General features: G+C 35.1%; 58 protein-coding genes, 5 pseudogenes, 3 riboswitches and 1 other annotated feature (1 of these 67 running past the window's edge). Of the genes and pseudogenes, 44 read left to right on the top strand and 19 right to left on the bottom strand.

Annotated elements, in window-relative coordinates; translation table 11 throughout:
* The 3 genes and pseudogenes from CQZ94_RS32445 to CQZ94_RS23540 form a co-directional block, all read left to right on the top strand.
* Nucleotides 1-183, top strand: a pseudogene (locus CQZ94_RS32445) (SGNH/GDSL hydrolase family protein); it begins 537 nt to the left of the window's first position.
* Between the two features lie 294 nt (nt 184-477).
* Complete coding sequence (locus CQZ94_RS23545; RefSeq protein ID WP_105587324.1) at nt 478-954, top strand: heme-degrading domain-containing protein; 477 nt, start codon at nt 478-480, stop codon at nt 952-954.
* A pseudogene (locus CQZ94_RS23540) lies at nt 954-1,040 on the top strand (fructose-6-phosphate aldolase); the annotation flags it as partial. The gene CQZ94_RS23545 and the pseudogene CQZ94_RS23540, both read left to right, overlap by 1 nt.
* A gap of 60 nt (nt 1,041-1,100) precedes the next feature.
* Here the strand turns inward: CQZ94_RS23540 and CQZ94_RS23535 are convergent.
* Nucleotides 1,101-1,274 carry a DUF1272 domain-containing protein gene (locus CQZ94_RS23535; RefSeq protein WP_105587323.1) on the bottom strand — a complete coding sequence of 58 codons (174 nt, stop codon included), beginning with the start codon at nt 1,272-1,274 and terminating at the stop codon, nt 1,101-1,103.
* 192 nt (nt 1,275-1,466) lie between these two features.
* On the opposite strand from CQZ94_RS23535, the gene CQZ94_RS23530 reads away from it, so the two are divergent.
* The gene (locus CQZ94_RS23530) at nt 1,467-2,291 is read left to right on the top strand and encodes a pentapeptide repeat-containing protein (RefSeq protein WP_308728009.1); all 825 of its coding nucleotides are present in this window, start codon (nt 1,467-1,469) and stop codon (nt 2,289-2,291) included.
* Between the two features lie 20 nt (nt 2,292-2,311).
* Entirely contained in the window at nt 2,312-2,848 is a 537-nt protein-coding gene (locus CQZ94_RS23525) for a hypothetical protein (RefSeq protein WP_105587321.1), read from the top strand.
* Between the two features lie 21 nt (nt 2,849-2,869).
* Here the strand turns inward: CQZ94_RS23525 and CQZ94_RS23520 are convergent, their stop codons facing one another.
* Nucleotides 2,870-3,757: a DMT family transporter gene (locus CQZ94_RS23520; RefSeq protein ID WP_105587320.1), complete on the bottom strand. Its 888-nt coding sequence runs from the start codon at nt 3,755-3,757 to the stop codon at nt 2,870-2,872.
* A 301-nt stretch (nt 3,758-4,058) separates the two neighbouring features.
* Here CQZ94_RS23520 and CQZ94_RS23515 point away from each other — a divergent pair, with 301 nt between their 5' ends.
* The 5 genes and pseudogenes from CQZ94_RS23515 to CQZ94_RS23495 all read left to right on the top strand — a co-directional run bounded on the left by CQZ94_RS23515 (nt 4,059) and on the right by CQZ94_RS23495 (nt 8,035).
* Nucleotides 4,059-4,466 carry a MerR family transcriptional regulator gene (locus tag CQZ94_RS23515; RefSeq protein WP_105587319.1) on the top strand — a complete coding sequence of 136 codons (408 nt, stop codon included), beginning with the start codon at nt 4,059-4,061 and terminating at the stop codon, nt 4,464-4,466.
* A 119-nt stretch (nt 4,467-4,585) separates the two neighbouring features.
* Nucleotides 4,586-5,914: a hemolysin family protein gene (locus tag CQZ94_RS23510; protein WP_105587318.1), complete on the top strand. Its 1,329-nt coding sequence runs from the start codon at nt 4,586-4,588 to the stop codon at nt 5,912-5,914.
* 53 nt (nt 5,915-5,967) lie between these two features.
* Entirely contained in the window at nt 5,968-6,381 is a 414-nt protein-coding gene (locus CQZ94_RS23505; RefSeq protein ID WP_105587317.1) for an ATP synthase subunit I, read from the top strand.
* A 234-nt stretch (nt 6,382-6,615) separates the two neighbouring features.
* A complete protein-coding gene (locus tag CQZ94_RS23500) occupies nt 6,616-7,164 on the top strand; it encodes a DUF2179 domain-containing protein (RefSeq protein ID WP_105587316.1) in 549 nt (182 codons plus the stop codon).
* Nucleotides 7,165-7,280: 116 nt separating this feature from the next.
* Nucleotides 7,281-8,035, top strand: a pseudogene (locus tag CQZ94_RS23495) (class I SAM-dependent methyltransferase).
* 54 nt (nt 8,036-8,089) lie between these two features.
* Here CQZ94_RS23495 and CQZ94_RS31310 read toward each other — a convergent pair.
* Together CQZ94_RS31310 and CQZ94_RS23485 are read right to left on the bottom strand one after the other, a co-directional pair.
* Nucleotides 8,090-8,233 (bottom strand): hypothetical protein, encoded by a 144-nt coding sequence (locus CQZ94_RS31310; RefSeq protein ID WP_000945246.1) that lies wholly within the window; start codon nt 8,231-8,233, stop codon nt 8,090-8,092.
* Nucleotides 8,234-8,330: 97 nt separating this feature from the next.
* A riboswitch (cyclic di-AMP (ydaO/yuaA leader) is annotated at nt 8,331-8,475 on the bottom strand.
* 38 nt (nt 8,476-8,513) lie between these two features.
* Nucleotides 8,514-8,975, bottom strand: a complete 462-nt coding sequence (locus CQZ94_RS23485) for a GNAT family N-acetyltransferase (RefSeq protein WP_105587315.1) — start codon at nt 8,973-8,975, stop codon at nt 8,514-8,516.
* Nucleotides 8,976-9,206: 231 nt separating this feature from the next.
* On the opposite strand from CQZ94_RS23485, the gene CQZ94_RS23480 reads away from it, so the two are divergent.
* Nucleotides 9,207-9,455 carry a GlsB/YeaQ/YmgE family stress response membrane protein gene (locus CQZ94_RS23480; RefSeq protein WP_002033357.1) on the top strand — a complete coding sequence of 83 codons (249 nt, stop codon included), beginning with the start codon at nt 9,207-9,209 and terminating at the stop codon, nt 9,453-9,455.
* 65 nt (nt 9,456-9,520) lie between these two features.
* Nucleotides 9,521-10,642, top strand: a complete 1,122-nt coding sequence (locus CQZ94_RS23475) for an AI-2E family transporter (RefSeq protein WP_142395920.1) — start codon at nt 9,521-9,523, stop codon at nt 10,640-10,642.
* A 28-nt stretch (nt 10,643-10,670) separates the two neighbouring features.
* Here the strand turns inward: CQZ94_RS23475 and CQZ94_RS23470 are convergent, their stop codons facing one another.
* Nucleotides 10,671-11,828, bottom strand: coding sequence for a 1-deoxy-D-xylulose-5-phosphate reductoisomerase (locus tag CQZ94_RS23470; RefSeq protein ID WP_105587313.1), 1,158 nt, complete (start codon nt 11,826-11,828; stop codon nt 10,671-10,673).
* Nucleotides 11,829-11,966: 138 nt separating this feature from the next.
* Nucleotides 11,967-12,160, top strand: a binding site (T-box leader).
* Between the two features lie 30 nt (nt 12,161-12,190).
* Here CQZ94_RS23470 and CQZ94_RS23465 point away from each other — a divergent pair.
* Nucleotides 12,191-13,189, top strand: coding sequence for a tryptophan--tRNA ligase (locus CQZ94_RS23465; RefSeq protein WP_105587312.1), 999 nt, complete (start codon nt 12,191-12,193; stop codon nt 13,187-13,189).
* Here the strand turns inward: CQZ94_RS23465 and CQZ94_RS23460 are convergent.
* A complete protein-coding gene (locus tag CQZ94_RS23460) occupies nt 13,186-13,644 on the bottom strand; it encodes an NUDIX hydrolase (RefSeq protein WP_105587311.1) in 459 nt (152 codons plus the stop codon). The genes CQZ94_RS23465 and CQZ94_RS23460 overlap by 4 nt on opposite strands.
* A 17-nt stretch (nt 13,645-13,661) precedes the next feature.
* The gene (locus CQZ94_RS23455; RefSeq protein ID WP_105587310.1) at nt 13,662-14,501 is read right to left on the bottom strand and encodes a DUF2785 domain-containing protein; all 840 of its coding nucleotides are present in this window, start codon (nt 14,499-14,501) and stop codon (nt 13,662-13,664) included.
* A gap of 123 nt (nt 14,502-14,624) precedes the next feature.
* On the opposite strand from CQZ94_RS23455, the gene CQZ94_RS23450 reads away from it, so the two are divergent.
* The 4 genes from CQZ94_RS23450 (at nt 14,625) to CQZ94_RS23435 (ending at nt 18,483) form a co-directional block, all read left to right on the top strand.
* Nucleotides 14,625-15,347, top strand: coding sequence for a GNAT family N-acetyltransferase (locus tag CQZ94_RS23450; RefSeq protein WP_105587309.1), 723 nt, complete (start codon nt 14,625-14,627; stop codon nt 15,345-15,347).
* A gap of 181 nt (nt 15,348-15,528) precedes the next feature.
* Nucleotides 15,529-16,551, top strand: coding sequence for a tyrosine-protein phosphatase (locus CQZ94_RS23445; RefSeq protein ID WP_105587308.1), 1,023 nt, complete (start codon nt 15,529-15,531; stop codon nt 16,549-16,551).
* 86 nt (nt 16,552-16,637) lie between these two features.
* Nucleotides 16,638-17,348, top strand: a complete 711-nt coding sequence (locus CQZ94_RS23440; RefSeq protein ID WP_105587307.1) for a YjjG family noncanonical pyrimidine nucleotidase — start codon at nt 16,638-16,640, stop codon at nt 17,346-17,348.
* A 172-nt stretch (nt 17,349-17,520) separates the two neighbouring features.
* Complete coding sequence (locus CQZ94_RS23435; protein ID WP_105587306.1) at nt 17,521-18,483, top strand: tubby C-terminal domain-like protein; 963 nt, start codon at nt 17,521-17,523, stop codon at nt 18,481-18,483.
* Between the two features lie 232 nt (nt 18,484-18,715).
* On the opposite strand, the gene CQZ94_RS23430 is transcribed toward CQZ94_RS23435, so the two are convergent.
* Nucleotides 18,716-18,916, bottom strand: coding sequence for a helix-turn-helix transcriptional regulator (locus tag CQZ94_RS23430; protein WP_105587305.1), 201 nt, complete (start codon nt 18,914-18,916; stop codon nt 18,716-18,718).
* Nucleotides 18,904-19,263: a DUF3796 domain-containing protein gene (locus CQZ94_RS23425; RefSeq protein ID WP_105587304.1), complete on the bottom strand. Its 360-nt coding sequence runs from the start codon at nt 19,261-19,263 to the stop codon at nt 18,904-18,906. The genes CQZ94_RS23430 and CQZ94_RS23425 overlap by 13 nt, the downstream gene beginning before the upstream one ends.
* A 327-nt stretch (nt 19,264-19,590) precedes the next feature.
* Between CQZ94_RS23425 and CQZ94_RS23420 the strand changes: the two genes are divergently transcribed.
* The 7 genes from CQZ94_RS23420 to CQZ94_RS31880 all read left to right on the top strand — a co-directional run bounded on the left by CQZ94_RS23420 (nt 19,591) and on the right by CQZ94_RS31880 (nt 24,835).
* Nucleotides 19,591-19,785 carry a hypothetical protein gene (locus tag CQZ94_RS23420; RefSeq protein ID WP_105587303.1) on the top strand — a complete coding sequence of 65 codons (195 nt, stop codon included), beginning with the start codon at nt 19,591-19,593 and terminating at the stop codon, nt 19,783-19,785.
* A gap of 101 nt (nt 19,786-19,886) precedes the next feature.
* Complete coding sequence (locus CQZ94_RS23415; RefSeq protein ID WP_105587302.1) at nt 19,887-20,612, top strand: ABC transporter ATP-binding protein; 726 nt, start codon at nt 19,887-19,889, stop codon at nt 20,610-20,612.
* Complete coding sequence (locus tag CQZ94_RS23410; protein WP_105587301.1) at nt 20,605-22,269, top strand: putative ABC transporter permease subunit; 1,665 nt, start codon at nt 20,605-20,607, stop codon at nt 22,267-22,269. Before CQZ94_RS23415 ends, CQZ94_RS23410 begins: the two co-directional genes overlap by 8 nt.
* Before the next feature lie 56 nt (nt 22,270-22,325).
* Nucleotides 22,326-23,084, top strand: a complete 759-nt coding sequence (locus CQZ94_RS23405; protein ID WP_105587300.1) for an SDR family oxidoreductase — start codon at nt 22,326-22,328, stop codon at nt 23,082-23,084.
* A gap of 338 nt (nt 23,085-23,422) precedes the next feature.
* Nucleotides 23,423-24,133, top strand: a complete 711-nt coding sequence (locus tag CQZ94_RS23395; protein ID WP_105587298.1) for a hypothetical protein — start codon at nt 23,423-23,425, stop codon at nt 24,131-24,133.
* 183 nt (nt 24,134-24,316) lie between these two features.
* Nucleotides 24,317-24,532, top strand: a complete 216-nt coding sequence (locus CQZ94_RS31885) for a hypothetical protein (RefSeq protein WP_242238086.1) — start codon at nt 24,317-24,319, stop codon at nt 24,530-24,532.
* A 45-nt stretch (nt 24,533-24,577) separates the two neighbouring features.
* The gene (locus CQZ94_RS31880; RefSeq protein ID WP_258166038.1) at nt 24,578-24,835 is read left to right on the top strand and encodes a hypothetical protein; all 258 of its coding nucleotides are present in this window, start codon (nt 24,578-24,580) and stop codon (nt 24,833-24,835) included.
* 17 nt (nt 24,836-24,852) lie between these two features.
* On the opposite strand, the pseudogene CQZ94_RS31875 reads toward CQZ94_RS31880, so the two are convergent.
* Nucleotides 24,853-24,909 (bottom strand): annotated as a pseudogene (locus CQZ94_RS31875) (exosporium leader peptide-containing protein); the annotation flags it as partial.
* A gap of 244 nt (nt 24,910-25,153) precedes the next feature.
* On the opposite strand from CQZ94_RS31875, the gene CQZ94_RS23385 reads away from it, so the two are divergent.
* The gene (locus CQZ94_RS23385; protein WP_105587296.1) at nt 25,154-25,381 is read left to right on the top strand and encodes a DUF3947 family protein; all 228 of its coding nucleotides are present in this window, start codon (nt 25,154-25,156) and stop codon (nt 25,379-25,381) included.
* A 195-nt stretch (nt 25,382-25,576) separates the two neighbouring features.
* Here the strand turns inward: CQZ94_RS23385 and CQZ94_RS23380 are convergent, their stop codons facing one another.
* Nucleotides 25,577-27,250 (bottom strand): alkaline phosphatase, encoded by a 1,674-nt coding sequence (locus tag CQZ94_RS23380; protein ID WP_105587295.1) that lies wholly within the window; start codon nt 27,248-27,250, stop codon nt 25,577-25,579.
* Between the two features lie 283 nt (nt 27,251-27,533).
* Here CQZ94_RS23380 and CQZ94_RS23375 point away from each other — a divergent pair, with 283 nt between their 5' ends.
* Nucleotides 27,534-28,586, top strand: a complete 1,053-nt coding sequence (locus CQZ94_RS23375) for a pyruvate kinase (RefSeq protein WP_105587294.1) — start codon at nt 27,534-27,536, stop codon at nt 28,584-28,586.
* 363 nt (nt 28,587-28,949) lie between these two features.
* On the top strand, nt 28,950-29,231 hold the full coding sequence (locus CQZ94_RS23370) for a DUF1292 domain-containing protein (RefSeq protein WP_002013967.1): 282 nt from the start codon (nt 28,950-28,952) through the stop codon (nt 29,229-29,231).
* 96 nt (nt 29,232-29,327) lie between these two features.
* Here CQZ94_RS23370 and CQZ94_RS23365 read toward each other — a convergent pair whose 3' ends face one another.
* From CQZ94_RS23365 to CQZ94_RS23355, 3 genes are all read right to left on the bottom strand, one after another.
* A complete protein-coding gene (locus CQZ94_RS23365; protein WP_105587293.1) occupies nt 29,328-29,636 on the bottom strand; it encodes a hypothetical protein in 309 nt (102 codons plus the stop codon).
* Between the two features lie 167 nt (nt 29,637-29,803).
* The gene (locus CQZ94_RS23360) at nt 29,804-31,096 is read right to left on the bottom strand and encodes a histidine--tRNA ligase (RefSeq protein ID WP_105587292.1); all 1,293 of its coding nucleotides are present in this window, start codon (nt 31,094-31,096) and stop codon (nt 29,804-29,806) included.
* A 278-nt stretch (nt 31,097-31,374) separates the two neighbouring features.
* Complete coding sequence (locus CQZ94_RS23355; RefSeq protein ID WP_105587291.1) at nt 31,375-33,168, bottom strand: helix-turn-helix transcriptional regulator; 1,794 nt, start codon at nt 33,166-33,168, stop codon at nt 31,375-31,377.
* 269 nt (nt 33,169-33,437) lie between these two features.
* Here CQZ94_RS23355 and CQZ94_RS23350 point away from each other — a divergent pair, with 269 nt between their 5' ends.
* From CQZ94_RS23350 to CQZ94_RS23295, 12 genes and pseudogenes are all read left to right on the top strand, one after another.
* Nucleotides 33,438-35,600, top strand: coding sequence for a serine hydrolase domain-containing protein (locus CQZ94_RS23350; RefSeq protein WP_105587290.1), 2,163 nt, complete (start codon nt 33,438-33,440; stop codon nt 35,598-35,600).
* A 225-nt stretch (nt 35,601-35,825) separates the two neighbouring features.
* Nucleotides 35,826-36,302, top strand: a complete 477-nt coding sequence (ybaK, locus tag CQZ94_RS23345; protein ID WP_105587289.1) for a Cys-tRNA(Pro) deacylase — start codon at nt 35,826-35,828, stop codon at nt 36,300-36,302.
* A gap of 488 nt (nt 36,303-36,790) precedes the next feature.
* A riboswitch (purine riboswitch) is annotated at nt 36,791-36,894 on the top strand.
* A 176-nt stretch (nt 36,895-37,070) separates the two neighbouring features.
* Nucleotides 37,071-37,952, top strand: a pseudogene (locus CQZ94_RS23340) (5'-methylthioadenosine/S-adenosylhomocysteine nucleosidase).
* A 216-nt stretch (nt 37,953-38,168) separates the two neighbouring features.
* Nucleotides 38,169-38,525, top strand: a complete 357-nt coding sequence (locus CQZ94_RS23335; protein ID WP_105587288.1) for an ATPase — start codon at nt 38,169-38,171, stop codon at nt 38,523-38,525.
* Between the two features lie 453 nt (nt 38,526-38,978).
* Nucleotides 38,979-39,827, top strand: coding sequence for an endonuclease I family protein (locus CQZ94_RS23330; protein WP_105587287.1), 849 nt, complete (start codon nt 38,979-38,981; stop codon nt 39,825-39,827).
* 270 nt (nt 39,828-40,097) lie between these two features.
* Complete coding sequence (rraA, locus tag CQZ94_RS23325) at nt 40,098-40,583, top strand: ribonuclease E activity regulator RraA (protein WP_105587286.1); 486 nt, start codon at nt 40,098-40,100, stop codon at nt 40,581-40,583.
* 353 nt (nt 40,584-40,936) lie between these two features.
* Nucleotides 40,937-42,679 (top strand): DUF4430 domain-containing protein, encoded by a 1,743-nt coding sequence (locus CQZ94_RS23320; protein WP_258166037.1) that lies wholly within the window; start codon nt 40,937-40,939, stop codon nt 42,677-42,679.
* Between the two features lie 124 nt (nt 42,680-42,803).
* Entirely contained in the window at nt 42,804-43,616 is an 813-nt protein-coding gene (locus CQZ94_RS23315) for a DUF4430 domain-containing protein (RefSeq protein WP_105587284.1), read from the top strand.
* A 23-nt stretch (nt 43,617-43,639) separates the two neighbouring features.
* A complete protein-coding gene (locus CQZ94_RS23310; RefSeq protein WP_105587283.1) occupies nt 43,640-44,518 on the top strand; it encodes an energy-coupling factor transporter transmembrane component T in 879 nt (292 codons plus the stop codon).
* On the top strand, nt 44,491-46,152 hold the full coding sequence (locus CQZ94_RS23305) for an ABC transporter ATP-binding protein (RefSeq protein ID WP_142395919.1): 1,662 nt from the start codon (nt 44,491-44,493) through the stop codon (nt 46,150-46,152). The genes CQZ94_RS23310 and CQZ94_RS23305 overlap by 28 nt, the downstream gene beginning before the upstream one ends.
* Nucleotides 46,125-46,826 carry an ECF transporter S component gene (locus CQZ94_RS23300; protein WP_105587281.1) on the top strand — a complete coding sequence of 234 codons (702 nt, stop codon included), beginning with the start codon at nt 46,125-46,127 and terminating at the stop codon, nt 46,824-46,826. Before CQZ94_RS23305 ends, CQZ94_RS23300 begins: the two co-directional genes overlap by 28 nt.
* Before the next feature lie 184 nt (nt 46,827-47,010).
* The gene (locus tag CQZ94_RS23295) at nt 47,011-47,733 is read left to right on the top strand and encodes a YwiC-like family protein (RefSeq protein WP_105587280.1); all 723 of its coding nucleotides are present in this window, start codon (nt 47,011-47,013) and stop codon (nt 47,731-47,733) included.
* Between the two features lie 30 nt (nt 47,734-47,763).
* On the opposite strand, the gene CQZ94_RS23290 is transcribed toward CQZ94_RS23295, so the two are convergent.
* Nucleotides 47,764-47,955 carry a hypothetical protein gene (locus CQZ94_RS23290; RefSeq protein ID WP_105587279.1) on the bottom strand — a complete coding sequence of 64 codons (192 nt, stop codon included), beginning with the start codon at nt 47,953-47,955 and terminating at the stop codon, nt 47,764-47,766.
* 122 nt (nt 47,956-48,077) lie between these two features.
* A riboswitch (SAM riboswitch) is annotated at nt 48,078-48,176 on the top strand.
* 40 nt (nt 48,177-48,216) lie between these two features.
* On the opposite strand from CQZ94_RS23290, the gene CQZ94_RS23285 reads away from it, so the two are divergent.
* The 3 genes from CQZ94_RS23285 (at nt 48,217) to CQZ94_RS23275 (ending at nt 49,536) form a co-directional block, all read left to right on the top strand.
* Complete coding sequence (locus tag CQZ94_RS23285; protein WP_242238068.1) at nt 48,217-48,537, top strand: hypothetical protein; 321 nt, start codon at nt 48,217-48,219, stop codon at nt 48,535-48,537.
* A 252-nt stretch (nt 48,538-48,789) separates the two neighbouring features.
* Nucleotides 48,790-49,179 carry an SWIM zinc finger family protein gene (locus tag CQZ94_RS23280; RefSeq protein ID WP_105587278.1) on the top strand — a complete coding sequence of 130 codons (390 nt, stop codon included), beginning with the start codon at nt 48,790-48,792 and terminating at the stop codon, nt 49,177-49,179.
* A 3-nt stretch (nt 49,180-49,182) separates the two neighbouring features.
* Nucleotides 49,183-49,536, top strand: a complete 354-nt coding sequence (locus tag CQZ94_RS23275; RefSeq protein ID WP_105587277.1) for a group-specific protein — start codon at nt 49,183-49,185, stop codon at nt 49,534-49,536.
* Nucleotides 49,537-49,576: 40 nt separating this feature from the next.
* On the opposite strand, the gene CQZ94_RS23270 is transcribed toward CQZ94_RS23275, so the two are convergent.
* From CQZ94_RS23270 to CQZ94_RS23255, 4 genes are all read right to left on the bottom strand, one after another.
* On the bottom strand, nt 49,577-50,923 hold the full coding sequence (locus tag CQZ94_RS23270; protein WP_071744162.1) for a short-chain fatty acid transporter: 1,347 nt from the start codon (nt 50,921-50,923) through the stop codon (nt 49,577-49,579).
* Between the two features lie 462 nt (nt 50,924-51,385).
* Nucleotides 51,386-51,733 carry a VOC family protein gene (locus CQZ94_RS23265; RefSeq protein WP_105587276.1) on the bottom strand — a complete coding sequence of 116 codons (348 nt, stop codon included), beginning with the start codon at nt 51,731-51,733 and terminating at the stop codon, nt 51,386-51,388.
* A 44-nt stretch (nt 51,734-51,777) separates the two neighbouring features.
* Nucleotides 51,778-52,707, bottom strand: coding sequence for a phosphotransferase (locus tag CQZ94_RS23260; RefSeq protein WP_105587341.1), 930 nt, complete (start codon nt 52,705-52,707; stop codon nt 51,778-51,780).
* A gap of 719 nt (nt 52,708-53,426) precedes the next feature.
* Nucleotides 53,427-54,851 (bottom strand): amino acid permease, encoded by a 1,425-nt coding sequence (locus tag CQZ94_RS23255; protein ID WP_105587275.1) that lies wholly within the window; start codon nt 54,849-54,851, stop codon nt 53,427-53,429.
* A 264-nt stretch (nt 54,852-55,115) separates the two neighbouring features.
* Between CQZ94_RS23255 and CQZ94_RS23245 the strand changes: the two genes are divergently transcribed.
* Nucleotides 55,116-55,865, top strand: coding sequence for an IclR family transcriptional regulator (locus CQZ94_RS23245; RefSeq protein WP_105587273.1), 750 nt, complete (start codon nt 55,116-55,118; stop codon nt 55,863-55,865).
* Between the two features lie 75 nt (nt 55,866-55,940).
* Nucleotides 55,941-57,578, top strand: a complete 1,638-nt coding sequence (locus tag CQZ94_RS23240) for a M20/M25/M40 family metallo-hydrolase (protein WP_105587272.1) — start codon at nt 55,941-55,943, stop codon at nt 57,576-57,578.
* Nucleotides 57,579-57,671 lie beyond the last annotated feature (93 nt).

Here is a 57,671-nt window from a genome sequence, read left to right as displayed (position 1 = left end):
GTGGTTGAGGAAGTGGCGAAAGAAACAGGAAGTCATTTTTTAAATTTGTATGCTGAAATGATTCAAGAACAGCATTATAAAAAATTTGTAGAAGATGATGAAAAAGATGGATTGCACTTTGGACCACAAGGTTATGAGTATTTGGCGAAGTTAATTTGTGAAAAGTTAAAAGGGGTTCTGTAAGAAGCAAAGCGTGGACGCTTTGCTTTTTTTGTATTTCTTATAATGAATTAGCTGAATTACAGAAGTAGACAATTCCTGTACCAAATGTTTAGTACCTATAGCACTTTAAAGTACATACAATTTTAATGTGTTAAATATAATTCATAATAGTACCAGTAAGAAAAAAACAAGCTTTATGGTACTAGTTACTAACGAAGCTACAGCAGTTTATTTAGATTCAGAAGGCGGTACTATAGAGGTTGGTAATTTCAAAAAATGCCAATGTGGTATAAAACAATTAGGGAGGCTAAAGATATGAGTACTTCAAATATGAGTGAAATAAGTAAACAAATTTTAATGGAGGAGGAAACACTTCAATTTTCCTCTTTTACAAATGAAGATGCCTTGCAATTAGGTTTATTTATCGTTGAAACAGCAAAGAGAGAGGGGAAATTGATTGCTGTTGATATAACCAAAAATGGTGTGCAATTATTTCATTTCAAGATGACAGGGACAACTGAGGAAAATACGAAATGGATTGAGCGTAAAAAACGGGTCGTTTCTCTGCATAATCATAGCTCGTATTATATGCAGATAGAAAGTGAAATAAATGGAATCCCATATCATGAAAAATACCGTTTAGATGGCTCGGAATATGCTGCGTTTGGTGGATCCTTTCCCATCCGAATAAAAAACGTAGGGGTTATTGGAATGATAACAGTCTCAGGATTACCACCAGAAGTAGATCATGAATTAGTTATAAGAGCAGTTAAAAATCATTTGAATCAATAAAAGTAATTGAACAACTTGCTATGAATCCATTAACGGATCAAGGTATTGAAAAGTTTGCTGTGGATTGGGCAAAAGCATCGATGTAAATTCATATACCAAAAAAAGAGGGAATAGAAAAAAGCAAAGCGCTATAGCTTTGCTTTTTTCTATTTCTTTCTCGGTCTACGTACTAACTCTCCGCCGCAATTTGGGCAAACATTTTGTCTTTCCTCTGTACATGGTGCACAAAATGTACATTCGTACACGCATATGTATGCTTCAGAATCGGGCTGAAGGGAATGGTCGCAAATTTGACAGTTTGTTTTCATTTCTAGTGCCATAGTAATTCCTCTTTTAGTTTGAATATTTATAATTTAATTATAATTCATTAGATAGAAATAGTCTTTTTCAATTGAAAGGAAATCGAATCATAAAGTTATGATTTGAAATGAAAGGTGCCGGTTTATTTTAAAATTGATTATTTAGTGCAGTTGGAATATTATGAAATAGTCAAAAGACAACAGGGGGTATAGATTTTGACTAATCATAACGATCATTTAAAAGCAAACTGCGAAAAATGCTTTGGTCTATGTTGTGTAGCATTACCGTTCGCGGCTTCAGTAGATTTTGCGGTAAATAAAGATGGTGGTAAACCGTGTTCTAACTTACAATCAGATTATAAATGTAGTATACATAAAAACCTTAGAGGAAAAGGTTATAAAGGTTGTACAGTATTTGAATGTTTCGGTGCTGGACAAAAGATTTCTCAAGTTACGTTTAAAGGGATCGATTGGCGGAAAGATGCTGAGCATGCAAGAAAAATGTATGATGCTTTTCCGGTTATGCATCAGCTTCATGAAATGCTGTGGTATTTGAATGAGGCTATTCTATTAAAGGCGACGCAGACAATTCATAAAGATCTGAAGGAAGCAATTGAAGAGACAGAGCGTCTTTCGAATTTAAGTCCAGATGAGTTAATGAAAATAAATATTCCAATGCACAGAGCAGAAGTGAACATTCTCCTTTTAGAAACGAGCGAATTAGTATGGAAGGAAATGAATGCTGCACGTAAGAAGCGAATCAGTCACCGCGGAGCAGACCTTATGGGAGCGAATTTGAAAAAGAAAGATTTGCAAGGGGCAAATTTAAGAGGAGCATATTTAATTGCAGCTAACTTAAGTGGTACAGACTTACGAGGGGCAGATCTCATTGGAGCAGATTTGCGTGATGCAGATATTAGAGGGACAGATTTTACAAATAGTATTTTTCTTACGCAAGTTCAAATTAACGCGGCGAAAGGGGACAAACATACGAAATTGCCGAAATTGTTGTCCCGTCCTGCGCATTGGACTGCGTAAAAAGTATGGAGTGAGTTAGTTTGGAAATATTTCAGTATTTAGAAGAAATGCAAGAGGATATATTTTCATTACAAGTATCTGAAATAGAATCGAAGTATTATGGAATTTGTAGTATGCTAGCTTCAATTGAGGATGCAGAACGAATTAAAGCAATTTATTTAGATTCATACAAAGAAAGTATGAGAATAAGTTTAAGAGAAGCATTAGAACTTGCTGCAAGTGAAGAGGCGAAAGCGATCTATTTTGAGTATGATCTGGATAATGAATGGAATAGTCAGTTCTATGTTTGTGAGGATTACATTCCACTTGAAGAAGAGGATGATGATTGGGCTTGTGAATGGACATATGATATTGAGGGACCGAGGTCAGTAGAATTAGCAGATTTATATGCTGAAAATAACTTTGATACAAATGAAAAGGCAATTGGCATAACTGTATATTTAATTGCTAGAACGGTCTGTAGTTTTATCAATGCATGTAGTGGTTTGCAAAGTAATATACCAATTTGTATTGGATTCCATGATCAAGATCCAATTATGCGAACAGGCAGAGACTAAGTCTCTGCCTGTTTTTTAATACTATTTTTTCTTTTCAAAGGTAGTAATAATTACGCTGCATATAATAAGAATACCACCAATGAAAAAGTTACTGCTTAACGTCTCATTTAATAAGAACCAACCAAGCAATGATCCAACGATAGGTTGGAAGAAGAAAAATAATGAGCCGATGCTAGCATCCATTAATTCTAACCCTTTATTCCAAAGGAAAAATGCACCTGCCGTTGAGACGATTCCTAAATAAAGTACGCCTAATACTACATACATGTTCAAATGTTCAATAGGGTTTGATTGAAATTCCCATATCATAAAAGGTGTAATAAAAAAGAGTGAAAAGAATATAGCGTACGTTGTAATAACTAAAGATGAAAATCGAGTTGAAGCAATTTTTACATAAATGGACAGTAAAGCCCACGTAATAGCAGCCCCAACTAAAATGATTGTACCGATAAAATAGGAGCCAATTTCAATATCCCATCCGATAACAATAATGACACCGATTGTTGCGATGATAGTTGATAACAATCTACGAGCAGTTAGTTTTTCTTTTAAAATGAGCGCTGCAAATATGACCATAAATGCAGGTGTAGCTGATGTTACTAAGGAGCCTGTATGCGCATCGGATAATTTTGTTCCGATAAATTGACATGTGATCGAAATGAAATACCCGATGAATCCAATCCAAGCGAATAATAGCCAATCTTTTTTGTGTATGGTTACTTTTTTCTTTTGCTTTTTTTCAGTTGTTTTCAAAATCACATATAAAACAACAAAAGCGATAATAAAGCGTAGCCAAACGAGTGTAAGTGGTGGGATAAAGTCGAGTACATATTTGCTAACAACATACATACCTCCCCAAATACTTGCTGCTAGTGATAAACATATAGCTCCTAAAATTGTTTGTTTCATTTGAATTACCTCCGTCTATTTTTAGGGTTATGATATATTCCCTAAGACGAGGCATGGCGCACTTGTTATATGAATGCCCGTCTTAGATTATAGACGGCCTACAGGTTGATCGTTTTCGAATGAAGTGTTGTAGTACATGAGCGTAGTCTCCTTTCTTCTTTTATAATGATATTATAACTTAATTTTCTGATTATTGAAGAGTGTTATGAAATTGTGTGTAACAAACTGTCACGTTTGACTGTACAGTTTATGTATTGTATGATAATAGTAATATAAACAAGGGGGGAAGATCGTTGGGAAGGTGTATCGAATCGGACAGTTGGCTCTCATGGCTCACGTGTCGAAACGAACGATTGATTATTATACGAATCTAGGAATCTTAAAAGCGGAGCGATCTCAATCTAATTATCGCTATTACGACGAAACAGCATTTGAGACATTACGATTTATTGAGAAGTGCAAAGAAATGCATATGCCGCTTTGTGAGATTAAAGAGAGAATCGAGGAGAAGAAAAAGCTGCTCGGTATCAATGAACACGTTTCGAAACAAGTGAATGAAGTGACAGACCATATTCATAGATTAGAAGCAGAGCTAACGGAGTTAAAGCCTCTTTTAGATGAATTGACTGATTCACAACGTGAAAAAATATCGAAATCTTTATCAGGTCAAACGACAGCTTTAATACAGACACTTGCTCTATTATTATAGAATAAGTGAAATCCGACCTCTTTAATTTTTGTATCGGGCTATGTTTTCTAACGAACAAATAAGAAAACATTATAGTATACAGGAGGTGGACACCTTAGTTTTTTAACTAAGGGGATTCATTGGAAATATTTAATTTAGTCATGGTTGCGATTTTAATCGCATTTACTGGATTTTTCGTAGCAGCAGAGTTTGCGATTGTTAAGATACGTTCAAGTCGCATTGATCAGCTTGTTGCGGAAGGGAAACGCGGTGCATTAGCAGCGAAAAAGGTAACAACAAATTTAGATGAATATTTATCTGCTTGTCAATTAGGTATTACAGTTACAGCGATGGGACTTGGTTGGTTAGGTGAACCGACGATAGAAAAATTATTACACCCATTATTTGAGAAATGGAATTTAAATCCGTCTATTTCACAAGTAGTAACGTTTGGTCTTGCATTTATGACGATGACGTACTTGCACGTTGTAGTCGGGGAATTAGCTCCGAAAACGATGGCAATTCAAAAAGCTGAAAAAGTGACATTGTTATTAGCAGGTCCGTTAATGATATTCTATAAAGTTATGTATCCGTTTATTTGGGTATTGAATGGTTCTGCTCGTGTTGTAACTGGTTTATTCGGTTTGAAGCCAGCTTCTGAACATGAAGTAGCTCATACAGAAGAAGAGTTACGTCTTATTCTTTCAGAGAGCTACGAAAGTGGAGAAATTAATCAAGCTGAATACAAGTATGTAAATAATATCTTTGAATTTGATAATCGTATTGCGAAAGAGATAATGGTACCGCGTACAGAAATCGTTGGTTTCTATCTTGAAGATTCAGTAGAAGAACACATGAAAGTAATCCAAAATGAACGATACACACGTTATCCGATTTTTGGAGAAGATAAAGATGATATTATCGGTATGGTCAATGTAAAAGATTTCTTTATTCGATATATGAACAACGATCAAGAAGATTTATCATCGATTCGCACGTATATGCGTCCGATTATTGAAGTTATGGAAACAACTCCAATTCATGATTTATTACTGCAAATGCAGAAGAAGCGAATTCCGATGGCTGTTTTATATGATGAGTACGGAGGAACAGCTGGAATTGTAACGCTTGAAGATATATTGGAGGAAATCGTCGGCGAAATTCGTGATGAATATGATGAAGATGAAGCACCGCCAATTCAACATGTGAACGAGTATCATAAAATTGTTGATGGGAAAGTGCTTATCACAGAAGTAAAAGATTTGTTTGGATTACACATTGAAGAAGACGATGTGGATACAATCGGTGGATGGATTATGATGCAAAATCATGAAATCGAAGAAGGACAATACGTTGAAGCAGAAGGCTATGAATTTAAAGTGTTAGAAAAAGATGCTTATCAAATTAAACGTGTTGAAATTCAAAAAATGGAACAAGAACAAGAACAAGAGAAAGCAGCAACTGTGTAAGTTGCTGCTTTTCTTCTGACACATAATAAAATGTGAAATTAGGAGCGGATATTTTGATTCAAGTAGCCTTACGTGTATATCGATTACAATTGTATACGATCTTTAGTGGTTTACTACTAATGTGGGCGGTTACTCCGTTTGGAAAGCAAGTGACGGGCTTTGGTATCGGTTTAGCAGTAAGCACATATTGTCTTTGGTTATTAGCTCGCAGAGTTGAGAAACTAGGAAGAAGTATTGTGCTGAAAGAAAAGGCTCCTGGATTAGGAGTTCTAAACCGATTTGCAGCCGCAATATTAGGGGCTATCATTATGTTTGAAATTGAGCATGAAATGGAAATGTGGGCATTTGGTACTGGGATATTAGGTGGACACTTTTTAATGATTGCGAATTTAGCCTATGCAAATATGCAGTTAGTGAAAGAAGAAGAGAAGCAAAGAGACAAGGCTTCTAAAAACATAGAGCTATGATAAAAGGGGCCTAATGAGGTTCCTTTTTTGGTGTTTGAGAATAAATTGCGTAATAGTTCATATAATATGAGCGATTCAATGATGACAATCGAATTAACGACCAAATATAATACGCTTCTTTTTTCGATTTTTCAATAGTACGAAAAATTATTAAAAAAAATTTAAAAACCCATCGATTTCTAAAGCTTTTGTATGTTATTATGACAAAAGACTTTTTGAAAGAGGTGGATATAAATGTTACAAGCGCTCCTTATTTTTGTGCTTCAAATTATTTATGTTCCAGTTTTAACAATCCGTACGATTTTGCTTGTAAAGAATCAAACAAGATCAGCTGCTGGTGTAGGATTGTTAGAAGGAGCAATCTACATTGTAAGTTTAGGTATTGTATTTCAAGATTTGTCAAATTGGATGAATATTGTTGCCTATGTCATTGGCTTTAGTGCGGGACTATTATTAGGCGGTTATATAGAGAATAAATTAGCAATTGGATATATTACCTATCAAGTCAGTTTACTAGACCGTTGCAATGAATTAGTAGATGAATTACGCCACTCTGGATTTGGCGTTACAGTATTTGAAGGTGAAGGGATTAACTCTATACGTTATCGCTTAGATATCGTTGCAAAGCGTTCGAGAGAAAAAGAACTTTTAGAAATTGTTAATGAAATTGCACCGAAAGCGTTTATGTCTTCTTATGAAATCCGCTCATTTAAAGGTGGATATTTAACGAAAGCGATGAAGAAGAGAGCGTTAATGAAGAAGAAAGATCATCATGTATCGTAAGAAAAGGGAGTAGCTGAAAAAGCTGCTCTTTTTTTGTTGGCATTAATCTAAAAGGGAAATGAGGCCCTCACGTATAAAAAGTACTGGTGGAAGAGAAAGAAGGGGGAATGCAAAGTATGGAACAAACAAAAATGCTGAAAGTGAATAAAAGGTGTTGGGACATAGTAGCACCTCATTTTTTTCAAGTAGATTGTTTACCTAAATATGGACCTTATACGGCATCAGAAGATGAAATTCATTTATTTGATTTAATTGAGAATAAAACGGTTCTAGATATCGGATGTGGTAGTGGACATTCGTTGCAATATATGGTGGAAAATGGGGCAGAGGAATTATGGGCCTTGATCTTTCGAGTACGCAAATTGAAACAGCAAATGAAACGCTAAAAGATTGGAATCCAAAGTTAATATGTGGTGCGATGGAAGAGGAGTTAAATATTCCAGAAGAACATTTTGATATTGTATATTCCATCTATGCATTAGGATGGACTTCTAATTTAAGAAAAACATTGGAACTTATATATTCGTATGTGAAACCAGGAGGAAGTTTTATTTTTAGCTGGGAGCATCCGGTATATTCAAATTTGCAGTATGGAACAGAAGAAATTGTTTTACGCTCTTCATATCATGAGGAGATTCCTATTACGTTTGAAACATTTAAAGGAGAAGCAGTACAAGCGACATTATATAAGAGAAAAATGAGTACGTACATAAATGAGTTAAATAGAGCTGGATTTACAATTGAGAGAATAGAAGAGCCTGAACCATCTTGTGTATTTGATGGAGAAGTAGCAGAGTCGTCTACGAAGTACTATTCTTTATATAAAGCTAGAATGGTGCCGACGACGTTTATTATTAAAGCGAGAAAATGAAAAATACAGCGTACACCGAAAAAGTGTACGCTGTATTTTGTTAAAGGTCAGTACTTATCTTTTTGGCTGAAAAATATGCTGAAAGAAGTATTTGTGATGTAAGTTATCTACAACTTTATTTGCTTGATATGTGCGGTGTTGTTCTAGTCGAAGTCTTTGCTCCATCATTTTTATTGCGTGATCTGATAAACGTAACATTGTACCAGTCTCCTTTTCTATAAATATAGGTTTTTAATTGGTATCGTTCCCATATTTATAACTAAGGAGGCATACTGTGTAACATAGGCAAAAAGCACCTTCCTCTCCCATTACGCTTACGAGGTTAGCTGTCGGACTCGGGAAGTGAGAGTGTCCCTACTTAAAAAAGATTCGCCCCAAGTAGCAAAAAGCTACATAAGTGGTTCCCCCGCTCCAAAATTTGGACTCAGCAAAAGGTTTTATAAAGTAAAAAATAACATAAATAAACAATTAAGTCAAACTATTTAGTGTTTTCTGTTTTTTTGAGCTGCGTAAGAATCAGGCCATCAGGTAGTGTTGTAGCTGTTACTTCAATGAAGCTGTGTTTTTTATACAATGCGAGAGCAGGAGTATTTGCTTTACCTGTTTGTACAATGTATGTCATTGAAGAAGGGAACATGTTAAATATATAAAGTAGCAGTTTCGTTGCGATTCCTTTTTGAAAAAAATCGGGCGATACAACTAATCTGTGGATATCGATTAGTTCTTCTTCTTGTATAAAAGAAATAAAGCCGACGAGTTTATTTTCAGAGAAATATCCATAGAATGTTTCATCACAATTTTGAATATCGTTTACAGTATCATATAAACGAGGTATTGCAGTACTGTTTAAAAAGTCTGCTTCAATTTTATAAGCTGGAATTTGAACCTTTAAAATGGATGTTGCTACTTCATAAGAAGTGGGAAGTAATTTAAGAATCATAGATAATAACGCCTCCTTTAAATGTGCTATATTACTATAATTGATTTATGGGTAAGTTTGACAATGTTTTTCTTTTTTGCATATAATATATGTATCTCCATACATAAAATATTCGTAGGTGTATTTCTATAGTAGAATATGGTTAGCGTTGATAAATACGTAATCTTATATAAGAGTTTAGTTACTCTTGTATTTGATAATACAAACTATAATAGAAATGGAGGACTAAAGATGGGATGGATTATCACATTAATAGTGGGTGCTATTATAGGTATAATTGCTAGTTCTATAACGGGTAAAAACTTTCCGGCTGGTATGTTTGGAAATATAATTGCTGGTTTACTAGGAGCTTGGTTAGGTAGTAGATTATTTGGATCTTTTGGGCCATCATTTGGTGGGATTCATGTCGTACCAGCATTATTAGGGGCAATTGTGTTAATTCTTATTGTATCATTTGTAGTAAAAGCTGCAAGAAAATAAAAGCTATTACTAATTATTTTATAAAGCCCTTTTTAGGGCTTTTCCTAATTAGAGAGGTGGTACACTTGGAGAAAGTAAATATAAGAAAAAGAGATAAGTTGAAAAAGTTTTTTAAAGAACAAAATTATTTAGCTGTACTACTTGGATTCGCGTTGCTGTTTGTAAATATACTATTACTTACAAAAATATCATTCGTCTTTACACCGTTCGTCGTATTTTTAAAAACAATCTTTTTCCCAGTATTATTAGCGGGAGTACTATTTTATATATTGCATCCATTCGTTTCTCTTTTAGAAAGAAAAGGTGTTTCGAGAATTGTGTCAATTGCCTCGATATATATACTGGTTCTTGGATTATTTGTTTTTCTTGCGGTGACGGTTATTCCAATTATTAAAGATCAAGTTAATACCTTGATAGATAACTTGCCATATTTCGGTCATGAAATCGAAAGGGCAGCACGTAAATTTGGAGAAAGTAATGTAATTGGTAGAATGCAGGAAAGTTTAAATATTGATGTTGCTAATATCGTAAAAGATTCTACAATGAACTTTACAAAATCATTATCATCAGTAACAGGAAATGTAACTGGATTTTTAAGTACACTTACTGAAGTTGTTTTAACATTTGTAATGGTTCCATTTATTTTGTTCTATCTTTTAAAAGATGGTGAGCAATTACCGAATCATTTTTTAAAGTTTATATCTGAGCAAAGACGACCAGCTGCGAAGAGAATACTAGATGATATGCATTATGCGATTAGTTCGTATATTAGAGGTCAAATTATTGTTAGTCTATTTATCGGTATTATGCTATTCATTGGTTATCTAATAATCGGCATTAAATACGCTGTATTACTTGCTATTTTGGCGATGATTGTAAACGTTGTTCCGTATGTAGGGCCAATTATCGCTATAACGCCAGCGTTAATTATCGCTTTTATTGATTCGCCAGCAATGATTTTAAAAGTAATTATTGTCATGATGGTTGTACAATTAGCAGAGGGAAAATTTATTTCACCACAAGTAATGGGCAAAAAGTTAGATATTCATCCAATTACTATCATTTTTATTATTTTAACTGCCGGAAATTTATTTGGAATTATGGGGGTTATTTTAGCAATTCCAGGATATGCGATATTAAAAGTGTTAGTTACGCACAGTTATAGATTTATAAAATTAAATACGTAAAAAAGAGCTAAGACAGATGGATTCTGTTTTAGCTCTTTTTCATTAACAATTGATTTGCATATTGGTGTGCCCACTGATCAGCTTCTAATATAGCGTCTAAAGAAGGGTTTTTTACGTTATGATGAGCCTCAACGGTTTTGTAAATCGTCTTTTCGATATCGAAAAATGCAATTTCATTTTTAAGAAATAGTGCATTTGCAATTTCGTTCGCTGCATTTAATACAGCTGGAGTTGTACCGCCAATTTTGCCACATTCATATGCGTATTGTAGACATGGGAACTTCTCTAAATCTGGTTTTTCAAAATGTAAACTACCGATTTCTAATAAGTTTAATTTTTCATAGGCAGAAGGTAATCGAGTAGGGTAGTGGAACGCATATTGAATCGGCATTCTCATATCAGGAGCACCGAGTTGTGCCATGACTGATCCGTCAATAAACTCTACTAAGGAATGAATAATGCTTTCTTTATGAATCATGACATCAATTTTGTCGTAAGGAATATCAAATAGCCATCTAGCTTCCATCACTTCAAAGCCTTTATTCATTAATGTAGCAGAGTCAATCGTTAGTCTTGCGCCCATTAACCAGTTTGGGTGTTTTAAAGCATCTTTTGCTTGTAATGTGTTCATTTCTTCACGTGTTTTATCACGAAAAGCGCCGCCAGAAGCTGTAACAATTAATTTTTCAATTTCTTTATTATTTTCTCCGTTTAAACATTGGAAGATAGCTGAATGTTCGCTATCAACTGGAATTAATCGGCACTCGTTTTGTGTCGCTAATTCGGTTACGATGTGTCCAGCCGCAACTAATGTTTCTTTATTAGCAATGGCAATATCTTTCTTCGCTTTTAATGCTTCAATTGTTGGGAGTAATCCTGAAACACCGACAACTGAACTTAATACAAGATTTGTATCAGTATGAGTAGCTACTTCAATTAACCCATCAGTTCCATATGTAATTTTCGTATTTGTAGAAATGCGCGTACGAAGTGTGTCCGCTAATTCTTTTGTCGCAACGCTTACAATACGAGGCTGAAACGTTTCGATTTGTTTTTCGAGCAGGTCAATATTATAATTTGCGGTTAAACCGACAATTTGAAAATGTTCTGGATGAGCTGAAACTACATCTAATGCAGATGTACCAATTGAACCTGTAGAGCCTAAAATTGATATGTATTTTACCATAAAAAAACCTCCAAAGCTGTTTCGATTATTTCTGCAAACCTATATAGTATTAGACAATTAAAGTGGAAATTCCTGCTATGTAAAATGGAAAATATATGTTTATTTGAAATGCGAATGTGATAAAATGTAAAAAATAACTAAAAAGCAATGAAAGAGAAGAGTACATATTCAAAACTTTTCAGAGAGCTGATATGTGGTGGGAATCAGTAAGGGATGAATATGGAATGGGCTCTGGAGCTTCTAGCTGAAATGAGTAGGCGAAGACGGTTACTTCACGTTAAGAAGTTGAAGTGAGCTATAATATAGCTAATTAAGGATGAGGGGCTCTTTTTGTTTTTTATTTTGAGAAAGGAGGAGTTAGGATGAGTGAAAAAATTATGTTAACAGGAATTAAGCCGACAGGATATCCGCATTTAGGAAATTATATTGGAGCGATTAAACCTGCATTACAAATGTCAAAGAATAATGAAGGAAAAGCATTGTATTTTATAGCTGACTATCATGCATTAAATGCTGTGCATGATCCAAAGAAGTTTAGTAGTTATACGAAAGAGGTAGCTGCTACTTGGTTATCACTCGGACTTGGAGAAGATGTTATTTTCTATCGACAAACAGAAGTGCCGGAGATTTTAGAATTAGCGTGGATATTAGCTTGCCTAACTCCGAAAGGACTTATGAATCGTGCTCATGCGTATAAGGCGAAGGTAGAACAAAATAAAGAAGCGGGATTAGAGATAGATGCTGGAGTGAATATGGGATTATATACGTATCCGATTTTAATGGCGGCGGATATTTTATTATTTCAAGCAACTCATGTACCTGTCGGAAAGGATCAAATCCAGCATATTGAAATTGCTCGTGATATTGCGACGTATTTTAATCATACATTTGGCATGACATTTACGCTTCCAAAGTATGTGATACAAGAAGAAGGAGCGATTTTACCTGGTCTTGATGGAAGAAAGATGAGTAAAAGTTACGGGAATGTTATCCCGCTTTTTGCAGAGCGAGAAAAACTCCGAAAGTTAATATTTAAAATAAAAACAGATTCGTCACTTCCGAATGAACCGAAAGAACTTGAAACGTTATTTATGATTTATAAAGAATTTGCGACAGAAGATGAAATTCAGTCGATGCGTGAAAAGTATGAGACCGGAATTGGTTGGGGTGATGTGAAAAAAGAGTTATTCCGCGTTGTAGACCGTGAGTTAGCGGACTCTCGCGGAAAATACGTTAAGTATATGAATGAGCCTCATTTATTATATGAGGCGTTAGAAAAAGGTGCTGAGAAGGCACGAGCTATTGCGAGGGTGAATTTAGCGGAAATAAAAAAACGGATTGGATTTGAGAGGGAACGTTAAGCGTTCCCTTGTTTTTGTTGGAAATCTGCAATAATCCTCTCAATAACAGGAGGAAGATTGCTAGGCAACTCATCAAGCGGAAAGAAGCGTAATTCTCTTGATTCAGTTTGATCACATATAAGCTCACCTTGAAATTCACGGCAAATATAAATAACAAGTACACCATGTACTTGATCGCCGTTTGGATAGATTTGAAAGAAATCGGGTCCTGAGTATGTACGGAATAGTTCTGGATTTCTAATGATAAGTCCAGTTTCTTCAAATACTTCGCGCTTTAAAGCGTTTTCTAACGTCTCGCTATATTCTAAGGCGCCGCCAATAATACCCCAGCGGTTAAAATCTGTACGGAGCTGCAGTAATATTTCATTTTTCTCATTTAATATAATGGCGTGTGATCCAATTAAAATGAGTGGGTGATTTCCTACTAGATTTCTTACGTCTTCAATATAGCCCATATTTGTTCTCCTTATTTTTAATAATAGTTAGGAAGTTCTTTTAATATTCTTTCTGTTTTATGTGCTGTAAAGGCTAGGTTATGATCATCTTTTGTTCTAAAGAATAATGTGCGTAAAAAGGTTTTAATGTTGGCACATAAAATACAATACTCATTAAGCGAAAGGCGTTTTCTAATTTGAGGAAGCCTTTTTATTTTTTTTTGAATAATTGAAATTAACTCATCTTGCGAGAAATCATGATACAGCATTGATAGTAACGGAGTAACAATGCGTTCATCTTCATTATTATGAAAAAGATCAGATGGAATAAAAATTTTATTTAATAAACAGTGAATTAATTCTTCATACCACTCAAAGGTCGTATAGGAATTGTGAACAATTTCAGTAACGGCATCAGATACGTGGGCGATACAATGAGCCCAACCTTTATTTTCAATATAGCCTCGAAAATCCATTTCTAAGTTTGTATATGTAATGATTTTATTTTTTATTTCCTCGATATCCTCCTCTGTAAAAAAGTAGTGCGAGTTGGCGAATTGGAGTATTAACGCAATTAAAGAAACAGTGTAAGAACGTGTGAAAACTCCATCTGTATGTGGGGAGTAAATGTTACAATATAAATACTCATCACTTAAACAAGTTTGTAGAAGTAATTTCAGTTGATCGTCCATAAGGAATTCATGATGAATAAAATGCGTAAAACATTTATATATAAGTTGGTAACGAACGTAACTATCAGTCGTTCCGATATTTCGAAGCATATTCGTTGTTAACTCATTTATATCTATATGTTGCAGTTGCGTATAGTCATTTTGTTGTATAAGCTCTAACTGTTGTTGCAGCGCTGTAATATCCAATGGAGAACCTCCCCCGCACTTTAAAGATGCGATCTTTTCTAGTATTCTATATATTCAAGGACAATCCTGCTCATGCAAGGAGAACCATTAGAAATTCGAGTATGACATAGATGAGGGAAGAATATGACGACTATAGAACAGTTAGAAAAACATTTTAAAATAAGAAGAAGTGCTTCTTCTATAATGATAAAAGAAAATAATGCAGAGGTTTTTACAGAAGAGCAATTAGAAGAGATGATGCAATATTGCGTTGCTGAGGCTGAAAAAGATGGATTAGAAAAACTACATTTTGAAATCTCTTCAAAAAGCCCAAATTATGATGTGTATAAGAAATACTTCGTAACGTATTCATTTGAATTTATTGCTGAGAACATTATTGTGTTTAAAGATATACATGAAGTCGATGATATAGAAAGTGAAATTGATTTTAAACTTATTGAAGAGATAGGCGAAGACGCTTTTTATTCACTGTGGAATGAAGTGATGGGAGAACAAATCGATTATGATCAATTTGTAAATTTGATGGAACAAGAAATTGGTGGACAATGGAAAGAACATTGTTTAACAGCTGTTGCAAATGAAGAGCCGATAGGAATTGTCATCCCATATATTGAAAGAGGTACGTTAGAAGAAGGGAAACTTATGTATTTCGCAGTCGCTCCAAATATGCGAAATAAGGGGTATGAAGAAGCATTATTTATAGGGGCGATGTTTGTCTTAAAGGAAATAGGCGCATCTTATTATATTGGCGAGACGAATGTACAAAATGAGTGGATGAAGGATATTTTTGAAAAGAACGGATGTCAGCTGCTGAGTTCTGCCGAGCGATATGTGAGGAAGTTTTAGGAGGATGAATGATGTATACTCTGGAACTCATTTAGCGGGAAATCCGTGTACAAATTTTGAACAAGTAAAGGGAATTTTTGCATGTTTGTAAGATAAAAAGAAAAAACGAAACGACAAAGTATACTTTCCTATAATACAATAGAGAAGGATTAGACTATACGAAGAAAGCGTTGGTGAAAGAATGGAGCAGCAAAGAAATTGGCTACAAGCAACTGTAGAACGAAATGAAGATAATAAGTTACATATAAAGTGGGAAAATAATATAGAAGAAGTTCGCATTTATTGGAGTACTTCACCAGATCATATTGAGGAAAATGGAGAATTACTTGCAACGGTAAATGGAGAATCATCATATACAATTGAAAATCTAAGTGAAAATGAGCGTCCATATTTTAGACTAGTAGCAAGTAATGGACAAGTAGTGACAGTAGCTGAGCGTAGATTACCATTACAAGGAGCGTTTAACTTCCGTGATATGGGAGGTTATGAAACGACTGAAGGCCGTAAAGTAAAATGGGGCAAGTTGTACCGTTCTGAAGAATTAGCAGGACTAACGGAGTGGGATATCGAGTATTTAAAAAAGTCTGGCTTAAAGTTAATTTGTGATTACCGTACAGACTTTGAAGTGAAACATAAGCCGAACCCAGAGATTACAGGTGCTCGTCAAGTGTGCTTACCAGTTATGCAAGACTTGGCGAAGGACTTAAATATAAATGAATTTTTCCAAGTTGGTGACCTTTCTATGTTAGGGAAACCAGGTGAGTACCTTGTGAAAATGAATCAAGATTTCGTAAGTGGTAATGAAGCATTCGTGAGCTTCTTAAAACTCGCGCAAAACCCGGAAAACTTACCATTAGTAAACCACTGTACAGCTGGAAAAGATCGTACTGGATTTGGTTCAGCACTATTATTACTTCTATTAGGTGTGCCGGAAAAAACAGTAATGGAAGACTATTTATTAAGTAACGGTTTCCGTGAGAAGTTAAACGAAAAAATGATGGCATTTTTAGGTGCGAAATTACAAAACGATGAAAGTAGAGCGATATTAGGTGCAATGTTTGAAGCGCGTGCTGGGTATTTACAAGCTGCGATTGATGAAGTTAAAAAGCAATATGGTTCAGTTGAAGCGTATGCTGAAAAGGCTCTTGGCTTTACGAAAGAATCGTTAGAGGAAATGAAAGTATTATTGTTAGAAGATAAATAATGAGGAGGGAGGCTGATTGGATTAGCCTCCTTTTATTATTGTTGCTATAATTAAGCTATGAGAATATAGGAATTGAGGAGAACATCATGAAATACAAAGTAATATTATTCGACGTAGATGATACATTATTAGATTTCCCTGAAACGGAAAGAAACGCATTACATAACGCGTTTGTACAGTTTGGCATGCCTACAGGGTATAATGATTATCTTGCAAGTTATAAAGAGATTAGTAATGGATTATGGAGAGATTTAGAGAATAAAATGATTACGCTAAGTGAATTAGCGGTAGATCGATTTAGACAATTATTTGCTCTTCATAATATAGAAGTAGACGCGCAGCAATTTAGTGATGTATACCTTGAAAACTTAGGAAAAGAAGTACATCTTATAGAAGGTGCAGTGCAATTATGTGAGAATCTTCAAGATTGCAAGTTAGGTATTATTACGAACGGATATACAAAAGTACAACAATCTAGAATTGGAAATTCGCCTTTATGTAACTTCTTTGATCATATTATTATTTCAGAAGAAGTTGGCCATCAAAAACCGGCACGTGAGATTTTTGATTATGCATTTGAAAAGCTTGGGATTACGGATAAATCAAGTGTATTAATGGTTGGAGATTCGCTAACTTCTGATATGAAAGGCGGAGAAGATTACGGTATTGATACGTGTTGGTATAATCCGAATGTAAAAGAGAATACGACAAGTGTTAAGCCGACTTATGAAGTGGAGAGTCTGCTGCAAATTTTAGAAATTGTGGAAGTGGCGGAAGAAAAGGTAGCCTCATTTTAATTATGTTGATATTTGTCGATAAGTTGATATTCTTTGTCGAATCGTCGATATATCGAAAAAATCGTTGATATATTTTGAGTTACGGTAGATATATTGGAAAAATCGTTGATATAATTTGAGTTGCGGTCAATTTATAGGTATGAACTGTGTAACAACTAGAGGTGAGTGAAAGATGTTAACGTTTTTATTTGAGTTAGACAAGGCTATTCCGCAGAAGGATGAGCCACGGTATGTTGCTTATACTAAGGGCTTTATTGAAGGGGATTTAACAATTTGTGTGGGTGACAGAGTACTTTTTCAGAAGTCATGCATGAAGGTCGCAGAGCTCGGCATTTATTTAGGACAGTGGATGGAACAAGTGCAACACGGGCAGAACGTACATATGAATTATGAAACGATTGAACGTGATGAGATAATTCTTGGCTTCTTTTATGAAGAGGACGATCAGTGGAGGATTTCTTCCAGTTGGCAACAATTTGAACTTCAGGAGCGTATCTCTACTACAACATTAGTAGAGAGCGTTCAACGCTATTTATATGAGCTAAACAAGGAACTGTGCGCGATAGAATATCCTGTGACGTTTGATCAGTACTTAAGAGGAGAGCGAATGATGCAGCTTTCTTACAAACGACTGTGTGATAGTAAAGCGGACATGAAGCCAATAGAGGTTTACAATGGAAGTAAACAAGTAGGCGTAGTACGGGGCTATTATAAAAATACGTTGATGAAAGTACTAGACTTCATTCCAAAAGTTGGTAGCAATATCATTTATGAAATAAAGGATAGTAAGGACAATATTCGCGTCATTGCAAAGGATATAAGTAGGCAGCGTCAAAGAAGGATTTTAGTAACGTACATCGATAATAATGATGCAGAGCATGAAATAATTGTATGTGACGGAAAGTTATTAGATGCAAATTTCTTATTTACCTTTACATATAAGAGAGAAGAATATGTTGTTCACAAAACTTCACTTGGGCTTGGAAAGTTATTACGAAAGGGCTATGTAATCGCAGATTGGAATATTCGTCTTGAGGAAGATATGTATTGCATCGAGATGAATGTGTATGATGAGGATTATATAGAGGATCAATACTTACTGTTAGGCGTATTTCATGCTGTTTTGTATGGGTGATAAAGTGAAACTTTAATCAGTGGGGGTTTTGTTCATCCCCCACTGATTATTAGCCCACACCAATCGGGCGTTTACGGGCAAGCAGGGCTTCAACCTAACTTCTTCGCTCCAGCTGAATTTTGAGGTGGGAGTCTTACTGCCAGCAAATAGCGGGATAAATGAGAAATACCGGTATTCTTCATGGGAAGGGTGCCGGTATTTTTATGTAATTCTGGCGATTTTGTGTCCTTAATTAATCCTCAAAAATAAATATCTCATCAATCGTACTATGCAGTGCCTTCGCTATATCGTGAGCAAGCTGCAATGAAGGATTATATTTTCCTTTTTCGAGATGGCTAATCGTTTCACGACGTACACCAACGCTCTTCGCTAAATCTTCTTGTGTCAAATTCAATTTGGCGCGATATTCTTTTATTTTTGTTAGGAACGCCATGGTGCATCTTCCATTTCATCAACTGGTTTATCGTAAAAGAAAATAGAGAATCCGAATGTAAGAATGAGTGTGCTGAAAATAATAGCGATATCAATTTCTTGTAAAACAGGATTTGGAAATAGCATTTCAATAAACATAATGATAGTGGTAGTTAATAGTGCAACAATGAATGCATTTCGGCACGATTTATTGACAATTTGTTCAAATAGCTCATCATGACGAACTTTTCTATATGTCGTGAAAAAGGAGAAAAAACAGAACATAGTAAACAATCCTTTTTCATAAAAAAATCCGAGAAAACCAAAGAAACCGAGAAATCCTAAATATTTTATCCAAATCGTCTTCATGATTGATGCTCCTTTCGGTGTTAGAAATAAAGTGAAGCTTTAATCAGTGGGGGGCATCCCCCACTGATTATTAGCCCACACCAATCGGGCATTTACGGGCAGTGGATCTCCCACCTAACCTCGTTGCTTTACAGCCAAATTTTGAGGTGGGAGTCTTACTGCGCGTTAATGCGGGATAAATCACTATATGTTATAAATATATCACATGTAGAAATTAATGGTAATAATAGTTTTGTAGTTTGTTTCATAATAATAGTAAAAAAGGTTAAATATTCTGTAAAATAAAAAGGAAAATATCGTAAAATGGATGTAAGGAGGGGAAAAAGAATGATAACTTGGATATTGATTGTATTATTACTTGTAGTAATCACTGTAATTGGAACGATATTAATTGGGCGAAATGGCGATGAAAATTATAGTAAATCAACGAAAGGAAATATTGGAAGGCTTACGATGATTTATATTATATTAGCTGTTGTTTTAATAGTTGGACTAGGGGCTTATATATATTTTAAAGGATAAAATGTATAAGGAAAAAATTGAAAAATTATAAAAATCTAAAAATATAAGTATGCTATAATGTTAATATAGTTAATTGGTAATTAAGGAAAGGATTGGATGTAATGATCGAAATTTTGAATGTGTCAAAAAGTTATAATGGATCTAACTACGCAGTAAAAGATTTAAGTTTATCTGTACCGAGCGGAGAAATCTTTGGGTTTTTAGGACCGAATGGTGCGGGTAAATCAACGACAATTAAGATGATTACTGGTATTCATGGAGTGGACAAAGGAACCATTACAATCAATGGTAAAGATATTATGAAAGATCCGATGGAAGCGAAGAAAACGTTTGGCTATGTTCCAGATAGCCCGGATATGTTTTTGCGATTAAAAGGAATTGAATATTTAAACTTTATGGCTGATATGTATGAAGTACCGAAGGAAGTAAGACAAGAACGAATAGAGTCATTAGCGAAGAAGTTTGATCTTTATAATGCTTTATCTGATCAAATTCAAAGTTATTCACACGGTATGAGACAAAAGATTGTTATTATCGGTGTGCTTGTACATGAGCCGGATGTGTGGATTTTAGATGAACCATTAACAGGGCTTGATCCGAAATCTGCATATATTTTAAAAGAAATGATGAGAGAACATGCAGATAAAGGGAAGATTGTATTTTTCTCTACACACGTATTAGAAGTGGCGGAAAAAATATGTGACCGCGTCGCTATTATTAATAAGGGCAATTTGCAGTTTAAAGGGAATTTAAATGAAATGAGAGATCATTTTAAATCCAATGAATCACTTGAAAAAATGTTCTTGGAGATGACGGGCAATGAGTAAAATTTGGACGTTAACGAAGGTATTATTGAAATTAAATTATGCAGATTTCATAACAGATAAAAAGAAACGATGGGCTTATTTATTTTCATTTGCAGCAATATTATTTGTAGGTTTTTTAATATTCGGTTCGATGACCCACGGAATGTATGAAGGAATGATACATCTAGGACAGGATCCAGGGATTATTATTGCAATGGGATTAGCTATTGCTAGTATATGGGTATTTTTGATGAGTATTATGAATATTTTAACAGTGTTTTACTATAGTAATGATGTTGAAATGTTACTACCGTTACCGTTAAAACCAGCGCAAATTATTTCGGCAAAGTTCTTTACAGTGTTAATTACACAATACGTAATGAGCTCGTTTATTTTATGGCCTATCTTTATTACTTACGGTTTAAAGAGTGGTGCTTTCATTACATATTACATTTATATGGTTGTCATTTACATATTCTTCCCTATCGTTCCGTTAGTGCTAGCTTCGTTAATTATGACAATTATTATGAGGTATACGAATATAGCGAAAAATAAAGATCGAGGAAGTATATTTATTGGAATCGTAAGTATACTATTTATCGTCGGAATCAATGTATTTATGCAATGGAGAAATAAAAGTGCAGTATCTGGAGCTGGAGATTCAGTTGCGAATTATCTTGTAAATAATCAATCCTCCCTTTTCATACAAATGACAAATTATTTTCCGACTACATATTTTGGTGCAATGGGATTAGTAGAAAATGCATCGTGGAAGGGAATATTATACGTACTAATATACATTCTTATTTCTATCGCGTTTTTCGGGCTGTTTTACTATATTGCAGAGCGTACATATTTGAAAGGAGTTATTGGACTTTCAACGAGTACAGCAAAGAAAGAGGTAATTTCAGCAGAAGGCTTACAGAAATCAACAGTACAAAGTTCACATTTAAAAGCGTATGTGAAAAAAGAATTTAAAACGTTATTCCGCACGCCACAATTTTTCTTAAATTGTATTGTGCAAACTTTCGTTATGCCAATTATGCTGTTCTTTGTTTTATTTGTACAAGATGGAAATTTAAAATGGATTACGGGATATATTGATAATCCAGAATCAGCAGGTTTCGCAATTGGTGTTGGCCTTTGTGCATCCTTATTTTTAATGGGGAGTAACGTTATTGCAACGACGTCATTTTCTCGAGATGGAAGTTCATGGTTTGTGAATCGTTATTTACCAGTAAAAGCTTCGGATATCTTTTTTGCGAAAGTGATAACGGCCTGGTTAATTAATGTAGTCATTTTAGGAGTATTCGGTATTACAATGGCAGTTGTAGCAGGTATTTCGCCAGTCTTCATGATACTTTGGTTCTTACTAAGTGCGAACGGTTTATTGTTAATTAATTTAATCGGTACACGCTGGGATGCACAAACTGCAGATATTCATTGGGATACAGAACAGAAATTATTTAAAAGTCGATATACAACTTTGTGGAATTTTTTAGCTAATATTTTAATAGCTTTAGTTATTGTAGCGGGTGTAAGTGTATTATACTTCTTCCTTCAAGTAGGACTTTGGATTATGTTTATCGTTTTATTTGTAATGTTTACGATTGTAAATTATATCTTTATTAAAATTTTAAAATTAGGCGCTGAGCGTATATTGTCAAATATTAATTAAAAAGGTAGATCCTCTGTATTCGTGCAGGGGATTTATCCATAGATGGAGGAGAAAAGGTGAGGAAAATAGCAATTGTAACAGGGGCAACTCGTCTGAATGGAATTGGTGCAGCTGTATGCAAGGTGCTTGCTCAAAATGGGATAGACATTTTTTTCACGTACTGGCCTCGGTATGATAAAGCGATGCCATGGGGAATGAATGATCAAGAGCCCTTTTTGTTGAAAAAGGAGATTGAGAGTTACGGCGTTCGATGTGAAATGGCAGAAATCAACTTATCGCAGTCTTATTCGCCTAATCGTGTATTGTATATGGTATCAGAACGTTTAGGCGAGCCATCTATTCTTATTAATAATGCCGCTTATTCTACTCATACGAAAATTGAAGAGTTAGATGTAGAACAGCTAGATAAACATTATACGGTTAATGTGCGTGCTACTATGCTATTAAGTTCTTTATTTATAAAACATTATTCACTCAAAACGAGTGGAAGTATTATAAATCTAACTTCAGGGCAGTCATTGGGGCCAATGCCGGATGAACTTGCATACGCAGCAACGAAAGGAGCAATAGAGGCATTTACAAAGTCAGTAGCACCAGTTGCTATGGAGAAGGGGATTACAGTTAATGCTGTGGATCCAGGACCAACGAATACAGGATGGATTACTGAGGAATTACAGCATCATTTAGTATGGAAATTCCCGCAAGGAAGAGTTGGAGAACCGGTGGATGCTGCACGCTTAATTGCTTTTTTAGTAAGTGAAGAAGCGAAGTGGGTTACTGGGCAAGTAATTCATTCGAATGGTGGTTATTCATAAAAATATTATGTTAACAAGTATTGAGAAACAAAAAAATTAGGGATAATTTTATTTTTTTGTATAAATAAAATGTCAAGAAAGATAAAAATTTGATAGGAGAGTATATCGTCATATGAAGATAGCAATTCTTGATATGACAATATACTCTTTTTCTTTTACTACAGAGAAGAAAAATGAAGTAGAAGAAACTCGAATATTAAAATAAGTTTATCGATTTTTGTACGTATTATTATGAAGATTACTGTCGGAAAGATGGTAATTCGTATGAAAAGGGATTTTTTAAGGAGAAATAGAATCGTAAAGGGGAGGATAAATTAAGTAAACATAGGGGGATTTATATGAAAATGAAAAAGGTCGCTATCGCATCGATAACAATTGGTACATTGCTTACTATGGCAGCTTGTAGTCCTTCGGTAGATAAAGAGACAGAAAAGAAGGAGCAAGTAACGGCACAAAATGAAGGGGAAGCAAAAACAACAAGTGCAGATGAAGCGTCAAAAACAACGAAAGATAGTGAAAAAGACACAAATACTTCTTCGAATGAAAAAACAGATAAGGATGCAAAAAATACAAAGGAATCATCAGGAACAGAAAGTAACAGCAAAACGTCAACTCAAAATCAGAATGGAAAAACGCCAGAAAAAGAAACGACAGGAAAAACGAATGATCAATCAACTAGCGGGAAAACAACAGATCAAAATACAAGTACAAACAATAACGGAAAGACAACGAAAGATCCGAAGAAAAACGTCGCTGTGAAAGCAAGTGTAAAAGAAGTCGTTACATTAATTGAAAGCCTAGATAAGCAATTAGCTGCAAATCCTAAATTAGAAACAGTTAATAAACTTGGAAAACAAATTAATGAGAAGTGGGATGTAATTGAAAAAGATATAGAAGCATCACATCCAACTGAATACAAAACAATTGAACAAAGTTTGTATCCATTAATTATAAGAGCGGAGAAAGAAAAGATAGATGTTAATAAAATGAAGTCATTAACGACGAAAACGAAAAAAGATTTAAATCAGTTATTAACGAAGCTTTCATAGTTTCAAACAAGCCTACTCGTGTGAGTAGGCCTTCTTAGTTTGTTTAGATAGAATATGGGGTTCACCATATTCTATCTAAATCTTTTTAGTTACTGTTCATTTTCGGTGGGTGTTAAGAAATAAAGACTTCATTTGAAAGGAACATCCCAATGATAAAAATAAAACCATTACGGACAATTCACGATGGTAATAGTGACGCTAGCCATTGTTCCAGGAGAATCAAGAAGTGAAGCAGTAACGATTACTGTTCCAGGTCCATTTGCGGATAGAAATACAGCGGTAAAGTTACCTGAAGCATTGGTGATGGTAGCAAGAGGAACCATGAAAGCAAGAGAAGGGTTACTAAATGAAAAGCTGACTACTACCCCTGCAGCAGGACTACCGTTTACTAATACTTGACCCGAAAAAAATAAAGTATTATTTCCTTGGGTGGATACACACGCTGTGGTTGCGTTAGAAGTTAAGGTAATAGATGCAGGTCCAGCAGGAAGACTAAATCCAGTAGGTCCAGTATTACCGGTAGGCCCGGTGTTGCCAGTAGGTCCAGTATTGCCGGTAGGCCCGGTGTTACCAGTAGCGCCGGTAGGCCCAGTATTGCCGGTAGGCCCAGTATTGCCGGTAGGTCCAGTAGGTCCAGTATTGCCGGTAGGCCCGGTGTTACCAGTAGCACCAGTGTTCCCGGTAGGACCTGTAGGAAATTGAAAGGGCTGAACAGGTGGAAGGGTAGGCCCAATTAAACCCGGGTTTAGCGCAGCAGAAGATAAAAACTCGTCCATTATATTTCACCTCTGAAAAGTTCGTATTACTAATAGTAAATGCAAAAGTAGAACAAAGTGAAATGGACAAGCGAGTATATTTATTAAATTTAACTAAATAGTTATTTGAATAAAAAGCTATTTGAATAGAAAGAGATTTAGCAATTACAAGGTAAAAAGTTTCATGAATTATCCACTTTAATTCAATATTCATAGTATGAAAGATGGAATACAAAAATATTTATAGAGGTGAGGTGAATAAAGAATGCTTTGTAATTATTTTTACACTGAAACGCAAATGCGTCCTTTAGGAGGGCAGGGGCCTGCGCAAAGTACTATTCAAGCTGTTCATCAGGCTATACAAGCACAGCAACAAGCATTACAAGCACAACAAATGCAACAAAGTTATTACCCATCACAATCGTTTTATTCATTACAGTCGTATTACCCACCACAGTCGTATTATCCATTACAATCATATTACCCGATGTAGATTACACAAGGATGGCATTTATTTTTGATCGTTACCATATGAAACTGTATATGTTTTATAGCGGAAAATGACAAAACAGAAATAGCTCTTTGATGGAGATAGGCTGCAAAAACATAAATTTCATATTTAAAAAAAGAAAAAAGATTGCCTGTATCCTAATAGGCAATCTTTTTAATCTTTTAATTCTTTTTTAATTTAGTGAGAGTGTCTTAAGAACAGTTGAATTGCTTTTTCAGGTACATAGAATTTCCCGTTGCTTTCTACAACGATGCTTCCTAATTCATAATCTTTTCCATCGATACAGATAATGTTTTTATTAACAGACAATTTTGCCTCTGTATTATTGCGTTTTGCTACAAGTACAGGTTTTGCTATATCTTTTTTGTCAATCGTTACAATTGCACCAATTTGTTTAAAGGCTGTTTCAGCATCTAAAAATAACTTCTTAGTTATTTCTCCTAATTGAAAGCTCATTGCTTTGGCCATTGTCTTCGCAATGTCTGTATTTTGGACTAAACCGTATGGCTTTTGAGGACCGTAAGAGTATAAGAATACATCTTCACCCGTATGACCACCAGTTGTAAAACCGAGGTTCGCACGGTTGGCCAATAATGTAGTAAGGATCGGACCTGCATCAGCTTTCTTATGTGCAGTTTTTAATTTTTCTCTTTCATCATCAGTTAAGTTGTCTAAACCGTATAGAGCAGCTACTTCTTTCATATTAGATAAATCGTCTTTAAGCTTATTTGTAGCACCTTCAAGTGTCACTTTCGCCTTTTTCAGTGGAGCAATGTAAGCTGATACTGGTGTGGTATCATATCCTTTTGTGGTATTGCTGTTACCAATGGAAATACCGCTATTTCCATGATCGGTTAAAGCGATGACCATAGTATTACCATCTTTCTTCGCAAACTCTAACGCTTCGGTAACCGCATCATCAAATGCCAATACATCGCTAATCATCCCGATTGGGTCATTTGCGTGTGCTGCCCAATCTGCCTTACTGCCTTCTACGAATAAGAAGAAACCATCTTTATCTTTTGATAATGTTTGAATTGCTTTGCTCGTCATCTGGGAAAGAGTTGGCTGTGCAGGATGGTTTGCTTCACGATCTATATCGAACGCAAGTGCAGAGCTGGAGAAAGAACCCCAGATTTTATTTGATTTGGAGTTTAATAATGCATCCTTTGTTTCGACAAAGTCGTACCCTTTGTCTTGAATCACTTTTACTAAATCTTCGTTGTCTTTACGGATTCCATTGCTTGTCATAGGCTGGAGTGCTGCCTTTCCACCGCCTAATACAACTTCTATATTTTGATAAACTTGCTGTTCACCAATTACTTCAAAATTTTTGCGGTTAGCATGGTGGGCAGAGAAACTAGCCGGAGTAGCATGCTGAATTTCTGATGTAGCAATAATTCCTGTTGCACGGCCTGAACGTTTTGCACCTTCTAAGACGTTGGCAACTGGACGAAACTTGCATTCTTCTTTGACTGGTTCTAAGCCAGGTGAATTCACAATAGAAGGTAATACGCCCACGTAGCCTGAATTTGATTTATTGCCTGTCGCTAAAGCTGTGGCTGCCGGTGCGGAATCCGTAATAGCTGATTCTGCCGAATACGTACGAACACCCCCTGATACAATTTGATCGAGTGCAAGAGGTGTGCCTTTATACCATCGGGCCAATGTTATGACGGAAGAACTTGTCCCATCCATAACCATGATAATTACGTTTTTTGGTTGTTTCTCAGCTTTTTTTACCTCAGCTTTTACCTCGTTATCGTTCAGCATGTTTCCTGCTGCTAATGAACCTAGTGCTACCGTTCCCGCTAATGTTAGTCCCATTATTTTTTTACGAAGATTAGTCATTGTTGTCCCTCCATAGATTGTTTTCGACATCCCAATCTAGCATTCGTATGTACACATAGTTTTGATTTTTTACTTTTTGTTAGTAGTACCCCATTGTCACGAAACTAATAATAACTATTAAGTCAAAATGTTGGGCACAAAAAGTTAAAATTCAAGCTACTTCTTCAGAAAAATCTTCTCATCACATAACACCTTTTTGTATCCTTAAGTAGTACGGTCTTTCCTATAAAAAGAATCTTCTCTTTATTTTATGGGAAACATTAAAAAAAGGATGGTGGGAAGAATGACAATCGATCGAGTTTGTACAATTGGACCAGCAAGTAATAATAAAGAAACATTAGCCCAGTTAATAGACAATGGTATGAAAATTGTTCGGTTAAATTTATCACATGGCACCCATGAAAGTCATAAAGATATCATTCGTTTAGTAAAATCGTTAGACGATTCTATTAGAATTCTAGGGGATGTACAAGGTCCTAAAATAAGATTGGGTGAAATGAAAGAGGAACAAATTACACTTGGAGCAGGGGAGTTATTTATTTTACATACCAATCCAGTTGAAGGGAATAAAGAAGAAGCAAGTGTTGATTATGTAGGGATTGCGAATGACGTGAAAGTTGGAAGTAGAATTCTTATTAATGATGGAGAAGTTGAGTTAATTGTTGAAAAGGTAAGTGCGGAAAAAATAGAAACGAGGATAAAAACAGGTGGTAATATTGCCTCTCATAAAGGGGTAAACTTACCAGGTGCAATTGTTAGTTTACCAGCTATTACAGAGAAAGATAAAAAAGATATTCAGTTTCTTTTAGAAGAGAATGTTGATTTTATTGCGTGTTCCTTTGTGCGAAAACCTAGTCATATAAAGGAAATACGGGATTTTATACATGAGCATAAAGAAATTTCCCCGAGTTTAATTGCAAAAATAGAAACGATGGAAGCAATCGAGAATTTTCAAGACATATGCCAAGAAGCGGATGGCATTATGATCGCAAGGGGAGATTTAGGTGTGGAATTGCCGTATCAATTTATTCCACTGTTACAAAAAATGATGATTCGTGAGTGCAATCGAACGAATACATATGTAATTACAGCGACACAAATGCTTCAATCTATGGTAGATCACTCTATTCCTACAAGAGCTGAGGTAACTGATGTATTTCAGGCTGTATTGGACGGAACGAATGCTGTTATGCTTTCTGCTGAAAGTGCGTCAGGGGATCATCCAATCGAAAGTGTGAAAACATTACGTCTCGTTTCTGAATTCGCGGAGCATGTAAAAAAAGACGGTCCTTTTGCGATGAAAGATGTATTGGAATTACTACATAAGTCTCTTTAGTTTATATAGAAGGATGTATCTCTCATCCTAAAAACATACGGAAACGAATCAGGGTATGAGGTGCCATTTTAGTATTTACTTACAGATTGAAAGGTGACATGCCAGCTGCCTATATGAAAGAATCATTATGGAACATGGAGGTCTTTCGAAAAGCTAAAGGAGGATTTTAAATTAGCTAATCCAATTATCTAATTTAAAATATATTCATTCCTATTCATAGATGTTATCCTTATAGTTGAATACTTTTGCTGAACCAGCAAGAATTTGTTGTTCTTTCTGTATGAATTCAACTTTTTTATGGAAAGATATGTTAGTAAGTGTATGGTTTGAACGTTTTATTTTTTAGAGTATGATAGGAGGAGAATGAATATGGAAGCAATTGAAGTAGGCGAAATTTTTAGTCTTACCGATGAGAATAATGAAGAACAGGAAGTTGAAGTGCTTGGAGCGATGGATGTCGAAGGAGCAGAATACATTGCGGTTGCCTTTGTAGAAGACATTCAAACAGAAACAGAGGAAGACATTGATATCTTCTTTTTAAAAGTAGAAGAAGATAATGAATTCTCATACATAGAGAATGACGAGGAATTTGAAAAAGTATCTGCGGCGTTTGAGAAGATTATGGACGAGCAAGAACAAGAATAATAATAAAAATAGTTAGAAAAAAGAGGGAGATGCATATCTGCCCTCTTTTTTGTATATGGTTGAAAAATCTTTCTCTAATTTCTGTTTTTCAATCCGCTATGAATCATAAACTTCTTTTGTGTTTGTGGAAGCCGCATCTAATAGAAGGAAAATCGACGCTATAATATGTATAGCGATTTGTATATAGGGAAAGAAAGCAACTAGAGTAGTGAGTATTCCTATATAATTCGCATATGTTTTCATGCCTGCCTTTTTAGCTAATACAATAGTGATGATATGTAAAGTAATTACTATAAGAAACGGTATCCCGTATAAGTCAACTATTCCTTGAAGTAAATAATAAGGAATTAATAAAAGATGAGAGATACCTGTAGTACACTTCAATGTTTTTACGACTGCCCTCAAAGTTAAGTCCTCCTAAATATGTTTGTATGAATATATTACCAAATATAGTGGGTGAATGGATATGTTTTTGTGATTCACATCCAGGTATCGTAATAATATTATTATGTAAACTAATTGGTTTTTTTACTTATTCACTAAAAAAACCACCCAAATGAGGGTGGCACTTATTATATATAGTTATTAAATGTGTTATTTTCCAAGGAAGAAAGGGGAATCTTCAATTCAGTACCTTCTTTCATATTGCGCAGCACAACGGTTTCAGTAGTAATTTCTTCTTCACCAATTATAAGTACGTATGGGATATTCTCTTTATTTGCATAATTAAGGGCACGCTTTAATTTGCGTCCTGCTAGTTCGAGTTCAACTTTTAATGAAGTAGTGTTACGTAATTGCTTTGCAATTTGTAAGCATTGTAATTCTGTCCCAAGTGGGATGATAAAAAGATCCGCTGTAGATGATGTTGTTTCTTTCTGTGATAGAGCTGTATAAATAACATCTAAACCGAATGAAATCCCTACAGTTGGATAGCTCATATTATCACCACGGAACGCTCCGATTATATTATCATAACGACCACCACTACCTATGCTTGATGTGATACTGCCATCTTGTAAAAAGATTTCATACACAGTGCCTGTATACATTGTGAGTCCTCTTGCTAAAAACGGATTGAATATCGTATTTTCATTTATTCCGAGAGCGAGTAAGTATTGCTGTAATTGTTGCAATTCGTTTACTCCATCGGTAACAAGTGTATTATTGAAAGTTTCTTTAAAGTCGGCAATAGTAAGTTTTAGGCAAGATAAAACGGTATTACATATTGTATCGGCCATTTCTACAGAAATTCCACGCTCCAATACATCTTTTCGTACACCATCAATCCCAATCTTTTCGATTTTATCCAATGATAAAATTACGTCACTCGTTAATTCAGTAGGGATGTTAATAGACTCGAGAATACCATTTAATAATTTTCGATTATTATATTGAATCGTTACTTCTAAGTTTAACGTTCGGAATAGGTCAAATGCCATGCTCATGAGCTCAGCTTCTGCCATGACAGACTCTACACCAACTATATCAACATCACATTGAATGAATTCACGAAATCTCCCTTGTTTAATCGGACCATCTCGAAATACTTTTCCAATTTCATATCGTTTAAAAGGAAGGCGGATATTTGGGTTCATCGCGACAACTTTGGCGAATGGAATTGTTAAATCGTAACGTAAGGCAAGCTCGCGTTTTCCTTGATCCTGAAGTGTATATATTTCTTTTAAAATTTCATCACCACCACCGTATTTGTATGACATAAGTTCATACATATTTAACGTTGGTGTTTCTAAAGGCTTACATCCATATCGTTCAAATGTATCTTCACATGCTCTTTTAATTTTATTTCGCAGCACTTGTTCCTCTGGTAAATAGTCTTTTGTCCCTTTTACATTTTTCATTTCCATTGTAATCACTCCTCTTTTAAATTAAAAAAAGCTATGCAGGTATAAAAATACCCACATAGCTTTATGAACGCTTCGTGGGTCAACAGGAAAAGCCCTGTACCCACGAAGAAAAATTTTCTTCGGATACACGGCGTTACGTATGATGATGAAGTTGGAAAGAAGTATTGAAAGTACACATATGAAATCTCTCCTTAATAAGTTTTTTACAAAGTATAACAAATGATTTTTGAAATATCAATATTTTCAGTTTTGAAGGAAGCGTATTAATTTTACAGTACCTACAGAATGTTTTCCGTTCGTGCCATTTTAATGGCTTCTTCACGGTTGTTGACACCAAGCTTTGAGTAGAGATTTGAACAGTAATTACGAATCGTTCCCTCCGATAAAAGCAGTTTAGCGGCAATTGATTTGTAGCGTAGCCCGTTTGATAGATGCTCTAAAATTTCCATTTCGCGTTTTGTAAGTCCGTACGGGTAAGTTTGTTTAGTCGATCCGATTTTTTCTAATTGCTCACGTTGACGTTTCATTTTCTCAAAAACTCGCGTAGCAACCGATTGGTCAATCCAAGTTCCTCCGTTATAAATAAGTTTCAAAGCTTCTTTCATTTCCTGTGGATGAATAGATTTCAACATGTATCCTTCAGCGCCATGCTCTAGTGCAGTTGCTGCTTGTAAGGAATCTTCAAACGTTGTCATAAGAACAATCTTCATATTAGGCCAACGTCGCTTCATTTCTAGTAAAGCTTCAATACCATTCATTTCTGGCATTTGAATGTCCATTAGTACAATGTCAGGCTGTAATTGTTCACATAGTTTTAAAGCTTCAGCTCCATCGTGTGCTTTACCAACAACAGTAAAATCAGTGTGATGCTCTAAAATTTGCTCTAAACTATTTGTAATAAGTTCCTGATCATCAACGACCAATAAGCGAATAATGTTATGTACAAGCTCTGTTTGTAATGGAATATTACAAACGATGAATGTTCCTTGCTCAGTACTAGAATGAACAGATAATGCCCCCTGAACTTGTTCAAGTCGTTCTTTCATTCCACTGAGGCCAAAGCCAAATTGAATTTCTTCCATTCCAATACCGTTATCTTCAATTTGCAATCGAAGTTGTTGTCCGTCGAAATGCAGTTGAACGGATATGGTGCTCGCTTTACCGTGCCGAACAGCGTTTGTTAACGACTCCTGAAGACAACGATATAGGCAAAAATTCACTTTTTGCATCACAAGAGTTTCATTGCCAATCGTACGAAATGTAACGGTTGTACCTGTAGATTTTATAAATTCTTCTGTTAATTGGTGCAGTGATTCACTTAATGAATTACTAAGTGGATTATGAGATAGCTCGTGTAGATGCTTTCGAATGTCATCTAGACTACGCTGAGCAATGCTGATAAGTGAATCAATTCTTTCAAACTGTGAATTCGGTACTGATGATTTTAGTGATGTGACGCCAGCGATGAGAGAAGTAAGTGTATGACCAATTGTGTCATGTAGCTCATGTGACAATCGATTACGCTCTTCTATTAGAGTAAGCTCTTCAATCCTTTTAATATGTTGTTCTAATAGTAGTTTTTGCTCTTCAATAATTCGAGATTGTTTATGATACTGAATTAATATATTAAAAGAAACGCCAATGGCAAAACCGATACTACAACTAACAATCATTTCGTATGGCGACCGCCCGGCAATCAAGGCGTTCAATAATGGGAATACAAATCCACAAAAAATACCGCTCCATATATAATTATTTTGATTACTACATAGGCCAATAGTGATTACGAGTAAAATGAAAGGCCAAAGTAAATTTGGGGCTACGGATGCTAAATAAAGATAAAAACAACCTGCGGTGATAATATCGAATGCAGGGTACCATTCTGTTTTCTTATATCGAATAATTAATGGTACAAGGTAAACGACAAAAGCGAGAGCAAGTACGATTATACTTGACGTATGAATGAATGATGGAAACATAAAATTAGTACCGATGATAACAATTAGCCAAACTGTTCGTATGAGCACAAATATCCAGTCATACCAAATCCATTTTTTTGTGAATGAGAACATAAATTAAGCACCTACTTATATTTTAAGATTAATTATCTAATGATTCAGACTCATCATGTAACATATCTTTTAAATCGTCAATAGAAAGACAGACAACAAAGCATGTCATATGAAGCAGTTGACAGTTTGTCACATGTTTTATGTGACAGAGTTGCACATAGTGTCACGAGTAAATTAAAGCATTTTGTCACTATGTTATTTAACAATATTGAAGTTAAGGTGAGTGTGTGAAGCAACAGAAAAATTCAAAATAATAGGAGCGATGCATTATGAAATCATTCATCATTAAAAAAGGAACTGCACTTACTTTAACAGCAACTATATTGGTTGGAGCGCTAGCAATACCTTCTTATGGAAACATACAAGCGGTGAATAAAAAGACATCAACCGAGCAAGCTGTTGATAAAGCTGCCGATGCGGCAAATATTCCAGGAGTTATTGTTACTGTAAAAAATGGAGAGGCGAGCTGGTCATATGCTTCTGGTGAAGCAAATATTGAGAGGAATCATAAGGTAGATGCTGACTCTGCTTTCAGAATCGGGAGCACAACGAAGACGTTTGTAGCTACAGTTGCATTGCAGCTTGCTGGAGAGAAGAAACTAAGTCTAGATGATACGGTAGAGAAATGGTTGCCGGGACTTATAAAAGGGAAAGGCTATGATGGTAACAAAATTACGATTCGTCAATTATTAAATCATACAAGCGGAATTGCGGATTACTTGACTCCAGATCTTAAAGCGAAATTAATAGAGAATCCAAGTGAGAATTATAGACCGGAACAATTAATTTCCCGTGCCTTAGAATTAGAACCGGTAAAAGGCTGGTCATACTCGAATACGAATATGGTTATTGTAGGATTGATTATTCAGAAGATAACAGGGGAATCATATGCCGAGCAGATAAAAAAACGAATTATTGAACCTCTTAGTTTAAAAGAAACGGTCCTTCCTGGAAGTTCGATGGATATTCCGAAAAAAAATGCCCGTGGCTACTTGAATACGGGAGATAAATTAGTAGATATTACTTTGTTTAATCCATCATTTGCTAATGCTAGTGGTGAAATGATTTCGACAGGAGAAAATATGACAACGTTCTTCCGTGCCTTATTAAGTGGTAAACTACTGACACCGGAGATACAGAAGGAAATGGTGACTAACACAGTTGATACCTCATTAGGAAAGTATGGGCTTGGCATTCACGCAACAAAATTGCCAGACGGTACTGAAGTATGGGGACATGGTGGTGGTATTCCTGGTTTTACTAACTTTGCTGGTGGAACGGAAGATGGTCAACATGTTATCTCGATAAACATTAATGTATTAGGAGCAGAAAAACAGATTAACAATATATTAGCTTCAGAATTTGCAGCAAAATCAAAAAAGGAACCTACGGATAAGGAAAAGAAAAGTAATCATAGAGAAGAAGTTAAATACGTAATGGATCGAGTAGTAACGAATAAAAAAATCCCAAGTGTTATAGCTGGCGGATTAAAGGATGGAAAGCGGTGGTCTCACGCTACAGGGACGGCAAGTTATGAAATACCACGCCCAGTGGAACCGAATTTTTCATTCCGTATCGGAAGTATTACTAAGGCATTCACAGCTTCTGTTGTACTGCAATTGGCTGAAGAGAAACAATTAAACCTTGATGATTCAGTCGAAAAATGGTTGCCAGGAGTCGTACAGGGTAACGGATATGATGGAAATAAAATTACAATTCGTCAGTTGTTGAATCATACAAGTGGAATTGCAACCAATATAGATAAGGATATGCGAGATCTTACACTGCCCCAAAACCCATTTCGTTACTATAGTACCGATGAACTTATCAGTTTAGCACTTGCAAAGCCGCCTGTATTTGCACCAGGGGAGGGCTGGGACTATTCGAACACAAATACTGTTATAGCTGGGAAGATTATTCAAAAGGTAACAGGAGATACGTATGCGGAGCAAATTAGAAAAAGATTCATTGAGCCACTGGGGTTAAAAGAGACATTCGTAATGGAAGCAAGTCCGCACATACCAGGTGAACATGCTACAGGATATAGTATGGATAGATCGGGTCGTTTATATGATTTGACAGAAATAAATCAGTCATGGGCGAATGCAGCTGGAGATATGGTTTCAACAGTGAAAGATTTGACTACCTTCTTCAGTGCACTGTTGGGTGGAAAGCTTCTAAATCAAGAGCTAATGGATCAGATGTTCAAAACAGTAGATTCACCTATAGGTAAGGTTGGACTAGGAATTTATGAAGAAAAAACACCGGACGGACAATCATATTGGGGGCATGCTGGTGGGACTTATGGATTTGAAACGAGGGTCGGTGGACCTATTGGAGGAGAGCATATTTTAGTAACTGCTATCAATGCAGTAGGTCCGGAGGTTATTGAGGGGAGGGATAAAATATTTAATAAGGAGTTTGGACGTTAAATGTAAAACTGACATCAAGCCTTTTATTTGAAGGTGAGAGTCGGTTTTCTTTTTGCTCTCTTAGTACCTTTAAGTTGAGGATGTTTAGAGTCAAAACCTAATAATTAAAGTTTTACTTTAAATTGAACAATATGTGAAGTTTTGTAGGAGAATTTGAAAAAGGTGTATAATAAAAGGAAAATTAATGATGTGAAATAAATTTCTATGTATTAAAAGGAGAACCTCATGAAAAAAGATAAAACAAATGCAATGCGAATATTAGATAAAGAAAAAATTGAATATTCGATGATGTCATACGATCCGGATGATGGAAAAATTGATGGCGTTTCAGTTGCTGGCAAAATTGGTAGAGAAGTGAGAGAAGTATTTAAAACGCTTATCGCTCAAGGGAATAGTAAAGATTATCATGTGTTTATTATCCCGGTAGATGAGGAACTAAATTTAAAAGCTGCCGCAAAAGCAGTAAGTGAAAAGAAGATTGAAATGATTCCTGTAAAAGATATTACGAAAGTGTCAGGATATATTCGCGGCGGTTGTTCACCAGTAGGGATGAAGAAGTTATTTTCTACATGTATTGATGAGAGCGCACAATCACTCGAAACGATCATTGTAAGCGGCGGGAAAATTGGCGTGCAAATTGAGCTTAAAGTTGAAGATTTGGCGAAAGTAACGAGAGCGCAGTTTGGAGAAGTAACGAAATAAATAGTGAAATTTAAAGAGATATAGAATCCTTACATATTTGAAAAAAGAAGTGTTAGTAAACCTATGAATTTGAAATACAATCCTTATTTAGGCTTAATTTCTAAAGAACTCTTTAATAAAAATCCCACAGCATATTATAAATATGTTGTGGGATTTTTCTACTTGAACCTCTAAAATTAAGCAACTTCATTATTTTTAAAATCAAGTGTATTGAAAGAAAAAGATAAAACTCTATTCTTTAATAAACTTTGCAACAGAACACTATACAGTTATATAACTTTAAGGAGAACTCATTGTACTCCATATTTTTGATAAATGAACTAATTCTAGTTTAGTATATGGAATTCGAGTTTTTCGTGGATGAATCCATTGGGAAACAATATTTTTCACCTGTTAACCATTCAAAAACGAACGTTTTTAGATAATTTAATAAAAATGTTCATATTTTTATTGTGTATTCACTAATAGTTTGTTATATTATCAATATAATAATTTTAAATAACATCACTCGTATATACTCGGTAATATGGTCCGAGCGTTTCTACCTAGTTCCCAATGAAAGAACTGGACTACGGGTTAAAGTATTCGGTCGTTCGGTGTATTGAGCGCTGCCGATCTATAATTTAGCAATGGTCTCATCTTTTGCTTAATTAACTTTGACTACCGTAGTTCTAGAAAGTAGAGATTCTTCTACAATTTCTAGAACTTTTTTCTTTGGACCAAAACCCCGAGTATATGAAACAACAAGAGAAAGAGGAGAGATTATTTATGAAGAAAAATCTGTTGAAAAAATATGCTTCCCTAGCAACTACTATCGCATTGTCATTCTGAATACTTGCAGGATGTAATGCTAGTCCAAAAAAAGTAGCGGAGGCAAAAAGCACTCAAAACCCTATCTTAATTCAAGGCCCAATGCCAATAGAAGTTGAAAAATTTGCAAAAAGGTTAAAAAATGTGAAAGAAGAAAAATCTGGGAGTTTTGTATTTTATAAAGGAACTGTAGACAATTATCCTGTAATCGTTGCGAAAACAGGTAAAGGAATGGAAAATACAGCAGCCGCTACAGCAGTGGCTATTGAAAAATATAAGCCTATAGCGATTATTAACCAAGGAACATCAGGTGGACATGATCCTAATTTAAATGTATTTGATATTGTTTTAGGAAAAAAAGTCGCGAATATAGGTTCATTAAAAACAACAAATATGGATGAGAACCAAGGGATTGAACCGACAAAATGGATATCTATGGACTTAATGGCTTCTGAAGGGAGTGCAGGAGAAGATCCAAATGCTGAGAAAATCCGATACTACGAGGGAGATAAGGATTTACTTGCAGCAGCTAATGCAGTAAAAGATAAATATACAAAAGGTAAAGTGGTGGAAGGTACTATAGGTTCAGCAGATGTTTGGAATAATGAAGTTGATAGAATTAAGTGGTTCCATACAAAATACGGTACATCTGTAGAAGAAATGGAAGGCGCTGCCGCAGCGCAAATCGCAAAAGCTTATGACGTACCATTCTTAGGGATTCGAGTATTATCTAACAATAAAACAAACGGCGGAAAATACAACCCAAATACAGCAGCGGCAAATCAAGAATATGTATATGAAGTAGTTAAAAAATATATAGATTTGATGCCAAATAAATAAAATCAGTTCTATTCTTATCATAAACGTCAAGTAACTCCAAAAGTTTCTGAGACAGATAGACCTATCTTAGGAATGGTTGTTGGAAAAGAAAAGCTTGTTTCTTATTAAAAAAAGATAAGAAATGAGCTTTTTTATTTAAAATGAATTGAGTAATTAGTTTATAGCGTTAATGTGTAATAGTGAATATCATAATAATATAATGGAGGTGAATGTAATATGGCTTTTACTACGGGTCCTATTGAAAACTTGGGAAATCAACCTGCTAATGCAAATAGAGTTAGGGTGAAAATCCTTAACCGTACTGCGGGCCCACTTACTGGAGTAGCTAGAGTTTTTAGACTTGACGGTTCAATAGTATTAATTGAACAGGTAAACTTCAATGTGAATTCTAATACTTCTGTTATTGAAACTCTAAGTTTAGTTCATCCTGCTTTTGGACAAGCATTTGAATATGAAGTTCAAATTGTTCCTAATCAACCTGGTGGACTATATAGTGTTTATGGAATAACAGCTGAAAGTGTTATCATTACTGCACAACGTGTTGTGAACTCAGAATTAACACAGTTTCTTTAATTAAAATAGATTGGTGCCTACATGGTATCCAATCTATTTTTGTACTTATTCTTCAGAGGAAGAAGGGTTTTACACAAAAAATAAAGACGGTTATGGAAATAAGGAAAAGTCGAGCTATCATCTTGATTTTTATTATTTCTGTCCTAGACTCTATATGTTTTGTTGCACGGTTTTCTTTGAATGATTTTTATTCAAAATGTTTTTATGAGAGATTCAACAAATATGTATAATTGCATAAAAAAATTGAAATTTATAAGTTATCATTAAACTACTTTTTACTTTAAGAGAATAGTTTAATGATTTTTACTAGAGAAGAATATTCTTTGTGAAAAGTGAAATTGTTTATGTAATAGATGAAACTGAAATTTAGGAGAACAGGATGAAGAAGAAACTATGTACATAGGCTCTTTTGATTAATCAATTCAAATTATATTTTAAAGGGGAAATGGGTATATGAAGTTCCGAAACACAAAACTTGCTATGGTTACACTATCTTCATTTTTTATTTTAGGCTCTGCATCTCTATCATTCACAGATATCATACATGGTGAAGTAGTTTCTGCCTCTTCACAAGTAGATACGTTTTCAGCACAAGAGATTACTGTAAAAAACTATGACGATACATATTATAATAACGCTATAGGAAAAACGGGTTTAGAATTAAAGAAGGAACTTCATAATGTTATTGATAATCATACAAAGATATCATACAGTGCGGTTTGGGAAGCGCTAAGAGATACTGATGAAGATCCAAATAATAAAAATAATGTGTTACTCTTATATACTGGGCGTTCGCAAGGGAAATTTACGAATGGTTCAGGAGTTGATAACTGGAACCGAGAGCATGTTTGGGCAAAATCTCACGGTGATTTTGGAACGGCTGCAGGACCTGGAACAGATCTGCATCATTTAAGAGCGACGGATGTATCTGTAAACAGTTCACGTGGAAATCTGGATTTTGATAATGGTGGTGTGAATCATTCGGAAGCGACGGAATGTAAATATGATAGTGATTCTTGGGAACCTCGTGATAATGTAAAAGGAGATATTGCTAGAATGCTGTTTTACATGGCTGTTCGTTACGAAGGAGACAACGGCGAAATAGACTTAGAACTAAATGCAAAGGTGAATAACAATAAAGATCCATACATGGGGAAACTATCTGTTTTACTAAAATGGAATGAGCAAGACCCGGTCGATGATTTAGAGCGAAAGCGTAATGAAGTAATTTTTACAAAATATCAACATAATCGCAATCCTTTTATTGATCATCCTGAATGGGTGAATAAAATTTGGAACTAAGATGTTTAAAGGTATTATACTTTGATAGAAGGGATTGATCATTATGATCAATCCCTTCTTATGTTTATGCTAGAACAAATGGTTTTCATAGGAGTGGAATAGATTATAATAAAGCTTTTTACTTAAAGCAATAGTTTCAAGTGGTAAGCTTTATTTTCCTTCATTTGTATATGACTTTCACCGTACATACAAATTATTGCAACATTAGACAGGGAAACGAAAAAAATCCAAGAATATGTAATATAAAAGGAAAAGAAAAGAGGGAAAGAGATGTGGAAAACTACGGATCTATGTGATGAATTTGAACAGGAATTACAAATATGTCGCCAGTCTTTTCAATCTTATGGGAAGAAAGAACAATTCTATGGGAAAATCGCAACGGTAAAAGTGAAGGATGATAATGTACTAGTAAAAGAGGGGTTACAAACACTGCCGGAAGGAACAGTATTAGTTGTTGATGGTGAAGCTTCTAAAAATTGTGCGTTACTCGGTGATAATTTAGCAGCTATTGCGGAAGAAAGAAACTTAGCAGGAATTATTGTAAATGGATATGTTCGTGATTCTAGGGAGCTAAAAACTATTAATATCGGTATTTTAGCATTAGGGACGATGCCAAATAGAAGTATAAAAGAAGGAAAAGGAGAAAGAAATATTCCATTGCAATTTGGTGAAGTTGAATGGAAACCGAATGAATATGTTTATGTAGATGAAGATGGAATTATTGTTAGTGATAAAAGCTTACATAGTGAGGGGTGACTTCTATTTAATGGAAGCTTATTAAGCTATTATTCTTAGAAAATAAATCCGATAAAGCATGGACAAAATTCTTTGTCAATAGTAAAATAATACAGAAATTTAAAATTTACGAATGTATAGGTTTATCGTTTTACGATAACTTGATTGGAAGTAAATTTTGCCTAGAAAAGTGAATGTTATCACAATGGTGCGTTCATAAACGAAATTATTTTTCCTATACAAATATAGCCGCGAATAATGCGGGTAGGAGGTGTTGTACATTTTGTTCGACACTTACAAAAAGAGAGTGTCAACCGCACGCCCTTAAAGGGTCTTTTTTTGTGTAAATGTTAGTAAAGGGAGGGGATTTTGGGATGGCAATGTTAAAGAAATGGCTGCTTACATCATTAATGGCAGTGGCACTTGTATTTGTTTCTTTTGCGAATACAGTACATATTACGTTTGCTGAAGGAAAGACAGCGAAACTTGCAATTATTGGTGAATCACAAAAAGGAATTATGTTATGTCCAAAAGAAGTTTCCATTGAAGATGGAGAAACGGCTTTTAGTTTGCTACAAAAAGTCATGGGTGACAAAGTAACATCTGAAAGTATGTCATTTGGAACGTATATAAAGGGCATCGATGGATTAATGGCCGGAGCAACGAGCGGTTGGTTGTATGATGTAAATGACAAATCTGCAGAAGTTGGGGCGGATAGTTATAAATTAGAGTCTGGGGATGTTGTTGCATTTCGTTACGTTGCAGACTGGAGCAATATGAGTCAAGAAACATTGCAACAAACGTTAGATAAATTTGGCACTTGTAAAACTGTAGAAGAGCCAAAACCAGAGGAACCGAAAACAGAAAAACCAGATGGTAAACCAGAGGAACCAAAACCAGAAGAACCGAAAACAGAAAAACCAGATGGTAACACAGAGGAACCAAAACTAGAAGATAAAACACCAGAACAACCAAATCAAGAGAAAGTCGAAATTCCAGCAACACAATTAAACGAAGCGATTTCTAAAACATCAGAAAAGATGTTACAAGATGGAATTGGTAGTGATTGGGTTGCGATTGGACTTGCTCGTTCAGGTGTAAATGTTCCACTTGAAACGAAAATAAACTATGTTAAGCCAGTAGCTGAAAAGGTTAAGAAGCGTTTAAATCGTTTTTCAGCAACAGATTTAGCTAGAACGATTATTATGATGAATGCAATGAACGTAGATCCTACAAAGGTAGAGGGACAAAATTTAGTACAAAATTTATTTGAATCAGATAAAGTGAATTCCGTTACAGGATACGCATTTACATTACTTGCATTAGATACAAAGAAATATGAGGTTCCAGTTGAAGCGAAATGGAATCGAGCTGCTTTAGTACAAGCACTTTTACAAGCGCAGCATACAGACGGTGGCTGGACATATGATAGTTCAAGTAGTAAAGAAAGTGCTAGTAACGTTGATGTAACAAGTATGGTATTAGCAGCATTAGCTCCTTATCAAGAACAACAAGACGTTAAGCCAGCTATTCAAAAAGCTGTGGATTACTTATATAAGCAGCAGTTAGACAATGGTGGTTTTGCCGCTGATGGACAAGAGAATTCTAATAGTACTGCACAAGCAATTATTGGACTATCGTTAGTTAAAGATGTAGATCACAATCGTCTTAATAAAGCAGTACAAAATTTAATGTCATATCAGCTTCCAAATGGTGAGTTCAAATGGTTACCAAGTGATCAAAACGGTAGTGGAATGGCTACAGAGCAAGCGTTTTTAGCGTTACTTCAGTTTAAAGAGCTTGGAAAATCGTTTTATGATTGGTCAAATGTAGTAGAGAATGAAATCGATACGAAACCAATTGTAGAACCAGAACCAACTGTAGAAGAAAAAGAAGTTGTAGAACAACCGAAACAACAAGAAGAGTTACAAAAACAACCAAAAGATGAAAATCTAAAAGTTGTTGTAGATAACGAACGAGTTAATAAAGAAACAAATAAGAATAAGAATCAATTACCACAAACAGGAGCATCTTCTCATAGTGCAGCTACACAAGTAGGTATGGGTGTATTATGTATTGCTTCTGCATATGTATTATGGAGACGTAAAGCAGCTTAACAAAAATCAGGAGCAATCATTTGCTCCTAATTTTATTATAAAAGGTGAGGGCTAATAATGAGTGGGGATGAACAAAATCTCCACTCATTAAAGTTTCACTTTATTATGAAAGGTGAGGGGCAGCATGAGTAAGATGAAATGGTTCATTTCTTTAGTTCTTTCATTGGGATTATTAGCCGGATGTGAAGAAACGGCTGTAAAGCCTGAGAAGAAGCCAGAACCGAAGCAAGAAGAGCAAAAAGAAGTAGCGAAACAGGAAGAGAAACAAGCTGAACCGGAACAGAAACAACAAGAAGAGCAGAAAGATAAAGAAGAACAAAAAGTAGAAGAGAAACAAAAAGTAGAAGAGAAACAAAAAGAAGCAAAAGCGCAGGAACAACCTGAAGTAAAGAAAGAAGAGAAACCAAAGGAACAGCCTGCTGCAAATAAACAACCGGAACAACAAAAAGTACAAGAAGAGAAACCTCAGCAACCGAAAGCTCCAGAGGTTAAAGAAGAAGCAAAGGTTGTTAATCAGCCGAAAGAAACACCAAAGCAGGAACAAAAAGTAGACCCGAATAAAGAGGAGAAAAACATACCAACTCCGACAATACCAAAACCTGAACCACCAAAACCAGATCCAGTACCAGTACCGCAAGCGAAACAAGTTACTATCTCAGTAAAAGGAAATGAAGGATATTTATTAGGTGCGAAGAAGGTTGATGTACAAGAAGGCGACACTGTTTATAGTGTGCTAGAGAGCACAGGATTAGAACTTGATGTAATGGGATCTAAAGGTGATATTTATGTAAAAGGTATTAATAATTTATATGAAAAAGATGTTACTGATACGAGTGGATGGAAATACCGTGTGAACGGTGCTTTTCCAAACTATAGTGCTGGTGTAGTTAAAGTAAAACCAGGAGATACAATCGAGTGGGTGTATGTATTAAAATAGGAAAGGATCTTCGGTAAAGGACTATGAAAATAAGCTTTTCTGCTTTACATCCTTTTGTGAATTTTTTCTATTATATTGGGGTGATGATACTATGTATGATGTGTCTTCATCCTCTTTTTTTAATTGGAGCAATTATACTAATCGTTATTATAAATATCATGCAAGGGAATAGCGAAAAAATAAGAAAGATGTTACCGGGTACAATCGTTTTCTTTCTTATGGTAATTTTATTTAATTCTTTATTAACACATAGAGGAGCGACTACGTTATTTCATTTAGGGGATAGCCGGATTAAGCTTGAGGCCTGTATGTATGGACTTGTTATGGGATTATTATTAGTTGCGATTATGTTTACGTTTGCTTCTTATAACGATATTATTTCGAGTCATAAATTTTTATATTTGTTTTCAAGAATTTCACCGAAAGTTGCATTGTTAACGATGATTACAGTACGGTTCGTTCCTTTATTTATACGAAGATTAAAGAAAATTACACTCGTCCAAAAAACGAAAGGTGTACAATTAGATTCAGGTTCACTCATTGAGCGTATAAAAAATGGAATGCAATTACTGCAAGTGTTATTAGTTTGTTCGTTAGAAGATGCACTTCAAACGGCGGATTCTATGCAAGCTCGTGGGTTTGGTGTAACGAAGCGTACGACTTATATTCGGTATAGAATGGAAAGACGCGATTGGTACACGCTAAGTTATTTAAGTATTCTATTTATAGCCTCATTCATATTTAGTTATTACGGTGGAGGGAAATTGATCATTTATCCGAAAGTGGAATCAATACTGTTCCAGCAATACGATGGAATGATGTTTTTCCTATTTATGATGTTTATTAGTTTACCGATTGTAATGGAAGGAAGGGAATGGATATGGTGGCGCATACAGAAATAAAGAATTTATCATTTATATATGCTGATGAAAATGAAGAAGCGTTACAGCATATTTCTCTTTCTGTTCAAAAAGGAGAATTTATAGTACTTGCTGGTGGTTCAGGTTCTGGGAAGACAACTTTATTGAAACATTTCAAAAAGGAGTTACTTCCAATTGGCACGCGTTCTGGGCATACATATTATGATGGTGCTTTATTAGAAGATGTACCAGATTTATTATCTGCACAAGAAATTGGTATGGTATTTCAAAATCCAGAAAATCAGCTCGTAATGGATACAGTTATTCAAGAATTAGCATTCTCTTTAGAAAATATCGGGCTACCATCACATATTATTCAAAAAAGAATAGCGGAACTCATTAGCTTTTTAGGATTTCAAGATTTGTTACATCAATCTGTTCATACTTTATCTGGTGGTCAAAAACAACTAGTAAATTTAGCAGCAGTATTAGTCATGCAGCCGAAGTTATTATTACTGGATGAACCGACAGCTCAGCTAGATCCGATTGCTGCAAAAGAGTTTTTAGGATTATTAAAACGTATTAATGAAGAACTTGGAATTACGATAGTTTTAAGTGAACATCGTTTAGATGAAGTGATGTCGCTAGCGACTCGTGTCGTTTGTATGAATAACGGGAAAATTGTTTACGATGATATTCCTAAAAGTGTGATAGCGAACATGTGGGCAGTAGAAAAGTTCCGTCCATTCATTCCGCAAATTCCAAGATTGTTTTTAGAGTGGAATGTAGAAGATATTCCATTTACAGTGCGAGAAGCGCAAATGAAAATGAATGATTTTTCAGCGATATCATATAGAAATGGGCAAGTAGAACAATGTGAAAAGCAAGAAGTAATTTTAAGTGCAGAACATATATCTTTTCAATATGAAAAAAATAGTCCACTTATTTTACGAGATTTAACAGTGAACATCGAAAAGGGAAAATGGACAGCTCTAGTTGGGAAAAATGGAACCGGGAAGTCTACACTGTTAACTATTTTAGCAGGATTGCAAAAAGCTAGAAGAGGTAAGGTAAAGTGGAATGGAAAAGTGATACATAAAATTGATTCGAAAGAACGATTTAAAAGTATAGGGTATGTATCGCAACATCCGTACTATCATTTTACATTTGATACAGTATGGGAAGAGGTTTATGAGCGTGCGCGTGAATTATATGGCGAAGAGGGAAAAGTAATAGCAGAAGAGATGTTGAAAAAGTTCTGGTTAGATTCGCTTAAAGAGCGGCATCCACATGATTGTAGCGGCGGAGAGCAACAATTACTGGCATTATGTACAACGTTATTATCAAAGCCAACTTTATTATTACTGGATGAGCCGACAAAGGGACTAGATCCATGGAAAAAGGAAAGAGTAGGAGAGCTATTTAAACAGTTGCAAAAAGAAGGTACAACAATTGTAATGGCAACGCATGATATTGAGTTTGCAGCGAAATACGTTGATCAATGTATGATGTTATTTGACGGGAAGGTCATTATGAATGATGCACCGAAAGAGTTCTTTAGTGGTAACTTCTTTTATACAACATCTATTAACCGATTCATCCGTAGAGAGTTGCCATTTGCATTAACGTGGGAGGATGTGTACGAAGCGTGTCCAAACGATATGTTGCATTTATAATATTTATTTTTGCCGTTGTAATATGTACACTACTCTTTACGACTCTTATTATGGACGGGTATTACATGGTAAGTAGTTTGTTTTTATTAGCTGTCATTATGCTACCTTTCTACGTCCGTTTTGAAAGGAAGTCGTTTGTTTCACGTGAAATTGTTATCGTTGCTGTGTTAGCGGCGATTGCAGCGGTTAGCCGGGTACCATTTTCTATTTTACCAAGTGTACAACCGACTTCTTTTGTCATTATCGTTTCTGCAATTGTTTTTGGGAGTGAAACTGGCTTTATGATTGGGGCAACGGCGGCTATTGTATCTAACATTTTTTTAGGACAAGGTCCGTGGACTCCGTGGCAAATGTTCTCTTGGGGCATGATCGGGTTTATAGCTGGGCTATTACGTAATACATTTTTAATGAAAAAACTGTGGGGAAGACTGTTGTACGGATTCGTCGTTGGATTTTTATTTGGCTGGATTATGAATTTTTGGGGTCTTCTTGGTTTTATACAGGAAGCAACGTGGGAGACAGTTATTGCCTACTATGTCGCAAGTTTTTCTTTCGATCTTAGTCACGCGATATCGAATGTTATTTTCCTTCTGTTATTTAGTACGTCATGGATTACGATCCTCACAAGATTTAAAAAGAAATACGGTATATTAGATGAGCATAAGGTGACATAGAAAAGCATATTCATATAAGGTAGGGTCGCGACTTACATATTCGTTTGCCTCTTTCATGCTTCTTACATATTGTAAGAAGCATTTTTTATTGTCAAAAAATAGATTCAATATATATCCGTTATTATATGAAATTATTTGTATAATAGCAGGTGAGAACTAATTTCAAGAGGGAGGTGTATAGTTAATGAAGTTAGTTATTCCGAAACAGCATGGAGCATGGGCGATGCTTGTTATTCCATTTCTATTAAGTGTATTACTTGGCAAACCTACTTTTTATCATGTCCCATTGTTTTTAGCCTGGTTCTTTATCTATCTAGCTACTTATCCATTTCTCATGTACATAAGGAAAAGACGAAAAAAAGAATTTCTACACGCTACAATTGTTTATTTTATCATTGCATTTGTATTTGGGATGATTTCTTTATTATATGAATGGCGAATTCTTTTATTCGCAGTATTAATGATTCCGTTGTTTATTGTAAATATGTATTACGCTCGTCAAAAAAATGAACGAGCATTACTAAATGACATTTGCGCGATTATAGTGTTTTGTATAGGCGGCTTAATAAGTTATTATTTCTCAATGAAATTTATTGATAGAACAGCATTATTCATTGCGCTTATTTCATTTCTATATTTTTTAGGAAGTACGTTTTATGTGAAAACGATGATTCGTGAAAAAAATAATCCGAAGTATCGTTTTATATCTTGGGGATATCATATTGTATTAACGGTAATCGTATTTACTATAAATCCATGGTGTTCACTCATATTTGTACCAAGTGTAATTCGGGCCATTATGTTGTATGGCAAAAAGATTTCTATATTAAAAGTAGGGATTTTAGAAATTGTTAATTCTGTATATTTTTTAATAATAACGGCAATAATGATGAAGTATGCCATTTGAAAAAACTTCCCATCTTTTGATGGGAAGTTTTCATTCTTGTTCTAAAATGTGAACGGTGTAATCGCAACGTTGAAGGGCTTGCTCTACAGCGTAAAGGGATTGTTCAATACGTGCGCGATTAAAATCTTCTTCAACAGTTTGTAGTGCTTCTTCTAAACAATGTTTTGCTTCTTGTAATGATTGAAAAGAATCTTGTACATAGCCGCGAGCATTTTGATGCATTTCATAATCCTCCTTGAATGTTCATATATGTATAGTATGAACAGTAAGGAAGAAAATATAATTTGTTGTATTTGTTTGACAATTAAAGTGAAATTACGTATAGTAAGATTTAAGTGAATATTTTCTTATCCAGAGAGGTGGAGGGACTGGCCCGATGAAACCCAGCAACCGCGATGCAGGTGCTAATTCCAGCAGAACATATTTGTTCTGGGAGATAAGACGAAGATATATACGTAACTTCTTCTTATCGGAGAGGTTTTTTTGTTGCAAAAAAACCGATTACGAAAACATATAATAAGAAGAAAGGGGTTGCGAAGTACTGTGACACTCGAAAAATACGTAAAACTGCGTAGTACAGTTTATGAATATATGATAGAGCAGGATAAGCCAATATCATTGTTAGATATTCAAGAACATATCGTTTCGCATCATGAAGGAAAATTCACTAAAAAAATGTTACATCAATTTTATTTATCAAGATTATTAGATGAACTCAAACTGGATGGGAAAATTACTTTAGCTGATGATGAATATCTCTATGCTGAAAAAGGGGTACTTTATAAAGCGGGAAAAGGGAGCTGAGCTCTCTTTTTTTTGAAGTATGTAGAGTAAAAGACTGCTAAAGCAGCCTGATACAGGGAATGGTGTTGAGTGTGTAGTGTCAAAGATTGAATGTGCCTGAAAGAGGCACTTCATATCGGCTGCAAATGAAAAGAGACACCTTCGCCGAATAGGTGTCAGTCGTTTTGTCACGTAGACTCGCTACTTGACAGTTATTAGAATAACATGCAGGGTTTTTGAAGTCAAAAGGGAATTAAAGGAAGGGGTGTTGTTATGTACGCTTACTTATTAAAAGATATAACGAAATGGATTCCAAAGTACATTATAGATAGAGGGCATGAATACTATGAAGAAGGACATGTAGAAGATGTTGAAATACACGACAAGAAAGTATTTGCTTTCGTTACTGGAAATGCAGGGAATTATGAAGTGATTATTGATCTTGAAGATTTTACAGAAAGTAGCTGTGAGTGTCCTTATGAGAATTTTTGTAAGCATATGGCAGCGGTCGTTTATGATATTCAAAGTGCTGGTGAGAGTACAGTTAAAGAACAACTGAATGGTTTAGAAAAAGAAGAGTTACTAACAGTATTAAATCGTTTATTACAAAGTTCGAAAAATGTGCAAATCGTAGAGGAGATGTTAAAGAAAGGGAAGATTTAATTTATGAATGAAATCGATCGTATTATAAATTGTTGCAATTATGATGACGAACTTTTTCGTACGTATATTAAGTGTTTAGTCCAATTGAAGAAGTGTAGTGAAACGTTAAAACAAATTCAGGTACAATTAAGAAATGATTATTTAATAAGAGGGATTTGTGAAAGAGAAGTTGATGAGGTAATAAAGGGAAGTAAAGAATATGAAACATATTTTCTTCCTAAAGTATTGCAGTGGAATTTCCTTAAGAACAATCCTCATATGATTGAAAAGGTGTGTGAAGATTTGTTTATATATGAAGCATTAAATCATGCAGAGGTAGAGTGGAGGAAGGTAATAAGCTGTATAGATAACGAATGATTTATTATATAAAAAAGCTAGTATAAAACTAGCTTTCCGTTTAAATAAATAAGAAACATAGACTAATGATAAATCCTGCATATAGTAAGTTAACAACACAAAATCCCATAATATCACGAGCGCCTAAACCAGCTATCGCTAATGCCGGTAATGCCCAGAAAGGTTGAATTAAATTTGTCCAAGCATCGCCCCATGCAATTGCCATCGCTGTTTTCGCAGCAGGTACACCAAGTTCAGCGCCAGCTGGAATCATAATTGGTGCTTGCACTGCCCATTGACCGCCTCCAGATGGAACGAAAATATTTACAATGCCAGCACTTAAAAATGTAAAGAGCGGGAATGTGGTTTCATTTGAAATACTAATAAAGAAAGTAGAAATAGCTCCTCCAAGCGAAAGCCCTTCACTATTTACTCCAATCATCATGCCCATAATTCCAGCATAGAACGGAAACTGAAGTAAAATACCTGAAGCACTCTTAGTTGAGTCAGAGAAAGCGCGAATATATTGAATAGGAGTACGGTGGAAAATAAGGCCTGCAATTAATAACATAAAAATAACGATATCAAGTGTAAGGTTAAAGCCTTTCGTACTAAAATAGTTAAAAATATAAATAAGACCTAATAACCCGATGCAAAGTGTAATAATCATACTATTTTCCATTTTTTCAGCGAATGTTTTTTGCTCTACTTCTTGAGCTGCAGCTTCTTCATGGAACACACTTGGATCTACTGTAATTGTATGTTTTTCATCTGGATGCATTGCTTTATTAATGAGAGGCATCGTAATTAAAAAGATAATAACTGGAACGAGAGCATATGGCGAGAATAAAGTTTCTGTTATTGGAATCGCTTCTTTAATACTTCCAGCTGTCGTTTTTATTAACGTTTCGCCGCCTGTTGCTAATGTAAGAGGGATAGAAGCAGAAAGACCTGCATGCCAAATGAGAAATCCAGAGTAGGAAGAAGCAATTGCTAACCTATAATCTAATCCTTCTAACTGTCTTGCGACTTCTTTTGCATATAAAACAGAGACAACAATACCAAATCCCCAGTTTATGTATGCTCCTAGTAAACTTACGATTGAAATAGCAATAATACCTTGTCCATTCGTTTTCGGTAGTTTCGCTGCTTTCGTTAATCCTTTTTTAATAAGAGGAGCGTTTGCTAATGCAGATCCTGTCACGAGTACAAGAGCCATTTGCATAGAAAAGGCGAGAAGTCCCCAAATGCCATTGCCCCAATGCGTAATCATTTCTACCGGTGTTTGGTGCGTTGCAAACATGCCGAAGAAGATAACGAAAACAGTTAATAAACACGATAAAATAAACGGTTCTGGTAAGAAACGCTGCACAAGGGCAACACATCCATTTGTAAATGAACGAAACAAAATAGATCAACCTCCTTATGTATGTTTATTACAATGTTCGAGGTTGCTTGGGGGATAACCTTTAATTTATGTAAAATTCAGATATTTAAGATAATTGTAATTTATTAATAAATGGATAGGCTTATACTAAGTTGGATAGATAAAATAAGGGCATGTAAACTTAGACTATTAAATTAAGCGAGGGTGCTACTATTATTGTTTTAGAAGTACCATTTTCTCCTGATTTTTATTCTGAATTTAAGAATACGGAAGTATCTAAAGCAAATCTGTATATAACAGGTTATATCGATAAATTAGCTGATGAAGATCATTTTGATTTTATTAAAAGTATTAATTTAGATTAAAAAAGTGCACCTCCGATTGTTAGACTGTGTCTAATAATCGGAGGTGCACTTCAAAGGAATCAACTTTTTTTATTGAACTAAAGCACTAGTTAGCTTAGTAGCAAATGATTACAACCGGCTATTTCTCCCAAAGTTCGATCAATCGGCCTTCAGGATCTTTAATCCAAATAAACTTTCCAAATTCACTAATCTCTTCTTTCTTTTCAAGAGGTACACCAATTTGTTCAAGATGCTGAATAGTCTCGTTTAGATTATGTACTTGGAAATTTAACATCACTTGTTGTTCTGTTGGAAAATAACTGTCATTTTCGGTGAAGAAAGAAAAGATAGTCTCAGTTCCTAATTCGGGTTTAATTACAGTCCCATTCCAATTTTCTATTTCAATCTTCAACACTTCACTGTACCATTTTTTTATAACATCAAGATTCTTAGTTCTCCAAAATATTCCTCCGAAACCTTTTATCATTGTATTTAACTCCTGTCTATCTTTTAATTTTTAATGACATAAGTTCAACCTTCAATAAAACGCAGTGCACAAAGAGAATGGTGATCGGTTAGATCTTTTGCAAATTGTTGATTCGGAAATCCTCTGTGAAGCAATCTCAACCCGCCTGAAGTTAAGGATATATGATGATGGAATCGATAGAATAACATCCTGTTGGGATCGAGAGCATCATTCTTTAAATATCGATAATAATCCCCAAATCGAAACTGCAAAAAACTGTGCTCATGCTCAATATCAAAGAATTCGGCTCCTTCGATATCAATCAAATAAGGTTCTAGTTTGTCATTAATTAATACATGATCAGGGCCGAGTTCCCCATGTATAAATCCATAACGACTTCTTGGTTCAATTTTTGATTCAAGCTCGTACAATGTATCGAGTAGATTGCTATGACTAGCCCTGATGCTGTCAATATGTTGGCATGCGTAATCTAAATCTTTTTTTGCATTCTTCATTTGCAAGTGATGACATTTTTCCGTGTTGATCCCACTTTGATTCGCTCTCCCATGAGTAAGTCTCTCGTTGGTATGCATGTCCGCCAGCATATCTCCTATCCGCTGAAACACTTTATCTTTAACATATGAATCGGAATGTTGAAAATAAACTTCTGCCTTTTGTCCATTTACATATTCAACGAGAGCATAATCATAAGGATAACGGTTTCTTTCCGTATTCAGATCATATAGAAGGGGAGTTTGAATTCCTTGTTGGATTAAATACTTGTTATTTAATTCAAATAAATCACTACTATAGGATTGCTCATGTATATCTCCGTTAGCTATTTCTTCTTGAAAATAATTCATGGTAATATCCCAAACATACAGAACGCAGGAAAATCCATTGCTGCAGTCAATCTTATAGACTACCTTTTGTGCACCGCCATGCATTTTCGTTACACTAGAAACCAAATAACTGGTACCAAAGACCTTTTGCATATACTCCTGTAAATCAGATTGATCAAGGTGACAAGTGATTCTCAATGAATAACACCCCTTTTCTTAGATTTTGCTGTCAATCAAACTATATAAAAAATCTAATCAAAAGTATAGACTGTTTATTTATAATTTGTTATGATGTTAAATTAGGTCTGGAAAAATAGTCATATAAAAACCGGTTGGAGCTCCAATGGTTTTTTTGGTGAAATCATTCTTACTTCTCAAATACCTCGCCACACAAAAACTTAAAATGTATTACAATGAATGAATCTATACGATTTTCAATCCTTCTTCTTTTCGCTAACTTTACCATTATTTTTAATTGAGTATTACTGCCCCGTCAATTTAAGTGAAAACCTTCGCAATCTCAATGGTCTATTCAAACTTGAATAATCTAATTGCCTGGAAACGTTCCTCAACAATCTGGCCCTTTAGTGGAGTAACTTTATTGCTACTCAGCAGTTCCTTAATCCGCCTTTCAGTTCAGATCTTCTTTTCACTATAAAAACATCTCTTTAGATAAACAGATCCAAAGGGACAAAACATCGCGTCTTTTTTATAAACACCGTGACTTTATTTAAAAGCGACATTAAAAATATTCTTCAAATCCTGGAAGCGTATGTTTGCCGCAAACAAAAAGAACCATAAGCTTGCCGTTTTGGCAAAATTATGGTTCTTATCACAAAGTAAAAGCAATGTGCGGGATTTTAAGTATAGTATTACGAAGTTTCGCTAATTTTAGTTTCTGTAGGAGTGTTATTAGCAGTTTTTTTCTTAATCTTAAAGTGATAGTAGGTGTAGCAAAAAATGATAAATGGTACAGTGCAATAGATTCCTAGTCTTTGACTTGGGATAAAGATAAGACTTATTAATATAATGCCATACAATCCAAAACCGAGAATTGGGACAAGAGGATAAAGTGGAGTTCTGAATTTTAAGTTTTCTAATTTTCCACCTTCGGCTAAATAATGTTTACGGAAAAAGAATTGAGAAACACAAATTGACATCCAAACAATAATTGTAATGACTCCAGAAATTGAAATCAGCCATAAGTAAACCGTTTCAGCAGCTACAACGCTTGTCAAAAGAGAAAAAGCAGAAATAGCTATCGTCAAGATTAAAGCGTTTAGAGGTATCCCTCGTGATGATAATTTCTTTAAAAAGGCTGGAGCCATATCATTTTTTGATAATGACCAAAGCATTCGAGTTGCAGCGTATAGTCCTGAGTTTGCGACAGAAAGAACAGCAGTAAGAATAACAAAGTTCATAATATCAGCTGCATATGGAATACCTATATTATCAAATACAGCAACAAACGGACTCTTTGTTAATCCTGCCTCTTCCCAAGGAATTAAAGCCACGAGAACAAAGATTGCTAAGACGAAGAAAAACATTGTGCGCCATATTATATTTCTAATAGAGCGAGGTAAAGTCTTTGCTGGATCTTCACTTTCACCTGCTGCGATTCCAACAAGTTCTGTACCTTGGAAGGAATAATTGACTGTAACCATTGTTAATAAGATAGCGGCGAGTCCATTTGGGAATAAACCACCATGATTTACGAAATTTGAAAGAAGCGGAGCGGGTTCGTTTCCTTTTAAATCAATAAAGCCGAACATAGCGGCGCCGCCAAGAATAATGAAAGCAATAATGGCAGATACTTTAATACTTGAAAACCAAAATTCTGTTTCTGCATAACTACGAGCGGATAATGCGTTAATAGTGAATATTGTAACACCAAATATTAAACACCAAACCCAGACAGGAATATCAGGAAACCATCGCTGCATTGTAATACCGGCAGTTGTAAATTCAAGACCAGTCGTATTTGCCCAGCTTAGCCAATACAACCATCCGATGGTAAACCCAGTTGCGGGATTGATGAACTTAGTGGCATATTCCTGGAAGGAACCTGAAACTGGCATTGCTACAGCAAGCTCACCAAGACATAGCATAACGAGATACATTAATAATCCACCGGCCATAAAGGCAAGTACGGATCCACCAGGTCCAGCTTGACTTATTATAAAACCAGATCCGTTAAATAACCCAGTTCCAATCACACCACCGAGTGCAATCATGAATAAATGTCTACTTTTCATCGTGCGCTTTAATTCATTTTTTGTATTGTTTACTTGCGTCATTGTTTTCCTCACTTTCATAATTGGTAGTATGAAATTCGATGTTTTTCCGTATTATGGAATGTATTCCGTGATGTGAAATCTTGTTATAATTTTCAGATAATTAAGAAGAAAAGTCAACAGTTTTTTGTTTGCGTTTTCAACTTGCTGTTAGTGTTATATCTCTATTTTTAGAAAATTAAATAAATTAATTGATTTCAGTTTGAATTTTTGATAAATTGATAGTTAATTAGGCTAAACATACTACAAGTAAAGTTGAGGCGAGTTATGGTACAGTCCATTGATCGAGCGATAGGTATTATTAAGTTACTGAATTCTACAAATGAAAAAGAGTATTGGGCTATTTCTGATATAGCTGATAGAACACATCTCCCGGTTAGTACAGTACATAGGTTACTGAACTCTCTAATGGAGCATGGATTAGTTACGCAAATTTCAGAAACAAAACAGTACAAGATTGGACCAATGTGGATGGAAATAGGATTACGTCAATTGGAGAAGGTAGACTACAGATCTGTTGCAAGAGAAGTGATGAAGCGTTTGGCCTCTGAAGTTGAAGAAAGTGTTTATTTGAACATTCCAAATGGAACACATTCTATTATCATTGAAAGAATTGATAGCCCTTTAAAAATTCGAGTTATCGATAACTTAGGGGAACAGATTCCTCTTTCGATTGGCGCCGCAAATAAAACGATGCTTGCTAATATGACAACGAATGAAATGGAATACATTGTAGAAGATTTACTTTCTTCTTTACCAGAACAAAAGCAAATTCTTCTTGATCAAATAAAGCAGATAAAAAATGAAGGATATGCTGTGAGTTATGGTGAAAAAACAGAAGGGACAGCATCAGTAGCTGCACCTATTATCGGATTTAATCATAAAGTAGTAGGAGCATTAAGTGTGGGGTTAATTAGTCATCGCATTAATGATGATCGACTATCTTTTCTTATTAGTAAGGTAAAACAAGCTGCTCATGAAATATCAATAAAAATCGGCAGTACATCAGAATTATAATTTTGATTGCTGTCGTCATTTTTTATTCATATATTGGAAATGAATTTCATAATGCGGAAAAATAGGGGGATTTATATGTCAAAGTGGCAATCTAAAGAACAATTGATTCAATTATTAAGCAATCTTGTTGAAATTCCTAGTATTACAGGTTCAGAAGCTGAAGTTATATTGCCAGACTTTGTTGTAGAACAATTAGCTGACTTACAGTATTTCAAACAAAATCCGCATCATTTGCAAAAAAATCCGACAGGGGATGGAAGATATTTTGTTACAGCCCTAGTAAAGAAAAGCGATAGTACGAAAAATACCGTAATTCTTGTTAGCCACTTTGATGTTGTAGATGTACAAGATTACGGAGTGTGGAAAGAAGATGCATTTAACCCTAAAAAGTTAACATCTATGTTTTATTCTCATAAAGATGAGCTACCAGATCATGTACGGGAAGATATAGAACAAGGAGATTGGCTATTTGGTAGAGGAACAATGGATATGAAATGTGGTCTAGCTTTACAAATGGCGATGGTTGAGCAAGCTTGTGAAGGAAGATTTGATGGGAATGTTCTTTTATTGGCTGTTCCAGATGAAGAAGTGAACTCTGTAGGGATGAGGGCTGCTGTTCCGAGATTATTAGATTTAGCAAGAGAACATGACTTAGAATATAAAACGGTCCTAAATTCAGAGCCTATGTTTTCAAGGCATCCTGGTGATCAAAATAAGTATATTTATACTGGTTCTATTGGGAAGGTGTTACCTGGTTTCCTTTGCTATGGAAAAGAGACACATGTAGGCGAACCTTTTGCAGGATTAAATGGGAGTTATATGGCTTCATTATTAACAGCAGAATTAGAGTTGAATACGGACCTTTGTGATATTGTAGAAGGGGAAGCGAGTCCTCCACCAACTAACTTGCTTCAAAGGGACTTAAAGGAGGATTATTCTGTACAAATTCCTCATCGTGCTGTCACATTATTTAACTTGTTTTTACTAGAAAAAACGATGACAGATGTAGTTTCGTTGTTACGTCAAAAGGTAACGAAAGTAGCAGAGAAAATCGAAGAATCGTATGAGGAGCGAGCGTATCATTTTTCTAGGTATAATCCGTTCATACCGCCTAATCTTAAAGTAAATGTATTAACATATGAAGAGCTTATCACTTATGCAATTGAACAACATGGACAAGAAAAATTAGAGGAAATTCAATCTAATATTATAAAAAATAGAGAAGATAAAGATGATCGTGCGGTAACCATTGATTTAGTAGACAAATTAGCTATCTTATGTAAAGAAAAGGCTCCGATGATTGTACTTTTCTTTGCTCCGCCGTACTATCCAGCTGTGAGTTCACGCAACAATCCTTTAATTAAAGAGGTAGTTGTAGAAATGGAAAAGTATGCCCACTATAATCATAGCATTACATTTGAAAATCAAAATTATTTTGGAGGAATTTCAGATTTGAGCTATGTGGGCTTGCAGTACCCATTAGATTCAATGAGTTCCCTTGTAGACAATATGCCATTATGGGATAAAGGTTATTCGATTCCACTTAAGGAATTAGAAGTGTTTGACGTTCCAGTATTAAATATGGGGCCAGTAGGAAAAGATGCACATCAATGGACGGAGCGTCTGGACGTAAATTACGCATTTGAAACGCTATTAGATATGTTGCCTATATGTATTGAAAAATTACTTGTTTCTAATAAAGTTACACAGTGATAGTGTCTGTATAAGAGAGATAGAAAAAAGGACCGTAATGGTATTATCCCCTTTAGGTAGACAGTGTAAAAAAGACCATGTGCACACATGGAT

This window comes from Bacillus sp. MYb209, assembly GCF_002975175.1.
GTDB lineage: Bacteria > Bacillota > Bacilli > Bacillales > Bacillaceae_G > Bacillus_A.
This window is presented reverse-complemented; position numbering and strand designations above follow the sequence as displayed.

What these genes read in the sequence shown, in the direction of transcription:
- CQZ94_RS23385 (WP_105587296.1), top strand. Translation starts at nt 25,154, where the DNA reads ATGCTTTGTAATTATTTTTACACTGAAACGCAAATGCGTCCTTTAGGA.
- CQZ94_RS23375 (WP_105587294.1), top strand. Translation starts at nt 27,534, where the DNA reads ATGACAATCGATCGAGTTTGTACAATTGGACCAGCAAGTAATAATAAA.
- CQZ94_RS23255 (WP_105587275.1), bottom strand. Translation starts at nt 54,851, where the DNA reads ATGACGCAAGTAAACAATACAAAAAATGAATTAAAGCGCACGATGAAA.
- CQZ94_RS23425 (WP_105587304.1), bottom strand. Translation starts at nt 19,263, where the DNA reads ATGAAGACGATTTGGATAAAATATTTAGGATTTCTCGGTTTCTTTGGT.
- CQZ94_RS23545 (WP_105587324.1), top strand. Translation starts at nt 478, where the DNA reads ATGAGTACTTCAAATATGAGTGAAATAAGTAAACAAATTTTAATGGAG.
- CQZ94_RS23460 (WP_105587311.1), bottom strand. Translation starts at nt 13,644, where the DNA reads ATGGGCTATATTGAAGACGTAAGAAATCTAGTAGGAAATCACCCACTC.
- CQZ94_RS23450 (WP_105587309.1), top strand. Translation starts at nt 14,625, where the DNA reads ATGACGACTATAGAACAGTTAGAAAAACATTTTAAAATAAGAAGAAGT.
- CQZ94_RS23280 (WP_105587278.1), top strand. Translation starts at nt 48,790, where the DNA reads ATGTACGCTTACTTATTAAAAGATATAACGAAATGGATTCCAAAGTAC.
- CQZ94_RS23305 (WP_142395919.1), top strand. Translation starts at nt 44,491, where the DNA reads ATGGATATGGTGGCGCATACAGAAATAAAGAATTTATCATTTATATAT.
- CQZ94_RS23465 (WP_105587312.1), top strand. Translation starts at nt 12,191, where the DNA reads ATGAGTGAAAAAATTATGTTAACAGGAATTAAGCCGACAGGATATCCG.
- CQZ94_RS23275 (WP_105587277.1), top strand. Translation starts at nt 49,183, where the DNA reads ATGAATGAAATCGATCGTATTATAAATTGTTGCAATTATGATGACGAA.
- CQZ94_RS23395 (WP_105587298.1), top strand. Translation starts at nt 23,423, where the DNA reads ATGAAAATGAAAAAGGTCGCTATCGCATCGATAACAATTGGTACATTG.
- CQZ94_RS23410 (WP_105587301.1), top strand. Translation starts at nt 20,605, where the DNA reads ATGAGTAAAATTTGGACGTTAACGAAGGTATTATTGAAATTAAATTAT.
- CQZ94_RS23260 (WP_105587341.1), bottom strand. Translation starts at nt 52,707, where the DNA reads ATGCAAAAGGTCTTTGGTACCAGTTATTTGGTTTCTAGTGTAACGAAA.
- CQZ94_RS23420 (WP_105587303.1), top strand. Translation starts at nt 19,591, where the DNA reads ATGATAACTTGGATATTGATTGTATTATTACTTGTAGTAATCACTGTA.
- CQZ94_RS23500 (WP_105587316.1), top strand. Translation starts at nt 6,616, where the DNA reads ATGTTACAAGCGCTCCTTATTTTTGTGCTTCAAATTATTTATGTTCCA.
- CQZ94_RS23360 (WP_105587292.1), bottom strand. Translation starts at nt 31,096, where the DNA reads ATGGAAATGAAAAATGTAAAAGGGACAAAAGACTATTTACCAGAGGAA.
- CQZ94_RS23480 (WP_002033357.1), top strand. Translation starts at nt 9,207, where the DNA reads ATGGGATGGATTATCACATTAATAGTGGGTGCTATTATAGGTATAATT.
- CQZ94_RS23265 (WP_105587276.1), bottom strand. Translation starts at nt 51,733, where the DNA reads ATGATAAAAGGTTTCGGAGGAATATTTTGGAGAACTAAGAATCTTGAT.
- CQZ94_RS23535 (WP_105587323.1), bottom strand. Translation starts at nt 1,274, where the DNA reads ATGGCACTAGAAATGAAAACAAACTGTCAAATTTGCGACCATTCCCTT.
- CQZ94_RS23430 (WP_105587305.1), bottom strand. Translation starts at nt 18,916, where the DNA reads ATGGCGTTCCTAACAAAAATAAAAGAATATCGCGCCAAATTGAATTTG.
- CQZ94_RS23370 (WP_002013967.1), top strand. Translation starts at nt 28,950, where the DNA reads ATGAATATGGAAGCAATTGAAGTAGGCGAAATTTTTAGTCTTACCGAT.
- CQZ94_RS23485 (WP_105587315.1), bottom strand. Translation starts at nt 8,975, where the DNA reads ATGATTCTTAAATTACTTCCCACTTCTTATGAAGTAGCAACATCCATT.
- CQZ94_RS23445 (WP_105587308.1), top strand. Translation starts at nt 15,529, where the DNA reads ATGGAGCAGCAAAGAAATTGGCTACAAGCAACTGTAGAACGAAATGAA.
- CQZ94_RS23350 (WP_105587290.1), top strand. Translation starts at nt 33,438, where the DNA reads ATGAAATCATTCATCATTAAAAAAGGAACTGCACTTACTTTAACAGCA.
- CQZ94_RS23435 (WP_105587306.1), top strand. Translation starts at nt 17,521, where the DNA reads ATGTTAACGTTTTTATTTGAGTTAGACAAGGCTATTCCGCAGAAGGAT.
- CQZ94_RS23320 (WP_258166037.1), top strand. Translation starts at nt 40,937, where the DNA reads ATGGCAATGTTAAAGAAATGGCTGCTTACATCATTAATGGCAGTGGCA.
- ybaK (WP_105587289.1), top strand. Translation starts at nt 35,826, where the DNA reads ATGAAAAAAGATAAAACAAATGCAATGCGAATATTAGATAAAGAAAAA.
- CQZ94_RS23380 (WP_105587295.1), bottom strand. Translation starts at nt 27,250, where the DNA reads ATGACTAATCTTCGTAAAAAAATAATGGGACTAACATTAGCGGGAACG.
- CQZ94_RS23240 (WP_105587272.1), top strand. Translation starts at nt 55,941, where the DNA reads ATGTCAAAGTGGCAATCTAAAGAACAATTGATTCAATTATTAAGCAAT.
- CQZ94_RS31310 (WP_000945246.1), bottom strand. Translation starts at nt 8,233, where the DNA reads ATGTTACGTTTATCAGATCACGCAATAAAAATGATGGAGCAAAGACTT.
- CQZ94_RS23290 (WP_105587279.1), bottom strand. Translation starts at nt 47,955, where the DNA reads ATGCATCAAAATGCTCGCGGCTATGTACAAGATTCTTTTCAATCATTA.
- CQZ94_RS23520 (WP_105587320.1), bottom strand. Translation starts at nt 3,757, where the DNA reads ATGAAACAAACAATTTTAGGAGCTATATGTTTATCACTAGCAGCAAGT.
- CQZ94_RS23415 (WP_105587302.1), top strand. Translation starts at nt 19,887, where the DNA reads ATGATCGAAATTTTGAATGTGTCAAAAAGTTATAATGGATCTAACTAC.
- CQZ94_RS23330 (WP_105587287.1), top strand. Translation starts at nt 38,979, where the DNA reads ATGAAGTTCCGAAACACAAAACTTGCTATGGTTACACTATCTTCATTT.
- CQZ94_RS23440 (WP_105587307.1), top strand. Translation starts at nt 16,638, where the DNA reads ATGAAATACAAAGTAATATTATTCGACGTAGATGATACATTATTAGAT.
- rraA (WP_105587286.1), top strand. Translation starts at nt 40,098, where the DNA reads ATGTGGAAAACTACGGATCTATGTGATGAATTTGAACAGGAATTACAA.
- CQZ94_RS23470 (WP_105587313.1), bottom strand. Translation starts at nt 11,828, where the DNA reads ATGGTAAAATACATATCAATTTTAGGCTCTACAGGTTCAATTGGTACA.
- CQZ94_RS23310 (WP_105587283.1), top strand. Translation starts at nt 43,640, where the DNA reads ATGAAAATAAGCTTTTCTGCTTTACATCCTTTTGTGAATTTTTTCTAT.
- CQZ94_RS23355 (WP_105587291.1), bottom strand. Translation starts at nt 33,168, where the DNA reads ATGTTCTCATTCACAAAAAAATGGATTTGGTATGACTGGATATTTGTG.
- CQZ94_RS23245 (WP_105587273.1), top strand. Translation starts at nt 55,116, where the DNA reads ATGGTACAGTCCATTGATCGAGCGATAGGTATTATTAAGTTACTGAAT.
- CQZ94_RS31885 (WP_242238086.1), top strand. Translation starts at nt 24,317, where the DNA reads ATGGTAATAGTGACGCTAGCCATTGTTCCAGGAGAATCAAGAAGTGAA.
- CQZ94_RS23335 (WP_105587288.1), top strand. Translation starts at nt 38,169, where the DNA reads ATGGCTTTTACTACGGGTCCTATTGAAAACTTGGGAAATCAACCTGCT.
- CQZ94_RS23295 (WP_105587280.1), top strand. Translation starts at nt 47,011, where the DNA reads ATGAAGTTAGTTATTCCGAAACAGCATGGAGCATGGGCGATGCTTGTT.
- CQZ94_RS23315 (WP_105587284.1), top strand. Translation starts at nt 42,804, where the DNA reads ATGAGTAAGATGAAATGGTTCATTTCTTTAGTTCTTTCATTGGGATTA.